At 36.7% G+C, this 54,654-nt stretch carries 76 protein-coding genes, 1 tRNA gene, 1 other RNA gene and 1 pseudogene (2 of these 79 only partly in view); 19 read left to right on the plus strand and 60 right to left on the minus strand.

Features of this window, described 5'->3' with window-relative positions:
* Both BTHG_RS10230 and BTHG_RS10235 read right to left on the minus strand, forming a co-directional pair.
* On the minus strand, positions 1-294 hold the start of the coding sequence (locus BTHG_RS10230; protein ID WP_010676652.1) for an APC family permease. It extends 1,083 nt beyond the left edge of the window; only the first 294 of its 1,377 coding nucleotides appear in the window; it begins with the start codon at positions 292-294; its stop codon lies beyond the left edge, outside the window.
* Positions 295-356: 62 nt separating this feature from the next.
* Positions 357-1,568 carry a MalY/PatB family protein gene (locus BTHG_RS10235; RefSeq protein WP_010676653.1) on the minus strand — a complete coding sequence of 404 codons (1,212 nt, stop codon included), beginning with the start codon at positions 1,566-1,568 and terminating at the stop codon, positions 357-359.
* Positions 1,569-1,811: 243 nt separating this feature from the next.
* On the opposite strand from BTHG_RS10235, the gene BTHG_RS24670 reads away from it, so the two are divergent.
* Complete coding sequence (locus tag BTHG_RS24670) at positions 1,812-2,291, plus strand: MarR family winged helix-turn-helix transcriptional regulator (RefSeq protein WP_010676654.1); 480 nt, start codon at positions 1,812-1,814, stop codon at positions 2,289-2,291.
* A gap of 162 nt (positions 2,292-2,453) precedes the next feature.
* On the opposite strand, the gene BTHG_RS10245 is transcribed toward BTHG_RS24670, so the two are convergent.
* The 5 genes from BTHG_RS10245 to BTHG_RS10265 all read right to left on the minus strand — a co-directional run bounded on the left by BTHG_RS10245 (position 2,454) and on the right by BTHG_RS10265 (position 5,187).
* A complete protein-coding gene (locus tag BTHG_RS10245) occupies positions 2,454-2,681 on the minus strand; it encodes a hypothetical protein (RefSeq protein WP_148361193.1) in 228 nt (75 codons plus the stop codon).
* Entirely contained in the window at positions 2,668-3,012 is a 345-nt protein-coding gene (locus BTHG_RS10250; RefSeq protein WP_010676656.1) for a VOC family protein, read from the minus strand. Before BTHG_RS10250 ends, BTHG_RS10245 begins: the two co-directional genes overlap by 14 nt.
* Positions 3,013-3,025: 13 nt before the next feature.
* Positions 3,026-3,829, minus strand: coding sequence for a GNAT family N-acetyltransferase (locus BTHG_RS10255; protein ID WP_010676657.1), 804 nt, complete (start codon positions 3,827-3,829; stop codon positions 3,026-3,028).
* A 125-nt stretch (positions 3,830-3,954) separates the two neighbouring features.
* On the minus strand, positions 3,955-4,728 hold the full coding sequence (locus BTHG_RS10260) for a class I SAM-dependent DNA methyltransferase (protein WP_010676658.1): 774 nt from the start codon (positions 4,726-4,728) through the stop codon (positions 3,955-3,957).
* 12 nt (positions 4,729-4,740) lie between these two features.
* Positions 4,741-5,187: an NUDIX hydrolase gene (locus tag BTHG_RS10265; protein ID WP_010676659.1), complete on the minus strand. Its 447-nt coding sequence runs from the start codon at positions 5,185-5,187 to the stop codon at positions 4,741-4,743.
* Between the two features lie 122 nt (positions 5,188-5,309).
* Between BTHG_RS10265 and BTHG_RS10270 the strand changes: the two genes are divergently transcribed.
* From BTHG_RS10270 to spoIIP, 3 genes are all read left to right on the plus strand, one after another.
* Entirely contained in the window at positions 5,310-6,194 is an 885-nt protein-coding gene (locus tag BTHG_RS10270) for a YitT family protein (protein ID WP_010676660.1), read from the plus strand.
* 133 nt (positions 6,195-6,327) lie between these two features.
* On the plus strand, positions 6,328-6,705 hold the full coding sequence (locus tag BTHG_RS10275) for a VOC family protein (RefSeq protein WP_010676661.1): 378 nt from the start codon (positions 6,328-6,330) through the stop codon (positions 6,703-6,705).
* 115 nt (positions 6,706-6,820) lie between these two features.
* Positions 6,821-7,972, plus strand: a complete 1,152-nt coding sequence (spoIIP, locus tag BTHG_RS10280; RefSeq protein ID WP_010676662.1) for a stage II sporulation protein P — start codon at positions 6,821-6,823, stop codon at positions 7,970-7,972.
* Positions 7,973-8,168: 196 nt separating this feature from the next.
* Here the strand turns inward: spoIIP and BTHG_RS10285 are convergent, their stop codons facing one another.
* The 5 genes from BTHG_RS10285 to BTHG_RS10305 all read right to left on the minus strand — a co-directional run bounded on the left by BTHG_RS10285 (position 8,169) and on the right by BTHG_RS10305 (position 11,835).
* Complete coding sequence (locus BTHG_RS10285) at positions 8,169-8,513, minus strand: DUF6176 family protein (protein ID WP_010676663.1); 345 nt, start codon at positions 8,511-8,513, stop codon at positions 8,169-8,171.
* A gap of 19 nt (positions 8,514-8,532) precedes the next feature.
* Entirely contained in the window at positions 8,533-9,795 is a 1,263-nt protein-coding gene (locus BTHG_RS10290) for an MFS transporter (RefSeq protein WP_010676664.1), read from the minus strand.
* Positions 9,796-9,812: 17 nt separating this feature from the next.
* Entirely contained in the window at positions 9,813-10,196 is a 384-nt protein-coding gene (locus tag BTHG_RS10295) for a VOC family protein (RefSeq protein ID WP_010676665.1), read from the minus strand.
* 281 nt (positions 10,197-10,477) lie between these two features.
* Complete coding sequence (locus BTHG_RS10300) at positions 10,478-11,332, minus strand: AraC family transcriptional regulator (protein WP_010676666.1); 855 nt, start codon at positions 11,330-11,332, stop codon at positions 10,478-10,480.
* Positions 11,333-11,382: 50 nt separating this feature from the next.
* A complete protein-coding gene (locus tag BTHG_RS10305; RefSeq protein WP_026021775.1) occupies positions 11,383-11,835 on the minus strand; it encodes an NUDIX hydrolase in 453 nt (150 codons plus the stop codon).
* Positions 11,836-12,018: 183 nt separating this feature from the next.
* On the opposite strand from BTHG_RS10305, the gene BTHG_RS27810 reads away from it, so the two are divergent.
* The 3 genes from BTHG_RS27810 to BTHG_RS10315 are packed head-to-tail and all read left to right on the plus strand — an operon-like array spanning position 12,019 to position 13,842.
* Positions 12,019-12,285 (plus strand): sigma-70 family RNA polymerase sigma factor, encoded by a 267-nt coding sequence (locus tag BTHG_RS27810; protein WP_332306426.1) that lies wholly within the window; start codon positions 12,019-12,021, stop codon positions 12,283-12,285.
* Between the two features lie 5 nt (positions 12,286-12,290).
* Positions 12,291-12,542, plus strand: coding sequence for an RNA polymerase sigma factor (locus tag BTHG_RS27815; RefSeq protein WP_332306427.1), 252 nt, complete (start codon positions 12,291-12,293; stop codon positions 12,540-12,542).
* Complete coding sequence (locus BTHG_RS10315) at positions 12,535-13,842, plus strand: DUF4179 domain-containing protein (RefSeq protein WP_010676668.1); 1,308 nt, start codon at positions 12,535-12,537, stop codon at positions 13,840-13,842. Before BTHG_RS27815 ends, BTHG_RS10315 begins: the two co-directional genes overlap by 8 nt.
* Positions 13,843-13,875: 33 nt before the next feature.
* Here BTHG_RS10315 and BTHG_RS10320 read toward each other — a convergent pair whose 3' ends face one another.
* Positions 13,876-14,883, minus strand: a complete 1,008-nt coding sequence (locus tag BTHG_RS10320) for a DUF3231 family protein (protein ID WP_010676669.1) — start codon at positions 14,881-14,883, stop codon at positions 13,876-13,878.
* Between the two features lie 236 nt (positions 14,884-15,119).
* Here BTHG_RS10320 and ssrS point away from each other — a divergent pair.
* Together ssrS and BTHG_RS10325 are read left to right on the plus strand one after the other, a co-directional pair.
* Positions 15,120-15,314, plus strand: a non-coding RNA gene (gene ssrS / locus BTHG_RS26230) — 6S RNA.
* Between the two features lie 114 nt (positions 15,315-15,428).
* A tRNA-Arg gene (locus tag BTHG_RS10325) sits at positions 15,429-15,502 on the plus strand.
* 285 nt (positions 15,503-15,787) lie between these two features.
* Here BTHG_RS10325 and BTHG_RS26760 read toward each other — a convergent pair.
* The 6 genes from BTHG_RS26760 to BTHG_RS10355 form a co-directional block, all read right to left on the minus strand.
* A complete protein-coding gene (locus BTHG_RS26760) occupies positions 15,788-15,931 on the minus strand; it encodes a hypothetical protein (protein WP_157256171.1) in 144 nt (47 codons plus the stop codon).
* Between the two features lie 123 nt (positions 15,932-16,054).
* Positions 16,055-16,423, minus strand: coding sequence for a VOC family protein (locus BTHG_RS10335; protein WP_010676670.1), 369 nt, complete (start codon positions 16,421-16,423; stop codon positions 16,055-16,057).
* 94 nt (positions 16,424-16,517) lie between these two features.
* The gene (locus BTHG_RS10340; RefSeq protein ID WP_010676671.1) at positions 16,518-16,940 is read right to left on the minus strand and encodes a DUF1801 domain-containing protein; all 423 of its coding nucleotides are present in this window, start codon (positions 16,938-16,940) and stop codon (positions 16,518-16,520) included.
* A 200-nt stretch (positions 16,941-17,140) separates the two neighbouring features.
* A complete protein-coding gene (locus BTHG_RS10345; RefSeq protein WP_010676672.1) occupies positions 17,141-18,136 on the minus strand; it encodes a nuclease-related domain-containing protein in 996 nt (331 codons plus the stop codon).
* Positions 18,137-18,328: 192 nt separating this feature from the next.
* A complete protein-coding gene (locus BTHG_RS24680) occupies positions 18,329-18,685 on the minus strand; it encodes a DUF4181 domain-containing protein (RefSeq protein WP_052307774.1) in 357 nt (118 codons plus the stop codon).
* 96 nt (positions 18,686-18,781) lie between these two features.
* Positions 18,782-19,378 (minus strand): hypothetical protein, encoded by a 597-nt coding sequence (locus BTHG_RS10355; protein WP_010676674.1) that lies wholly within the window; start codon positions 19,376-19,378, stop codon positions 18,782-18,784.
* A 169-nt stretch (positions 19,379-19,547) separates the two neighbouring features.
* Here BTHG_RS10355 and BTHG_RS10360 point away from each other — a divergent pair, with 169 nt between their 5' ends.
* Positions 19,548-21,152, plus strand: coding sequence for a ribonuclease J (locus BTHG_RS10360; RefSeq protein WP_042341820.1), 1,605 nt, complete (start codon positions 19,548-19,550; stop codon positions 21,150-21,152).
* Between the two features lie 22 nt (positions 21,153-21,174).
* Here the strand turns inward: BTHG_RS10360 and BTHG_RS10365 are convergent, their stop codons facing one another.
* The 7 genes from BTHG_RS10365 to BTHG_RS10400 all read right to left on the minus strand — a co-directional run bounded on the left by BTHG_RS10365 (position 21,175) and on the right by BTHG_RS10400 (position 24,377).
* A complete protein-coding gene (locus BTHG_RS10365) occupies positions 21,175-21,648 on the minus strand; it encodes a tetratricopeptide repeat protein (protein ID WP_010676676.1) in 474 nt (157 codons plus the stop codon).
* Positions 21,645-22,175, minus strand: coding sequence for a cysteine hydrolase family protein (locus tag BTHG_RS10370; RefSeq protein ID WP_010676677.1), 531 nt, complete (start codon positions 22,173-22,175; stop codon positions 21,645-21,647). Before BTHG_RS10370 ends, BTHG_RS10365 begins: the two co-directional genes overlap by 4 nt.
* Position 22,176: 1 nt before the next feature.
* Positions 22,177-22,587, minus strand: coding sequence for a VOC family protein (locus BTHG_RS10375; protein ID WP_010676678.1), 411 nt, complete (start codon positions 22,585-22,587; stop codon positions 22,177-22,179).
* A 13-nt stretch (positions 22,588-22,600) separates the two neighbouring features.
* Entirely contained in the window at positions 22,601-22,738 is a 138-nt protein-coding gene (locus BTHG_RS26765) for a hypothetical protein (protein ID WP_157256174.1), read from the minus strand.
* A 147-nt stretch (positions 22,739-22,885) separates the two neighbouring features.
* Positions 22,886-23,365, minus strand: a complete 480-nt coding sequence (locus BTHG_RS10390; RefSeq protein WP_010676679.1) for an SRPBCC family protein — start codon at positions 23,363-23,365, stop codon at positions 22,886-22,888.
* Between the two features lie 16 nt (positions 23,366-23,381).
* A complete protein-coding gene (locus BTHG_RS10395; RefSeq protein ID WP_010676680.1) occupies positions 23,382-23,903 on the minus strand; it encodes a GNAT family N-acetyltransferase in 522 nt (173 codons plus the stop codon).
* A 9-nt stretch (positions 23,904-23,912) separates the two neighbouring features.
* A complete protein-coding gene (locus BTHG_RS10400) occupies positions 23,913-24,377 on the minus strand; it encodes a hypothetical protein (protein WP_010676681.1) in 465 nt (154 codons plus the stop codon).
* A gap of 150 nt (positions 24,378-24,527) precedes the next feature.
* Between BTHG_RS10400 and BTHG_RS10405 the strand changes: the two genes are divergently transcribed.
* On the plus strand, positions 24,528-24,752 hold the full coding sequence (locus BTHG_RS10405; RefSeq protein ID WP_010676682.1) for a hypothetical protein: 225 nt from the start codon (positions 24,528-24,530) through the stop codon (positions 24,750-24,752).
* Positions 24,753-24,788: 36 nt separating this feature from the next.
* Here BTHG_RS10405 and BTHG_RS10410 read toward each other — a convergent pair whose 3' ends face one another.
* Complete coding sequence (locus BTHG_RS10410; RefSeq protein ID WP_010676683.1) at positions 24,789-25,292, minus strand: P-loop NTPase family protein; 504 nt, start codon at positions 25,290-25,292, stop codon at positions 24,789-24,791.
* Positions 25,293-25,380: 88 nt separating this feature from the next.
* Here BTHG_RS10410 and BTHG_RS10415 point away from each other — a divergent pair, with 88 nt between their 5' ends.
* Entirely contained in the window at positions 25,381-25,983 is a 603-nt protein-coding gene (locus tag BTHG_RS10415) for a lysophospholipid acyltransferase family protein (protein ID WP_010676684.1), read from the plus strand.
* A gap of 25 nt (positions 25,984-26,008) precedes the next feature.
* Here BTHG_RS10415 and BTHG_RS10420 read toward each other — a convergent pair whose 3' ends face one another.
* Entirely contained in the window at positions 26,009-26,569 is a 561-nt protein-coding gene (locus BTHG_RS10420) for an AAA family ATPase (protein WP_010676685.1), read from the minus strand.
* 62 nt (positions 26,570-26,631) lie between these two features.
* Positions 26,632-27,873 (minus strand): MFS transporter, encoded by a 1,242-nt coding sequence (locus BTHG_RS10425; RefSeq protein ID WP_010676686.1) that lies wholly within the window; start codon positions 27,871-27,873, stop codon positions 26,632-26,634.
* 135 nt (positions 27,874-28,008) lie between these two features.
* Between BTHG_RS10425 and BTHG_RS10430 the strand changes: the two genes are divergently transcribed.
* Positions 28,009-28,485, plus strand: a complete 477-nt coding sequence (locus BTHG_RS10430) for a glutathione peroxidase (protein ID WP_010676687.1) — start codon at positions 28,009-28,011, stop codon at positions 28,483-28,485.
* Between the two features lie 67 nt (positions 28,486-28,552).
* On the opposite strand, the gene BTHG_RS10435 is transcribed toward BTHG_RS10430, so the two are convergent.
* Together BTHG_RS10435 and BTHG_RS10440 are read right to left on the minus strand one after the other, a co-directional pair.
* Positions 28,553-29,311 carry a sugar phosphate isomerase/epimerase family protein gene (locus BTHG_RS10435; RefSeq protein ID WP_083849137.1) on the minus strand — a complete coding sequence of 253 codons (759 nt, stop codon included), beginning with the start codon at positions 29,309-29,311 and terminating at the stop codon, positions 28,553-28,555.
* 17 nt (positions 29,312-29,328) lie between these two features.
* Entirely contained in the window at positions 29,329-30,327 is a 999-nt protein-coding gene (locus tag BTHG_RS10440; RefSeq protein WP_010676689.1) for a hydroxyacid dehydrogenase, read from the minus strand.
* 168 nt (positions 30,328-30,495) lie between these two features.
* Between BTHG_RS10440 and BTHG_RS10445 the strand changes: the two genes are divergently transcribed.
* On the plus strand, positions 30,496-30,927 hold the full coding sequence (locus BTHG_RS10445) for an SRPBCC family protein (RefSeq protein WP_010676690.1): 432 nt from the start codon (positions 30,496-30,498) through the stop codon (positions 30,925-30,927).
* A 191-nt stretch (positions 30,928-31,118) separates the two neighbouring features.
* Positions 31,119-32,756 carry a PAS domain-containing sensor histidine kinase gene (locus BTHG_RS25780; protein WP_187370774.1) on the plus strand — a complete coding sequence of 546 codons (1,638 nt, stop codon included), beginning with the start codon at positions 31,119-31,121 and terminating at the stop codon, positions 32,754-32,756.
* A gap of 116 nt (positions 32,757-32,872) precedes the next feature.
* Here BTHG_RS25780 and BTHG_RS10455 read toward each other — a convergent pair whose 3' ends face one another.
* From BTHG_RS10455 to BTHG_RS10560, 22 genes and pseudogenes are all read right to left on the minus strand, one after another.
* On the minus strand, positions 32,873-33,259 hold the full coding sequence (locus BTHG_RS10455; protein ID WP_010676692.1) for an ACT domain-containing protein: 387 nt from the start codon (positions 33,257-33,259) through the stop codon (positions 32,873-32,875).
* Positions 33,260-33,327: 68 nt separating this feature from the next.
* Positions 33,328-33,936, minus strand: coding sequence for a hypothetical protein (locus BTHG_RS10460; RefSeq protein WP_010676693.1), 609 nt, complete (start codon positions 33,934-33,936; stop codon positions 33,328-33,330).
* A complete protein-coding gene (locus BTHG_RS10465; RefSeq protein WP_010676694.1) occupies positions 33,933-34,214 on the minus strand; it encodes an autorepressor SdpR family transcription factor in 282 nt (93 codons plus the stop codon). Before BTHG_RS10465 ends, BTHG_RS10460 begins: the two co-directional genes overlap by 4 nt.
* A gap of 98 nt (positions 34,215-34,312) precedes the next feature.
* A complete protein-coding gene (locus BTHG_RS10470; protein ID WP_010676695.1) occupies positions 34,313-35,104 on the minus strand; it encodes an MBL fold metallo-hydrolase in 792 nt (263 codons plus the stop codon).
* Positions 35,105-35,217: 113 nt separating this feature from the next.
* Positions 35,218-35,346: a hypothetical protein gene (locus BTHG_RS27635; protein ID WP_269719489.1), complete on the minus strand. Its 129-nt coding sequence runs from the start codon at positions 35,344-35,346 to the stop codon at positions 35,218-35,220.
* A 92-nt stretch (positions 35,347-35,438) separates the two neighbouring features.
* Positions 35,439-36,215, minus strand: coding sequence for a TerC family protein (locus tag BTHG_RS10480; protein ID WP_010676696.1), 777 nt, complete (start codon positions 36,213-36,215; stop codon positions 35,439-35,441).
* Positions 36,216-36,354: 139 nt separating this feature from the next.
* Complete coding sequence (locus tag BTHG_RS10485) at positions 36,355-36,870, minus strand: hypothetical protein (RefSeq protein ID WP_010676697.1); 516 nt, start codon at positions 36,868-36,870, stop codon at positions 36,355-36,357.
* A gap of 80 nt (positions 36,871-36,950) precedes the next feature.
* Complete coding sequence (locus BTHG_RS10490; protein ID WP_010676698.1) at positions 36,951-37,496, minus strand: histidine phosphatase family protein; 546 nt, start codon at positions 37,494-37,496, stop codon at positions 36,951-36,953.
* A gap of 29 nt (positions 37,497-37,525) precedes the next feature.
* Complete coding sequence (locus BTHG_RS10495; RefSeq protein ID WP_010676699.1) at positions 37,526-37,927, minus strand: hypothetical protein; 402 nt, start codon at positions 37,925-37,927, stop codon at positions 37,526-37,528.
* 76 nt (positions 37,928-38,003) lie between these two features.
* Positions 38,004-38,507, minus strand: coding sequence for a GNAT family N-acetyltransferase (locus BTHG_RS10500; protein ID WP_010676700.1), 504 nt, complete (start codon positions 38,505-38,507; stop codon positions 38,004-38,006).
* A gap of 18 nt (positions 38,508-38,525) precedes the next feature.
* Positions 38,526-38,936 carry a GNAT family N-acetyltransferase gene (locus BTHG_RS10505; protein ID WP_332306428.1) on the minus strand — a complete coding sequence of 137 codons (411 nt, stop codon included), beginning with the start codon at positions 38,934-38,936 and terminating at the stop codon, positions 38,526-38,528.
* 26 nt (positions 38,937-38,962) lie between these two features.
* On the minus strand, positions 38,963-39,385 hold the full coding sequence (locus BTHG_RS10510) for a putative periplasmic lipoprotein (protein WP_010676702.1): 423 nt from the start codon (positions 39,383-39,385) through the stop codon (positions 38,963-38,965).
* 14 nt (positions 39,386-39,399) lie between these two features.
* Positions 39,400-40,191, minus strand: a complete 792-nt coding sequence (locus BTHG_RS10515; protein ID WP_010676703.1) for a DUF817 domain-containing protein — start codon at positions 40,189-40,191, stop codon at positions 39,400-39,402.
* A gap of 420 nt (positions 40,192-40,611) precedes the next feature.
* The gene (locus tag BTHG_RS10520; protein ID WP_010676704.1) at positions 40,612-41,124 is read right to left on the minus strand and encodes a DUF4352 domain-containing protein; all 513 of its coding nucleotides are present in this window, start codon (positions 41,122-41,124) and stop codon (positions 40,612-40,614) included.
* A gap of 168 nt (positions 41,125-41,292) precedes the next feature.
* Positions 41,293-41,412, minus strand: a pseudogene (locus BTHG_RS27355) (cytidine deaminase); the annotation flags it as partial.
* 30 nt (positions 41,413-41,442) lie between these two features.
* Positions 41,443-41,940 carry an NUDIX hydrolase gene (locus BTHG_RS10525; RefSeq protein WP_010676705.1) on the minus strand — a complete coding sequence of 166 codons (498 nt, stop codon included), beginning with the start codon at positions 41,938-41,940 and terminating at the stop codon, positions 41,443-41,445.
* Between the two features lie 159 nt (positions 41,941-42,099).
* A complete protein-coding gene (locus tag BTHG_RS10530) occupies positions 42,100-42,282 on the minus strand; it encodes a hypothetical protein (RefSeq protein WP_010676706.1) in 183 nt (60 codons plus the stop codon).
* Positions 42,283-42,544: 262 nt separating this feature from the next.
* Positions 42,545-42,919 (minus strand): hypothetical protein, encoded by a 375-nt coding sequence (locus tag BTHG_RS10540; protein ID WP_010676708.1) that lies wholly within the window; start codon positions 42,917-42,919, stop codon positions 42,545-42,547.
* A gap of 711 nt (positions 42,920-43,630) precedes the next feature.
* Positions 43,631-44,113, minus strand: coding sequence for a DUF2975 domain-containing protein (locus BTHG_RS10545; RefSeq protein ID WP_010676709.1), 483 nt, complete (start codon positions 44,111-44,113; stop codon positions 43,631-43,633).
* 241 nt (positions 44,114-44,354) lie between these two features.
* Positions 44,355-44,696, minus strand: a complete 342-nt coding sequence (locus tag BTHG_RS10550; RefSeq protein ID WP_010676710.1) for a rhodanese-like domain-containing protein — start codon at positions 44,694-44,696, stop codon at positions 44,355-44,357.
* A gap of 14 nt (positions 44,697-44,710) precedes the next feature.
* On the minus strand, positions 44,711-44,977 hold the full coding sequence (locus BTHG_RS10555) for an adhesin (protein WP_010676711.1): 267 nt from the start codon (positions 44,975-44,977) through the stop codon (positions 44,711-44,713).
* Positions 44,978-45,133: 156 nt separating this feature from the next.
* Positions 45,134-45,718, minus strand: a complete 585-nt coding sequence (locus tag BTHG_RS10560; RefSeq protein WP_148361195.1) for a hypothetical protein — start codon at positions 45,716-45,718, stop codon at positions 45,134-45,136.
* 272 nt (positions 45,719-45,990) lie between these two features.
* Here BTHG_RS10560 and BTHG_RS10565 point away from each other — a divergent pair, with 272 nt between their 5' ends.
* The 4 genes from BTHG_RS10565 to BTHG_RS10580 all read left to right on the plus strand — a co-directional run bounded on the left by BTHG_RS10565 (position 45,991) and on the right by BTHG_RS10580 (position 49,568).
* Complete coding sequence (locus tag BTHG_RS10565) at positions 45,991-46,818, plus strand: dihydrodipicolinate synthase family protein (RefSeq protein ID WP_010676713.1); 828 nt, start codon at positions 45,991-45,993, stop codon at positions 46,816-46,818.
* Between the two features lie 86 nt (positions 46,819-46,904).
* On the plus strand, positions 46,905-47,474 hold the full coding sequence (locus BTHG_RS10570; protein WP_010676714.1) for a dihydrofolate reductase family protein: 570 nt from the start codon (positions 46,905-46,907) through the stop codon (positions 47,472-47,474).
* Positions 47,475-47,663: 189 nt separating this feature from the next.
* On the plus strand, positions 47,664-48,281 hold the full coding sequence (locus BTHG_RS10575) for an alpha/beta hydrolase (protein ID WP_010676716.1): 618 nt from the start codon (positions 47,664-47,666) through the stop codon (positions 48,279-48,281).
* A 264-nt stretch (positions 48,282-48,545) separates the two neighbouring features.
* Positions 48,546-49,568: a DUF3231 family protein gene (locus BTHG_RS10580; protein WP_010676717.1), complete on the plus strand. Its 1,023-nt coding sequence runs from the start codon at positions 48,546-48,548 to the stop codon at positions 49,566-49,568.
* Between the two features lie 138 nt (positions 49,569-49,706).
* Here the strand turns inward: BTHG_RS10580 and BTHG_RS10585 are convergent, their stop codons facing one another.
* The 7 genes from BTHG_RS10585 to BTHG_RS10615 form a co-directional block, all read right to left on the minus strand.
* Positions 49,707-50,168, minus strand: coding sequence for a GNAT family N-acetyltransferase (locus tag BTHG_RS10585; protein ID WP_232284450.1), 462 nt, complete (start codon positions 50,166-50,168; stop codon positions 49,707-49,709).
* A gap of 21 nt (positions 50,169-50,189) precedes the next feature.
* Positions 50,190-51,227 carry a serine hydrolase domain-containing protein gene (locus BTHG_RS10590; RefSeq protein WP_010676719.1) on the minus strand — a complete coding sequence of 346 codons (1,038 nt, stop codon included), beginning with the start codon at positions 51,225-51,227 and terminating at the stop codon, positions 50,190-50,192.
* A 128-nt stretch (positions 51,228-51,355) separates the two neighbouring features.
* Positions 51,356-52,579, minus strand: coding sequence for an MFS transporter (locus tag BTHG_RS10595; protein WP_010676720.1), 1,224 nt, complete (start codon positions 52,577-52,579; stop codon positions 51,356-51,358).
* Between the two features lie 48 nt (positions 52,580-52,627).
* The gene (locus tag BTHG_RS10600; RefSeq protein WP_010676721.1) at positions 52,628-53,053 is read right to left on the minus strand and encodes an NUDIX hydrolase; all 426 of its coding nucleotides are present in this window, start codon (positions 53,051-53,053) and stop codon (positions 52,628-52,630) included.
* A gap of 29 nt (positions 53,054-53,082) precedes the next feature.
* Positions 53,083-53,589, minus strand: a complete 507-nt coding sequence (locus BTHG_RS10605; protein WP_010676722.1) for a DNA topology modulation protein — start codon at positions 53,587-53,589, stop codon at positions 53,083-53,085.
* Positions 53,590-53,652: 63 nt separating this feature from the next.
* Positions 53,653-54,033: a hypothetical protein gene (locus tag BTHG_RS10610; RefSeq protein WP_010676723.1), complete on the minus strand. Its 381-nt coding sequence runs from the start codon at positions 54,031-54,033 to the stop codon at positions 53,653-53,655.
* Between the two features lie 408 nt (positions 54,034-54,441).
* Positions 54,442-54,654, minus strand: the end of a protein-coding gene (locus tag BTHG_RS10615) for an MFS transporter (protein ID WP_010676724.1). 954 nt of this gene lie beyond the right edge of the window; the window shows 213 of its 1,167 coding nt (coding positions 955-1,167); its start codon lies off the right edge, out of view; the stop codon is at positions 54,442-54,444.

A 54,654-nucleotide genomic window follows, 5' to 3' on the forward strand; every position in this document is an offset into this window, starting at 1 on the left:
AACCAGCAATGCTCCTGCTGTATAAAATCCCCCCCTCATCCGAACGGTTCCACTTACGATTATCTGAGTTAAAGACATTAAAACAACCAATAGTGCAGCAACCATAAACGCAATGTTAACGGACTTACCTGTCATTCCAATTGCAGTCCCAGCTAGTGCAAAAATCCCAGCCCCGATAATCTGTCCAACTGCAATAGACATTAAATCTCCTCTACCTAAAACTCTTTTTAAATCCTTGGTTGAAGTCTTTTTATGTTCTGCCTCAGGTGTAATTGGAGCTACTCTTTCTTCCATACCCTCTTTTCCCCCTCGATTGACCCTATTTATATTCTTTATTAATGGGATATGCAAACTTTTTAGGCATTTAATAGTTTTTTAGATTCAATATCCTGAAATTCTGCCGCGATTCTTTCGAGTGCCTCTTTTATAAGGGGTCTAGGTGATGGAATACAAATTCTTTGATAACCTTCTCCTTCTTCTCCAAACATCTCTCCATCTTCAAGAGCAACATTAGCCCTTTTATATATTCGATCATGAACTTCTTTGGATGAAAGACCATATCCTCTAAAGTCCAACCACATGACATATGTGCCTTCCGGAATTCTTACCTTAACCGTTGGTAAATTCTCTGCAAGAAAGGTTTTCACATAGTTCATTGTTTCATCAAGATATTCAGTTAACTGCTCTAACCACTCTTCCCCTTCGTTATAAACTGCAATAAGTGCTGCAACCGTAAATGGAGATGGGAGTTGCATTCCCATTTCTTCACTAAAGGTTGTCCTAATCTCAGGGTTCGAAATAATGATATTCGTACAATGAAGACCAGCGACATTAAATGTTTTGTTGATGGCCGTACAAGTGATTATATGATCTGTATTTTTCGCGACTTTTACTATTGGAGTAAAGGTTTGGTTTTTCCTGATTAAGTCCCCGTGGATTTCATCAGCTACAATGAGAACATTATTTTCTGCACAAATATCTGAAAGCCTTTTCAATTCTTCCTGTGTAAAAATTCTGCCAGTCGGATTATGTGGATTACAAAGAATAAACATGGATGTATTTTCTTCCTTAGCTTTAGCTTCAAAATCTTCAAAATCAATTGTGTAATACCCGTCTGAATCACATTTCAATGCATTATTTCGTACGATTCGTCCGTTTCCTTCTATAGCAGCTGTAAACGGTGGGTAGACAGGACGTTGGATAATGACGCCGTCTCCTTGATTGGTTAGTGCTCTTACAGCTATATGTAGAGCATGGACGGTTCCTGGACTAAATACAATTTCCTCTTTTTTGATTGTCCAATCATGCCTCTTTTTAAACCAATGTTGAATTGATTCGTAGTATTCATCTGGAAAAACAGAATATCCAAATATGCGATGATCGACCGTTTTATGAAGTGCATCAAGTAATGGTTGAGGTACAGGCAAATCCATGTCTGCAGTAAATAAAGGAATCGTTTCATTATCGAACCTTTCTGTATAACCTATCGCTTTTACTAATTCTCCGCCATCCCATTTTAGGGAATATGTATTGCGACGATTGACGATCTGATCAAAGTTATATCTCATCATTTTTCCTCCATTCTGTATTATTTTTTAATTATGCAGTTAAGCGGTTTCATTTCAGTATACATCGTGAGTTAAGTACCTTAACTGTATTATCAGTTTAGCACCTTAACTATATGTCAGTCAATAATATTTTGACTATTTATAAAAATCTTATAAATAAACAAAAGAACGAATATGTTTTTTCCTTTATGTTACAATGTTAATATAATTTGTTAATTGAGGAGTTAGAAAGGAGAGGTTACCATGGTGGACAGAGTTGAAACTTTTAACGAACTGATGGAAACACTTTATGAAACCTCTAGATTAATAAGTACATATGAAAGTATACCTAGAAAGTATGGAACGGAAGACGAGCTCTATATGGTTGAGGTACATACACTTAACTTAATAGGTGATATGAAAAAAACAAATACCTCAGAACTTGCAGAAATTACAAATCGTACGAAAAGCGCTGTTTCTCAAATGGTTGATAAACTAATAAAAAAGGAATTAGCTAGTAAATATAGGAATCCGCATAATTTTCGAGAATTAATCATTGAATTAACGCCAAAAGGTAAAATTGTTTATGAATATCATAAGAATCTTGATAAAGAAGAGTATGGCAAATATTTAAAGAACCTAGGATATTTTACAAATGAAGATTTCCAAAAAATGATTACGTTCTTAAAAATATACAATAATGGGATCTCTAATTCACTTAGCGGCAAGGACGTCTTGGATTAAATGAGGTAAGTTATACGTCCTTTGTTAAATAGTAATTAGCACTATTTGCTACTATAATATGTACATTAAACATTTCCGGGACTAGTTTTTAACAACCTAACTGTTTTAAAAAAGAATCCCGGAATATGCTTAATTAAAAATGCTTTCACTTATGGGAAACCATTAGATTTTCCAGTTCCATTTGAAAAAGAGAACCAGTAAATGTACAAAAGTGGCGATTAAAACTGTTGGCAAAACGATTTGCCAATCAACCTCCCCTTTTAAAATAACATTCACGACCATAAGGATTCCGGTTCCAGCTATAAGATTTAAGATGAATTGTCTTAGTTTTATGGACTCCGCCTTTTGGCTGAAAATAACATGCCAATTATCCTTCTTATTTTCTCTCAACAAGACCAAATCCTACTCCAGTTGGGTCAACCAAATACGCCAGATAAAACTCATCAAATTCCATCTTTTCGCGAACGACCATCGCTCCGTTTTCTACAGCGTCAGTGATTGTTTCAGCAATGGAGTCAACTTCGATTTGAATTCTTGTTCCATGCGGGTAATCATGTGGCCCTTTGCTGATCCCACCTTGAATCTCAGCTTGGCCGGAACTTTTTACTGGCCAAAAACCCCAATTAGGTTCTCCGATTTCCCAACCAAAAACCGTTGAATAAAACTTAACTGCCTTCTCAGGATCTTGACTACTAATTTCAAAGCCTACTATTCTTGCCATTGTCATCTCTCCTTTACTTCATTGTCAAGATTACTTTTGTATATCCTATTCTCATACCTGCACGTTCCATGTTATTTTGGCTGACTGAACCAAATCTCGCTTGACCGACAATTAACTTACAATTTTGCTCAGTCGCTTTATGCATACGCTGAGTGATTAGCGTAGTTTGTATGCCTTTATTACGAAACTCTGGTAAAGTTGCTGCGGCTGCTAAAGTTCCAATGTCATTCTTAACAAATAAAACCCCAATTCCTACAGGTACGTTTTCAATACATGCAAGATAGAATTTCCAATTTTCATTGTCGTAAAGAATTTTATTATTTTGGGCTACCCCATCTTTTAAAAAAGCAGGCATCCCGAAGCCTTTTGTATAAATTTCAGCGAATACATCAAATTCATTTTTATCTAACTCACGAACAGTGACTTTTGAATTAGTCCAATTATCTTGATGTGAAGAAAGGTCTAAGTAGAGGGTTGTGTGAAAATCATTTTGATAAAAACCAATGGTACCTAGGTGCAAAAGTAGTTCAGAAGAAACATGTCCAGGGGTTAGTTCTAAACGAACAGGAATATCCTTTTGTCTGTAAAATTGGATGATAGCATCTAGGTGTTTTTCATCACCATCCGATAACCCCTTAACAGTGTTATAAGAAGGTCCTGGAATGTTCATAACTGAAAAGGCTGTTGCGTTTCCAAACTTTTCGATTTCGACACCCATCGGATTTCCTTCAATTTCCTGTATAGCCCTAAGTCTAGAGTGCAATACCTCTATTTCAGATGTTTCTAAGGTTTGGGCAAATCTTTTCGTTACGACCACATTTTCCACTTCCTTTACTGATAATCTTATAAAACTAGCAACTATGATAAACACAAGTCTTTTAAAAAGTCGATTAGGTAAAGAATCATACTTACCAGAAGAACTTGTGATATAGCCGACTGCTATTAATTAGAAACCTTCCGACACACATAGATCATTTGGTAGCTGTCTTGTGTTAGGGGTGACTCGTTCCAGTCCTTGTAAACAGCTAAAATCTCAAATCCATTTTCTTTCAGAAGTCTATTCATTTCCTGAGGGAAGACATATCGCAATTTAATATTGGTTTTCATTTCATCAATCGTTTTTCCTGTGTCATCCATTTTCCTTCTAATTGTCGTGTAATGCTGAACCTGTTGAATAGTGTCATAGCTACTGATTGTGTAGACATTTATCATATTTCCTGTATCATCCTTGTAGCTTCTCCAGTATTCCTCAGTGGCCGGTTGAAGCAATTCATCCGCACTAGGAAATCTCGTACCAAAGATGAAGATTCCCTCTTTTTCAAGGTGACTGTAAACGGATGCGAGTAGTTGGTCCTGTTCCTCATTCGTGAGAAAATGCTGAAAAGAATTTCCTACGATAAAAATGAGTGGACTCTTTTCACCTAATTGGAGTTTCGTGCAGTCCTGTTCAATCCACTCAATTTCAAGATTCGTATTTTTCGTTTTCTTTTTTGCTTGAGTAAGCATGCCATTATGTATGTCCACCCCAAATAGGGTATGTCCTGCTTGAGCTAGGGGAATTGTTGCACGGCCAGTTCCACATGCTAAATCAATGATTGGCCCGTTAACCTTTGTAGCCCATTTCATTAAAAATTTCACGTCGTCTTGGAATGGCTCGTTCTCCTGATCATAAAGATCCGGATCTTTGTATTCTTCAAAATTGTTAAATTGGTTCATGTCGTATATCTCCTACTTTACATGTTTCTCTATTATGATCCTTGCTCTTTCATCCATATTGTTTGGAATTTCTGTTTTTGAAAAAAAACGAAGGTTTACGCTTTCTCCATCATTCATTTGTAAGTTCCCACTTATTTCATTCGCTATAAATACTGCAATTACATTGTATACCTCGTCACCATTTGGATATTTAAAGTAAAGTTCCCCACCTGATAATGTATCTATATGGATATATTTTTCTGCAACTAGTCCCGTTTCTTCGAATAATTCTCTTTTTGCCGTCTCCTCGAGAGTTTCTCCAGGTTCCATTGAGCCTCCTGGTAAACCCCATTCAAAGGTATCTGACCGAAGCTGTAACAGTATTTTGCCTTCTTGATTTTCAACTATTATAGTAGAACCAACCAATATTAAAGGTCTCGTTCCAATTAGGTTTCTGATTTCACTCGTATAGTCTCCCATATCATTCCCCTTTGTAAAACTCGTTCTTATACTATTTTCCACATAAAGGTAGTCATATCCTTCTAAAACTGTAAGCAAACCCTACAATATGGTAAGATTAAAAAGGAAAATCTATCTTGTAATTGAAAGGCTTGGTTTTTGTGGTAAAAACAAAGAAAAAACGTGTTTTAACAGAGATTAAACAACTTATTATGATTACCATTGGGGCTCTAATCGCGGGCTTTGGGTTGGAATTATTTTTAGTGCCTAATAATATTTTGGACGGTGGGGTTATCGGTCTTTCCATCATTGCTTCAAAGATCTTTTCAGTTCCAATGAGTATCTTTCTCATCGTTTTAAATATTCCGTTCCTTATTTTTGGATATCGAAAAATGGGAGTCAAATTTACTTTACATACGTTGTTTGGTGTCTTGGTATTATCAGCATTTACTGCATATTTGCATCATTTTGAACCAGTAACAAATGATTTATTTTTAGCAACGGTTATTGGTGCGGTTATTTTAGGTACAGGTGTCGGGTTAGTTATCCGAACAGGTGGTGCATTGGATGGCACTGAAATTTTGGCCATTATTGTAAGCAAGAAACGACCAGTCTCTGTAGGTCAAACGGTAATGATTATGAACGTGTTTATTTTTATCCTTGCTGCCTTACTTGTATTTAGTTGGGAAACGGCTATGTACTCGATTATTACTTATTACATCGCCTTTAAAATGATTGATATTGTGGTTGAAGGTATTGAAGAATTAAAATCGGTAACCATTATTTCCGATACACCTGATAAGCTTGCAACTGAATTGAATAAGGTATTGGGTCGTGGAATTACCTTTATACATGGTGAAGGGGCCTACACAAATGAACCTAGAAAAATTATATATACAATTGTCAGCCGGATTGAACTTTCCACACTTAGGGAAATTGCGCATGAAATTGATCCAAGTGCATTAATTGCGATTGAAAATATGGCAGATGTGACGGGAAGTAATTTTGGAAACGGTGAAGGACATTAATTAACAAATACAGAGGCTTGAGTGCCTCTGTATTTTTAGGTTATTTAAAAAATCAGGTAAGAAGCGAATTTTGCTTTAATAGTTGTAACTTTGTTAGAATTTTTATCGATACTAAAAGAAATGAGTGATAAAGATGATTAATAAAATTGGAAAAATAACCGTTTATGTAGAAGACCAAGAGCAAGCAAAGGATTTCTGGGTCAACAAACTTGGTTTTGTTTTAAAGCTTGAGCAACCAATGGGACCTGACTTTTTTTGGATTGAAGTAGGACCTAGTGAAGATGAATTCACTACACTTGTGCTATACTCTAAAGCAGCAATGGAACAGCATGACCCATCAAAGGTTTCACATCCATCCGTTCTTTTCAGCACAACTGACATTGAAGCAGCCTATGAGGAAATGAAGCAAAACGACGTAAAGGTTGGAGAAATGCTTAGAATGCCGTTTGGCACAATGTTCTCTTTCTCTGATCAAGACGGCAATGAGTATTTGTTAAGAGAAGATAAATAATGGAGCTACATATGTAAGAGCATGGGCGACCATGCTTTTTCTATTGATAGGAAAACCATTCTAATTTGGAAATATTTTTCATATATATGTCCAAAAGCAAAAAAGGACGGATATCATGAAAAGTTCTGGATATGGGCAAATTTATATCTCAAGAATCATCTTTTTATGTTTCTTTGTCGTAATCATTTGTTTTGCAGCTGCCACAAGCATATCCTCTATGAAAAAGGAATGGGTTCATTTTCAACAATTCGATAGCAACCTTCAATCCTTTCCAGCTGAGTTTTTTGTAAAATTGCTTGAATTCGAAAATGCCTATTTCGGACAGACTTTAATCAAAGAACAAGAATCGTTCACAAAACTTCTTGTCGAATCAACTCTACAATTTAAGTATGGTGATTTACGAAGTTTTTTCGGTCATGAACTTCCTGGATTATCGATGTACCATACTGAAATCCTGATTTCAGGGGAAGGCACAGATTTCACGACTCTTCCTTACGAGTCGGCACCTCCTCTAGATGTTTTACTTCAGGAAAGAGAAATGGCTCAAAAGGAATTAGAAGAACTAAATAATGATGATTCAAAGACACCGCCCGTTCAATTTGTTACCGATAGTAAAGTGTTAATCTATCACTCTCATAGTTTTGAATCCTATTTGCCTCTCCTTGGCCTCACAGGCAACCCTGATAAGGATAAAGCGGTTGATTCAAAAACAAACATCACGCTTGTCGGAGAACTCTTAGGTAAAGAATTAGAACAATACGGTATTAATGCAATTGTCGATAAAACGAATATCGGGCAAGAATTGCAGAAAAAAGGCTGGGGAACGACCAAATCTTATGCAGTTTCACGTGGAATCGTTCAATCTGCTATGGCAAGCGACTCTGATATCGACTTTTTAATTGATATCCACCGTGACAGTGTTCGGAAAGATGGTTCAACAGTCACCATCAACAATAAGCCATATGCAAGGGTATTTTTTGTCGTCGGAAAAGCGAGTCGTAATTTTGAACAAAGTTATGCACTAGCCGAGTCTCTCAACAAATCAATCGAGTCTCAGTATCCCGGAATCAGTCGGGGTGTGATTGGAAAGGGACTAGATCAAGGAAATGGAGTGTATAACCAGGATTTAGCGAAAAATTCAATTCTTATCGAAGTCGGCGGGGTTGATAATGATATGAAAGAATTAAAAAATACGGTTGAGGCACTTGCAAAAGTGATTAGTGATCATATTCTTGAAGCACAGAAAGTGAACTCATCGAATGAGTAAAGAGTTACTTTTTTGGGTGATTTGGTTGTTTCTCTCCACATTATTTTGCTTTTTTTACTTACCCTTTGGTTATACCATTACGGCATTTCTGACTGGGATTATCATGTGCTGTAAAGCGTTGGTTAAACAATTGATCGTGGAGAATAGAAAACAACGGGGGTAACTTAAACAGCCTCCGTTGTTTTTGTTTCTCCTCTTAATCCATTGCTTCTCTCACCTTTTGTGGAATCATCACAACCTCAGTTGTTAGATCAACGGGACGAAATTCCGGGTCAATACATTCGTCCCAATACTCTAGGTGCTTTTTATCAATCCAATGCTTGGATTCTTCAACGTTTTGACCACCTTCGCCTTGGACTGAATACCAATACAAATACTCATGACCATCAAGATTTTCTCTAAAAATGGTCTCAACGTACATCTTCTCACCTTCTAAAGTGACCAAAACATCCTTCATATTTTCATTTAAAAATTGTAGCCATTCCGTGACTATATCAGATTTACCCTCTTTCACTTTAAATCTTGTTAATTCAACATTCATGAATGAACAATCCTTCCTCTTATTTCCCAACCGTCACCCCTTGTCTCTGTGTGACGATTGTGGCTTGTTTTTTAATAATTAACACAAACAGTGTTGCCACAATACAAAGGAATCCCGCGGATATAAACGTGATGGTGTAACTATGGAAGACCTCGTAGAAGTAGCCACCTAAAAATGCTGCAACACCTGAACCGATTTGGTGTGCTGCAAACACCCAGCCGTATACGATTGGTCCATTTTCTTTTCCGAAAAAGTCAGCGGCAAGCCGTACTGTTGGCGGTACCGTGGCAATCCAGTCCAGTCCATAAAATACGGCGAATGCGATGAGCATCACGTATGATTGCATATGCAGGGCGTATGGCAACACAAGTAACGATATACCGCGGAGGCCATAAAACCAGAATAATAACCATCGATTATCGAATCTATCAGATAACCAACCTGCTATCGTGGTTCCGATAATATTAAATACTCCCATGAATGCGAAGATACTAGCCGCATGAACCTCTGGTATTCCGTGATGGGTTGAGGCTGGAATAAAATGTGTGCCTAAAAGTCCTGCAGTTGATAAACCGCAAATAAAGAAACTTCCTGATAGTAACCAAAACGGGCCGGAGCGTACCCCAATCCAAAGCACCTCAAAAGCGGATGTGATTGGATTCTTTTTGTTTTCATTTTTTGGTTCTTCCTTCGTTGCCCCATATGGAAGAAGGCCTATATCACGAGGATGATCTTTCATCCAGATGAAGATTATGGGAGTAATCAGAAGTCCAAGCCCGATGAATACAGCCATTCCCACTCTCCAGGAATATGCTTCTGTTAGGAATGATAATAACGGTAAAAAGATCATTTGCCCTGCCGCGGTTGCAGCCATGAGTAATCCTAATACCATTCCGCGTTTTTCCTCAAACCAAATTGTTGCGATATTGGCAGAAAGTACAGATAAGAATACGCCTGAACCAATTCCAATAATAACTCCCCAGATGAGGTGGAGCTGCCAAATATGTGCCATAAAGAGGCTTGTGACTAGCCCAATGACTAACAAGACCATCGAATAAGCCATGATTTTACGGACACCTAATCTCTCAAGTCCAGCAGCGATGAATGGTCCGGAAATTCCATAGAGTATGAGATTTATGGCAAATGCAAAAGAAATGGACGAACGACTCCAGTCAAACTCCTGCTCTAATGGTATTAAAATGACTCCTGTAATGGAGCGAGTTCCCGCTGCAATTAGTACCGCAATGAATGTAATCCAAACGACAACCCAGCCATAATGCATGGTCAGCACTCCTTTTTTTAAAGGTTTTCGTAGATTTCAATTAGGTTGCCGGCTGGGTCACGAAAATGTGCAACCTTCAGCATCCAGTCCGCTTGTTCATGTGGCTTAGTGATGAACTCAAGTTTATCTTTCAATTGTTCGTATGTATTCTTAACACTATCCACTTTAAAAATCAATGTCGTTCTGTCCTGTTTTTCCTTAATTGGCGTATATTCAGCGCCAATCGCTGCCACCATTTGTTTTCTTTCAAATAAACCAATCTTTGCTCCACCGATACCAATAAAGTCCGCATACATGGAAGTTTCGTCCCCCCATGAAACCTCAAAACCTAGTATGTCTCGGTAAAATAAAAAGCATTCTTTATAGTTATCTACTAATAATCGGATATGCGTTAGGTTCATGTTATCCCTTCCTAATTACTTTTTGTATTATGATGTTTCTATTATACATTTATCAAAAATTTCTGCCTATTCTAAACACCCGAAGAATCTTCTTGCTATCAGCCATTAACTTCAACTATTGGCTGAAAAAAGTTTTTATTGGCCATAAATTATATTTATCAGCCATATTTTTGTATTATTGGCCATAAATCTGTTGTATCGACAGCAAAAGCGGCCACATTGCCCCGCTAAGCAATTTTACTACCAGCAAAGCCCCAAGGAATATCCTTGGGGCTCACACTCTACTTCACCGGAATCCAAATCTCAGAGTAATAGTCAGATTCATATGCATTTCCATCTGGATACATTTCGAACTCAGCTGTTCCCGCATACGTATACCCGCTTGATGGGAACCACTCTGAATAGATTTTTTTCCACGCGTCCTGCATTGCGTGAGGCATCGCTCCATGAACTTCGAAAACGGCCCATTTTGATGCTGGAATGTCTAACACATCAAACTTTCCTGATGCGCCATCCGTATTTTCCACTGCCACCCAATAGTCGATTGTTGTTGCATTTGGCTCACTTACACAGACACCTAGAATCCCATTAATTTCGCCGTTTATTAAGGGTATTAAAGCATCACAGGTCCCGTCAGAATTCACTTCGTCCCATAACTTCGGAATACTACGAAGTTGTTCATCATTCACACATGAAAAGTTGCGCTTCACTCCAACCACCTTAAATTCTTCCTTTTCAACAATACGATACTTCACTGGATCTGCTCCTTTCAGACTCACCTGAATGACCAGGCGGCTATATGATTGCAGCTTTCCAATCCCTTTTCGGATATCACTTGGCGTTACTCCATGTTGTTTCCGAAAAGCTTTTGTAAAAGCCTCGGGAGTGTCGTAGCCATATTTGTAGGCTAGATCGATAATCTTCATATCCGTTCTCGATAATTCTTCACCTGCAAGTGTTAATCTGCGGCGGCGGAGGTAGTCGCCTACTGTAATGTCTGTTAAAATCGAAAATGTGCGTTGAAAATGAAACGGTGACGCACTCGCGACACGTGCTATCTCTTCGATTGAGACATCCTCAAGCAGATGGTCCTCCATATAATCAATTGCGTTCTGTAATGATTCTAGCCAACTCATTTCCCTCACTCCTTACCTTCATTCTATCTGCCATTCTTTTTTCCATCCTGTCATTTTGTGCTTAGTTGAGACAGATTTTTTATAAAAAAGCTTTTTGTATCTTCATGAGTGAGTTTGTCTATAACCTCTTCTCTCGCAAAAAACTGGAGTTCTGCGATTTCTTCATCGATTGGCAATAAGTCCGCTATAACTCCTGTGAATTCAACCAAAAACATGGTAGTTTCCTGGCGTTCATATCCAATCTTCATTTTTTCAGGGAACTCAAAGCAAATTTGATCAGGAAACTGCTTTTTAATCAAAAAATCAGTACAGCCTGTTTCTTCCTTCAGTTCACGGAGCATTGCATGTTGTACCGATTCATCGCTGTCTTCAATCCCGCCCTTAATAAAATCCCACTCACCCTTTATTTTTTCTGAACCAGTCAGAGTGTTTATTTTTGTTTTATGGGCAAGTAAAAATTGATTGTCTTTCATTACAATTGCCCCAACTGCTTGTCTAATCATAATCGAGCGACTTTCGTCCTTCATGCACATCCACAATCCATTTTTAACATTTTTACTCTTCAGCCCTTTCCAAAATGATAAGATTTATATGTATTTCGGTACCAACTACCAAAATCCTTTTTAAAACGTGAAACGTTTTTTATGTCTAGTTTCTCTAACTAATAGAAGAAAGGAGGAAGGGTTTTGACGACAAACAAACTTGTTGCAAAAGCAAAAAAGGGAAATAACCGTGCTTTTCAGGAATTAATAGATACAGAAAAAACGAAGCTTTATAAGATGGCATACTTGTATATGAAAAATGAGGACGATGCACTTGAGGTGTTTCAGGAAACGATTTATAAAGCCTTGACTTCGATTAAAGGGCTTAAAAATGATACATATTTTTCAACTTGGATTACACGAATTTTGATTAATACCGCTATTGACCAACTCCGAAAGAAAAAAGAGTGATTCCAATGGAACGGGATTTCCTCGAGAGCAAGGCTCCTTCGTACACAAATAAGGAGAACGACTCTGATTTATTGGACGCCATTAAAGGGTTAGACGAAAAATACAAAACGGTTTTGATTTTGCGGTTTTACAGAGATCTTTCAATCAAACAAATTGCTGAATTCATAGGTTGCCCGGAAGGTACTGTGAAAACAAATATTCACCGTGGAATTTCCCTATTACGGAATCACTTAAAGGAGGACATTGTGAATGAGTAAACATTTCCCTGAATTTCATCGAGAACTTGAAAACATTCCTGTTCCGATAGAGAAACTTGATTCAATTATTCAGCAGACAATTAGTGAAACTCGAAAACAAAAACCAAAACGTAAAAAATTCGTACTTACCACGATTGGAACAGTTGCAGCAGGATTTTTCCTTTTTATCGGGTCAGCAACATTATCTCCTGCGATGGCAAAGGTTGCTTCTGAAATTCCATTGGTTGGCACTTTTTTCAATGAATCGAATGATGAAGGACTCCAAATCGCCGGTCGTAGTGGTCTAACTCAAGTGATTGACCAACAATCGAAGGACAACGGTGTAACACTTACTATGAATGAAATTTTTTATGACGGCACTCGCTTGACATTTGGCCTAACACACGAGGCCCTCATTGCAATCGGAAATATTGAACGTCCCACAATACTTGTAAACGGAAAAGAAATTAATTTTAGCACGAGTAGCTCTGGAAAATTTATCACTCCATCAAAATATGAGTCCGTTATGAATGTTACACCAACGGAAGATTTGCCGGAAGAGTTTGAGATGAAGGTTATTATTGATGCAGTGGGGCTTATCCCTGGTAATTGGGAATTTGAATTTCCAGTAAAGCAATCAAATGAAGTAACAGTTATCCGACCAAACAAATCGCAAGTTATTTATGATGCGGAAGTAACCGTAGAGTCCGTAAAGCTAGGTCCAGCTGGAACGGATTTGGCCATTCAAATTAAATCTGACCCGAATAACACCAAAATTGACCCTTATATGGATTTAGAATTTGCGATGATTGATGATCAAGGTAGAGGATTACGAATGCTTACTGGTAGTGGATATGGCGATACAATCAATGGAATCGAGGTGGCGAACCATCGTTATCTTTATTCGCCAGTCAAAGAAGGAGCAAAAAGCTTAACAATTCTTCCATATAAGATTCCGAGCGGGGAAGGTGCTTATAAAGAGCTATCTGTTTCATTAAATGAACTTCCAGTTGAAATGGATCAGGGCGATGTTGGAAAAATTACAGTGACCGATGTTGAATATCGTGATGATAAAACGATTGTTTATTTTGAAGTAGATAGTGATTTTCCATTTGACGATAACTTAACGAGGAATCGAACATGGGTAGAATCCGAAGATGGCAAAGATTTATCCATACAAGACAATCCATTTGCTAAGCGAGTTAAAGGGAATTTATTTAAACAGGAATTTAAGGCTACAAACAAGAAAGATATCGTGTTTAAAGCTTATCAAATACCAAATCCTAGCATGTTTGAACCGTTTAAAATTACATTACCATAACATAGGAAAAGTCAGGCACTAGTTGGCCTGACTTTATTTATCATCTGCAAGCATTTCTCTGTCGATGGCGTGAGGCGGTTTTTCAAACCATCCCTCATCTATCATTAAATTAGCGCCGTCTTCAACATATTTTCCAACGTCAAGGATAAACTTACTAAACATCAACCCAATGTCTCGTCTACCGTTCAGGGATATCGCATTTGCGTAAGACCTTATTTTCATGGAAAACATATCTATTTTATGAAAAGTCATTAACTTATCCGAAAAAGGTGGAATGGTTGATGGCTCCACTAAATCATCAAGGAGGGGATGGCCTGGTAAATTATCTCTGTTTAGCTTTTCCGTGCATTCCTTAATATGATCCATTGTGATTTCCTTGCCTCGTTGCATGAATTCCTTCACTTTTTTATGTTTTGCTACCTGACTAAATCCAATTAAAAGTCCTTTACTTGCCACATTATTCTCCAAATTATCTTGAAGATGTGCAATTTCTAAAGCTTGGAGCGGACGAACATCTCCAAAGAACCCAGCTAAATAACTCTGTTTTTGAATAAAACTTACCTCTTTTGGGATTGGAATCACCGGCGGCTTTGTTAATACTCCCTTTTTCTCTAAGGTTTCATTTAATGCAACTAAAAAGTCGGTGGTATCGCGGTTAAATCCTATTACTATTTCTCTGACGTCTTTCCGTATCATCATTGGAATTGCTGTGGAGTAAAGACTCAGCCCAGCTTTCGCAGTGTATTTCAAATAATGAAGATAAAATTCATCCGCAAACAATCGTGGGGCATCCAAATTTGCATCTTTCTTTACATCAAATCCAATTGGGATAGGGAAATTTTCTTTATGAAAAATCTTGACTATTTCGGCAATGATTTTTTCACTGATGCTTTTTCCTTTTTTCAAGATTTCCATGATGTCAGGATCCTGACAATGTTTTTGATAATACGTTAACACACAAATCGCCATCGAGTTCCCCATATAAACTGCCCAAAGCTTACCCATTTCTGCTGAAGTAAGTTTTTCATTCGTTGAATTCATTTCCAAACCCCTCATCACTTTTTTATCTAGTATTTTGCAAGTTGAGTGGTTGTATTCAAAAATGCAAGCATTCAAAATATTTTTCGACAAAAACCTTTTTTTAATTAGTCATTAATGCCTGATTCATCAATGTTTAAGACGTTTCTATTTTTAAAAGAAAAAATTCCGTGACAAAGTTCAACATTTTGGATTTTTTTTACATTTGATTTAATCGATTCAATCATGTAGTATACAAATACAAGCTACATTGTACGTAATCATAATAAAGTTTAACCTTTGAACTGAAATAGGGAGTTTAACATTGAAATTGGAATGGCAGGCCTTCGTCCATGGCGACATGAAGGACATACAGGAACGTTTCTGCAAACACCCACTTTGAGGAGTGGTGGTTTTAAACTTTCTTAGGGTATTACGGCAATTGTGGCTTTTCCCATTTCATGCTAATCCATTTTCCAATTGGAGGGTGGATTTTTATTTTGGGATTCAAATATCTTGACCTTTGTCGTAAATTGATTTTATAATTATTTTGGCTTCCCTTTAATTATGTCCCAGTAGCTCAGTAGGATAGAGCGACAGCCTCCTAAGCTGTAGGTCGTTGGTTCGATTCCAATCTGGGACGCTACGAGTAGCTCCTAAGTGATAGGGGCTATTTTTATTTTTTCAATCAAAAAAGAGGCGTAACGCCTCTATAGAGTGTAGACAAAGTCAGTACTGACTTTGTCTACATGAATTTTTAAGGATATCTAAATTTAAACTCAATTCCCAGACTGTCTTGAAAGCGCTTGTCAGATAAGGCGCGCAGCTGAGTGAAGACGCGAATAGAAGTTGCCTTCATGAGCGGACGAGCGAGGCAAGCAACGCAGGATGCGAGCGTTTGTCAACAGTCTGAAGAGGCGTAACGCCTCTATACTTCTTTTGTATTCGTTTCTTTGTTTACGTATGCAGATACCCCTTCAGTTATGACACGATCGATGTCGAGATACGGCTTCCCACGGAGTGCATCATTCGAAAAAATTTCAATGCTTTCTTCTTTTTTATCCTTTTCCAAACTGTTCACCTCCACGCTGGCAATAGATAATTTTCTACATTAGCCATATTGTGGGCAATCAGCTTGATGTTCATGCACTTTGTGATTGAATGAGTGGTTGAGGCTTTAATCATAGGTTCTCTTCTATATCCATTGTAAAAATTCCAAGCGGTTACCGAACGGGTCATGGGCGTAAAAGCGATTCGCACCCGGGAGATTGTTATCATCTATTATGTTCACGTCATTATTTTGTAGGTGCTGTTTTAAGGCTTGAATGTTCTCAACTTCGAAAGCAGGATGCGCTTTTTTGGCAGGTGAAAATGGATCCTCAATCCCAATATGAATTTTTACAGTTCCATACGCAAACCAAACACCCCCATTTTTCCGGAGTGTCTCCGGCTTATCGACTTCTTTACAGCCTAAAATTTCTGCATAAAAGTGGCGCGCTAGGTCTTCGCTTCCTTTTGGCGCAGCAAGCTGAATATGGTCAATCGCTTTAAATGTATACGTCATCTTAATCCCCTCTTTTTTATATGGTACATTAATCGTAAACCATTTTAGGGGATAAGAATATTCGATTGATTTTATGTATATGTATAAGATTTTCTTATTTCGAAGGATACATTTCTTGTAAAAATTGAATCGATTGGTTTATTAGCTCTTTCAGCACCTCAACATCAATATCTGCAACTTTGTTGATATAGACACAGGCTTTACCTGTTGTATGTTTGCCAAATTTTTCGAGTAACTCCTCACGCCTTGAATCGCCTGTTGCAAAATACAAACTGATTTTTGCCTTACGTGGCGAAAACCCAACAAGCGGCGCATCGCCCTCATGGCCAGAGGCATATTTGTAATGGTAAGAACCAAACCCAATAATGCTTGGCCCCCACATTTTTGCCGGGTAACCAGTCGCTTCTGTAAAGATGTCTAAAAGCTTGTATGCATCTTCTTTCTTTTTGAGGTTTTCGACTTTTTCAATGAATTCAATAACACTCGCATCGTTTTCCTTTGTTTTTAATTCGTACATGGTTATGAGGCCTCCTTGGTCATAGTAGTAGGATTGACATTATTAAGTAGTTCAAGACATTGTGGGGAGATTCCTGCTTCAGTAAAGCTATTGGCCATAAATTTTATTTATTAGCCATATTTTCTGTTTATTGACCATAGGTTTCGTTTATCAGCCATAAAAAATTTTTATTAGCTAAAAATATAAATTGGCTCTAATTATCACTCATATTTTATTAGAATCCTCTCAATATCTTCTGGTAAAATGTAAATTCTGCTTTTCAAGTCCCCTTTATGTTCTAAATTTAGTGTATTAAATATAGTTTTTGCTGCTGTACGAGAAGGTAATTTCAAAAAATGTCGTAGTTGCTGATTAGTTATGGTGTTTCCAAATAAAAGAGAGTAATCGACTAATGAGTTTAGATAAGCTGCCTTAGATACGTGATTACAATTAGTGCACGTCCATGACCTTTCGGTTCTTACCATTGGAATCTTGTCACAATTTGGACAGCTCACTCCATAAATCAACTCATCCGCTTTTATATTAAATTGTGCTATAATATCGTGATCGTTAGGTGTATGCTGCTTTAATAGGATTTTACTAAGCTTTAGCATTTGCTTACGATCCAACACTTTATCCCGATTCCTCTTTTCAAACAATTCCATTTTTGTAAGGAAGCTTGGGCTTTTAATTACCTTATGAGCGTGTTTAAAATCTGTACTCGCATCAATAATGGCATTAGGATTTGTGAAGATTACAAGGGTCTCAATCGGAATTGGGGGAATTTTGAAGGTTTCAAGAAGTTTTTTAAGTTGTAGTTGATGTCTGTTGATTTGGGCAACAGGACAATGATACGATTTTCTCTTATCTTGATAGGTTTGGATTAATTGGTCAAACTTGCCGTCGAAATATAGCTCTCCGCGGTAATTTTTTGCATCTATTATTAATAGGAATGTGGGACTAACTAAAAGTAAGTCTATTTCAAAAAAATGCTCTCCGGAGGTATCTGGGAGACGTAGGTTATGGAAGATGAGGTAGTTTTTTTCTTTTAAAAATGTCAAATAGTACTGTAAAGATTGCTCTCCACGATAGCCTGACATTCTTCTTCCGTATTCATCTCTAATTTGTTGGTATTTTGGCTGGGTTTCTAACAATCTTTTAAGTAATGCTTCAAGCTTTCGGATTCGTAAAGGGATCTCTAGTTCCTTTTTTCTCATTAATCATGCCTCCTTTTCATTCGATAGTACTTTTTTCGACAGATTTCTTTAAATTCCTTCAAATAAAATTGTGACATTTTTTCTTTAAGACAATTTATGGCTGTTAGAAAACTTTTATGGCTGAAAGCAGAAAAAAACGGCTGTTATAAACAATTTATGGCCAATAATTCATTTTTATGGTTTTTCCGAAATTCAACTAAACACCCACCAATAAGTAATTGCAGCAAAAATCAATAACATCACTAATTCATACAGATAAAGGATGTACTGCTTCTTTTCGGGTTCATATTTCCAGTGCATGAATGCGCGGAATAGATTTAAGATGGTGAAGAAACCGATTATATAAAAAAAGATAGAATCTATTGCGAAATAAATTCCGACTAAATAGATGACCAAAAGTACTAATTCAATGGAAGCTTGTCCTTTGTTGACCCATTGACTCCTCAATCCTCTTCTTTTTTTAATATTGAACTTTCTACGTAATAAAACATCGCTTATTAACCCAAATATAACCACCGCTAAAACAAGTATAATCAATTTATAAATCATAGAATCACCTTTTCCTCTCTCGCAGACTATGAGTCTATTATTCTGACAAATATTCAAAAAAGCATAGAAAATGGCCATAGCAGGAAATAGCTCATTTTAAAGTTCTATTTCAAACTCTATCCCGGTGGGTGCCTCCTTATGTGGTGTTTGATCGCCTTTAAATTGTAAGGTTATCCCCTTGGGTTCGTCCGGTAGGGCTGGCGAAACGACAAAATTATAGGATACATGGCCACCTGATCCACTTCCGCCTTCTGTTCTGCTGTCATACTTATCGCCCACTAGTAATTCCCAAAACACGTGGAACCAAGTTTCATCACCTTCTTCTGATGCATCCCAGTTAATATTTAAATTAATGACGCTTGCATTCGAGTATTGTCTAATAAAGTTGACTGTATAAAACACATTTTTGACTTCAACAGCTTTTAAAACCGGTAGGTGCTTCCTGAATCCTTTGGGCTCAACCCTAGGCCTGAAGTGTTTTTCAGATCTAAATGATTCAAAAACAGCCTTCAAAAACTCCTCGTAAAACCCATATTTCTTTGACCATCCAGATATCATTTCATCCTTTGGGAATCCTGGATTGTCATTTGAGAGGTCCTTTCTCTTCTTTAACAGGGCACAGATTTGCTCATCTATTTCAAAAAGTCTTTCATCATAATGTACGTTTGGTCGTTCAAATGGTAGTCGTTTCATTTCCATTCCTCCTCGTAAACACATTTTAACATATTCTGGAACATCACATAAATAAATCCAGCAAAACAAGGTAAAACTAAGGACACAATTTAAGATGTAGGAGGCGTGATTAGTGGAGAACGGTTTGTCCATTTTTGCACTTGGTGGAATTAATGAGATTGGGAAGAACATGTATGTGGTGCAGTATGATGATGATATTTTGGTGATTGATTGTGGAGGAAAGTTTCCCGATGAGAGTTTACTTGGAATTGACTTAATTATTCCAGATCTAACCTATTTGGAGGATAATCAGGAGAAGATTCGTGGTTTGCTGATTACGCATGGGCATGAGGATCATATCGGTGGGATTCCTTATTTTTTAAAAAAGCTCAATGTACCGATTTATGCGACTCGGTTTACGCTTGGCTTAATTGAGTTGAAGCTTACAGAGCATCGACTACTCGCTGATTCAGAGTTGCACCCGATTGACGCGGATTCTACGCTTACGTTCGGTAAAATGTTGGTTTCCTTTTTCAAGGTAAATCATAGTATTCCGGATTGTCTTGGAATTGTGTTTGATACACCTGAAGGCAAGGTTGTTCACACTGGAGATTTCAAATTTGATTTGACCCCTGTGAATGACCAGCATTCGGATATTCATCGTATGGCTGAAATCGGGCGTGAGGGTGTACTTGTTTTATTATCAGAAAGTACGAATGCCGAGCGCTCTGGTTCGACACCGACTGAGTTAAAGGTTGGGCACGTGATTGAGGAAGCTTTTATGAAAGCGACCAGAAAGGTTTTTGTGTCAACATTCGCTTCGAATATTAGTCGTATTCAGCAGGTTGTTGAAGCTGCGATGAAGACAAACCGAAAGCTTGCACTGCTAGGAAGAAGTATGGTGAATGTCGTGGATGTTGCCGTCGAGCGCGGCTATTTACATATACCGGATGGCATGCTGATTGATGTACAAGAGGTGAACAATTTAGCACCTGAGAAGGTTTGTATTTTATGTACGGGTAGTCAGGGGGAACCGCTGGCTGCACTTTCGCGACTTTCTACTGCAAGTTACCGGGATGTGCAAATACTGCCCGAAGATACGGTCATTTTAGCAGCTGGACCGATACCAGGTAATGAAAAAAATGTATCTCGAATTATTGATAATTTGTTCCAGCTTGGTGCGGTTGTTTTATATGGTGGCAGTGCAACTGGAATGCATGTGTCCGGTCACGGCTATCAAGAGGATCTCAAGCTGATGCTAACGTTGATGCAACCGACGTATTTTATCCCAATTCATGGGGAGTATCGGATGCTACATCAGCATAAGTCGCTCGCGGTATCTGTTGGCGTTCATCCAGAAAATGTTTTTATCATTCAAAATGGGGATGTGGTGGACGTTAAAAATTCGGAAGCGCGCCAAACACGAAAAATCCCAGCTGGAGATACCTATGTGGACGGAATTGGTGTCGGTGATGTAGGTGATATCATTTTACGTGACCGAAAGCAGCTTTCTGAGGACGGCATGGTCGTCATTGTTGTCACATTGAGTAAAAGAGATCAGAAAATCTTATCGGGGCCGGATACAATTACCCGTGGATTTGTGTTCAATCGAGATTCGGAAGAACTTTTAAAAGAAACAAATCGACGTGTAAAAAAAGCAATTCTTGACCTTCAAAGTGAAAGAAATTACCAATGGAATGCGATGAAAAGGGAAATTAAAAAGTCGGTTGGACAATATTTATTTGCGCAAACAAAACGAAAGCCAATGATTTTACCGTTTATAATTGAAGTGTAACCCTCCGATATCGGAGGGTTTTTTAGTCCCAAACTTGATCAAGTTTATCTGCGTAGTATTCAATGGCACGCTTGTATGTTTGAATGGACGTATCATTTGAAGTGTTCACTAATCCCTTTAAAAGAAGTTCCATCGCTTCCTGATGTCGACCAAGATTGTAAAGTGCCATTGCATAAAAAGCCTTCATGGCATGATTTTCAGGAAATAGCTCTGTCCCCTTTATCAGAGTCGCCGCAGACTTTTCATAGTCTCCGAGTGTTCGATACGTGCTACCCAAACCTAGCAAGGCCCCCTCTAATTCTTCAGCTTCTAACCCTAATCCGATGGCTTTTTCATAAAATGGGACTGCTTCTGACTCCAATCCTAACACATCAAAACTCCAAGCAACTTGATAGTTTAACTGAGGGTCTCCAGGAGCATCCTTGATCAACGTCAAAAGCCGTTCATTTGATTCTTTAAGCCGACCCTCTTTTCTAAGTTGAAGAGCATGCTTCATTTTTGATAAGTCTCCTGATATTCCTCAAAATCGAGCACCTCAATCACATCTGACCAGTGTAGGGCTGTTCCGACAAAATCTCTAATATCAAGGTCTTTCATCTCATATGTTTCGCCATCGTTTGTTGTACCCGTTGCATCTTCTATAAAAGTAACCTCGTACCCTCGGTCAAAAGCAGAAATAGCCGTAAACATACAACAGAATTCTGTATTAAAACCAATGATGAAAACCTGTTTTACACCTAATTCCTCTAAAAGGGACGAAAGATTGGTTTTAAAAAATGAGCTTGGGGTTGTTTTTTCAACTACGTAATCAGCCTGGTCTTTGACAGATTCATGAAGTTCCGAACCTTCAGACCCTCTATATAACGGACTTTCTTCGTATTCATCGAAATGTCTCACCATGATTACTGGCAACCTTTTCGCTTTGAAGTCTTGAATGATTTGTTGGATTTTGTTAAGTTCTTCACTAAAATCTTTGAAACTTACAATTCCATTTTGCACATCTATTACTAATAATGCTTGCATCTTAGTTCCCTCGCTTCTGAAAAGTTGGACTTAGTTCGCTCCAAACGTCGAATTGGTTGCCGTCTGGGTCTTTAAACACAAAATTATTACCGGCATGGCCACGGTCTTCGATTTCACCAACGGTTATATGTCTATCTTTGAATTTTTTATGTAGATTCTCTAGAGCTTGCAAACCGTCAACCTCAAAGGTTAATGAAAAACGCTCATTCCCTTTTGCATCCCTGAAATTTGAAGACTGTCCCTCCTGCGCAGCTACTAGAAAAAAGCTTTGATTGGCTAAATCGAGAATGGCTTTGTCACCATCCAAGTAGTTCAATGTTGCCCCAAGTTTTTCTGTGTACCATGTGGCTGAACGCTGGACGTCGCTAACGGGTAGATAGGTAGTTCCAACACGTATAAGTTTTTCTGACATTGTAAGATCCTCCTTATGGTTCATTCTTTTTCCCCATTGTCACATCGTCAAACGGTGCGTAGTGATTACTAGGCAGTTTTTTCTTGCTGACTGCTTTAAAAATGATTACACCCACGGCACCAACTATGATGGCGAGAATTACGATTTTCATGGGTCACTCTCCGTTCTAAAAAGAGAATACGTCATGTAGTGTATTCGTGCTATGTTTGCATTCTCCTTTAATTTTATGAATTGTTTACCAATTTTATCAACCAAGAAAAAAGCCTCATCCTAAAAATAGATGGGCTTCTTGTTAGCTTTATGTAGTTAACCTATTGATAGCTTGGACGTATTGTTCGTATAAGGGCTCCCAAAGTTGTTTGCGATTTTCTACCCTTTTTCCGTCAAGCAATACTCCTATAACTTCCAAGCATACGTCCCACCCTGCTAAGTCTCTCGGAGTATGGTCGGTAAGCTTTGTAATCGTCTCTAGTAGAAGCAGCTCACATCCATCCTGTTCTGGAGTTAGCTCAAAGCGGACACTGTCGTCTGCCCAAGTGAATTCCAAAGCAGAGCGATCATGATAGTCAGTAATCGTCATTTTCTCGAAGGTTCCATTCCCCATATCAAAAAGGATGTGTCCACCTTTTCGAAGTTCATCGATTTTCAATTCTGGAAACCATGTTGGTAGTTTATCATTGTCTGTTAGCATCGCCCAAACCTCATCAATTGAGTGAGGATAATGGCGTTCGAATGTTGCTATGTAATCTGGTTCGCTTTTTGTAAGAGTTGCGAGCATGGTTTTGCCTCCTATTTCACAAAAACTTTTTAAAACTTTGTTTCAAATCATCCCATCCATATACTGCTTCTTTTACCTTTTTCCCGCCGATTTCATCTTCCACGGTATCTAGTTTGCAAGCTCCAAGTCCTTCGTAAAAGAGACAGGATTTATTTTCTTCCAATACAAATACTAGCATGGTATTTATATTCTTGTTTAAAAGCTGCTTTACGACAGGGACTACTAACCTTTTCCCCAAGCCTTGTCGTTGATATTCTTGTAAAATGTAGATGGCATACAGCTCACCATGATAATTTTCATAGCTCCCGCTGCGCTCTTTTCCACCACAGGCAAACCCAACGATTTCACCTTGTTCATTTTCCCCAACAAAAACATGTCCGTTTGGGATACCCTTTTTCCACATATTTTCTTTTGCCTCATAGGACAATTGTTGGAGAAATTCATCTGGGACAATTCCAGAATAAGTCGTTTTCCAACTGTCTACATGTACTTTGGCTATGCCTTTTGCATCACATAAAATAGCTTTCCGTATTTTCATAAACTCCTCCTACTTTACTTCAAGCGCAAATGCGTAAAATGCATCTCCACTTGATACATCACCTTCAGTCCACCAAACCCCATAGGAATAGTAGTACACTCCTTTTTCCTCTGGTGCTGTAAAACGGTGATTTTCTACTGTTACTTCTGTTTCCTTGTCACCATTGTAATATGCGACATGCACCTCATTTGGCTTTGGTTCATAATCCATCACAAACGTAATTTCTTGACCAGGCTGCACAACTATCGGATCTTTTCCTTCTAATAGTGCTTCAGGTCCTGCTGTGTCAATACATTCACCTTTAAACTTTGAGCTCCAACAATAGGTGCCGAGTTTCGTTGGGTATGTTTCATTCTCAATTTGAATGTTCGTTTCAGGTGGTTTGCTACCTGTCAGTTTACTTGACGTACTCCCTCCACAACCTGAAAGAGTAATCACAAATCCTATGATAAGTACAAGCATCCATTTTTTCATATTGTAGCCTCCAATTATGCGCTTTTACTAAACTGACGAAAGATTCTAAAAAAAGTTACACATTTTGAAACCTAACCGCTTACTTTTCCGTATATTTGGTATAATGGAATATATATGAAGAATGGATTTACTTTGTAAGGAGGTCAAATAATGACAGGTCTTGTTACAGTTGTGATGATCTTTTCAATCCCTCTTGTTGCGATTATTACAAGTCACTTTCAAACACAATCAAAATATAAACACAAAATGATTAAAGATGAATTGGAGCTAGAGAAGCTAAAGAACGAAAATTATTTGCTTGAAACGGAAAAAATGCGTGTCGAACTTGAAAAGATGAAGCTTGAAGCTCCAAAGGATGAAACGAAAATTATCTAAATAAAAGGCACCCAATGATGGGTGTTTTTTCACCTTTCATTGCATATTACTTATATAATCATTCATTTCTTTCTTCCCTTTTAGAATAATCACTGTTTTATCTTGTGATAATCGGTTAAGTCTTTCCTGCATTTTATGTAAACGTGGTTTGTAGGTCGTCCAGATGAATTTGATAAACTTCCAATCTAATTTTTCTGTGCAGCCGAGGTCAGGACGTTTTTTTCCGATGTATGTAAAATAACGTTTAATTACACGGTAGAGGCACTGGTATCTAGGAAGTTCGAGATAGATGATGGTGTCAGCTTCTTTTGCACGTAGTTCGAACGTTTTGCTATAATTTCCATCAATAATCCAACACTCTTTTGCAACAATTTCCTCTTGGGCTGCTTTAAATTCTTCGTGTGATGCTTCAACCCAATCAGGTTTCCAAAAATAGCTGTCTAGATGATACACGTCGATTCCAAGTTCTCTACCTAATTTTTTAGCAAATGTTGATTTCCCAACCCCAGCCGAAATCCCGATTACCATGATTTTTTTCATAGGATACCTCGCTTTATTGGTATTTTTGTACCATTATTTCATGCTATAATTTAATAGTTTATTAGTTTTCGAAAAGGAGTAAGGCAAAGTGTATCATTTCATTGCATCGATTGTAAAAGGCATACTTACCGTTACTGGTGGGATCAAAGTTTTTAACAGGGAACAACTACCAAAGGACGGGGCTTATGTTGTTGCTTGTACACATACAGGTTATATTGATATTTTATGGCTTGGTGTTTCATTATTACCACGACAAATTCACTACATGGCAAAAAAAGAATTGTTTGGTTCCAAATTTGTCGGCGGCTTTTTATCAAAGCTAAACGCCTTCCCAGTGGATCGTGATAATCCTGGTCCAAGTGTGTTAAAAATTCCATCGAGATTGCTTTCAAAGGGTGAGATTGTTGGAATTTTCCCAAGCGGAACACGTACAAATGAGCAAACTGCCTTAAAACAAGGGGCAATCACAATTGCGCAACGAAGCAAGGTTCCCGTTGTTCCAGCTGTGTATCTTGGACCAAATACGGTTAAGGAATTATTGAAGTTTAAAAAGGCTAAGCTTATCTTCGGTGAGCCCATGTTTATTGCATCACCTGATATGGATGCAAAACAAGCACGTGACCATTTTACTCATGAACTGGAAAAAAGATTTGAGCTGCTTCGTGAGGAGTTACAGAATGTACGAAAGTAACGCTTGGAGTCAAATTCCAAGCGTTTTATAATTGAAATTTTTCCTTTATCATTTTGGCTACTTCTTCTGCACTAAGGTTTGTATTGTCTATTTTGATGTAATGATCGAATGTAATTTCTCCATCATATGAATTCAATCGATGTTTTTCCATCGTCTGTTTTATATCATTTTCAGACCAGGCGATATCTCGTTTTTTTGGTTTGTGCTGGAGTCGATTTGGGGTTTTATTTCTTTCAAGTCTTTCTTCCAGGTCAGCTTCAAGCTCTACATAGTATACAGTGGCCCCTCTTGATTCGAAAAGTTCCGAAAGCTCCTTTACATACTCCCAATCGGATTCTAAATTAAACATCCAAACATACGTGAAAATCATGCCATATAAATCACTTTTTGATACTTCTTCAAAAATCTCCTGACGAAACAATTTGACTAATCGTTTCCCCTCTTTCGTACTGTAGTCAAAAAAGTGACTCACTAAGTCAATGGTCATATGGTTGTGAAATAACTTCAAATCTGTTATTTTTGCTAATTCCTGTCCAACCGTCATTTTTCCAACTGCTTGAGGTCCAAAGATATGAACAAATTTCATAGGCTTTCCTCACTTCTTTTTGAATATTTTACCATAGTCATAGAAAAGTTCACGTCCTATTTTTACGTTTCCATAATCTTTTGACTCTGATTCTCCACAAAATATACTTTTCTCGATTTCTGTGCCACAAGAATGATCACTATTATGGCTAAGACCATGCTAATGACGGATAATGTTACGATGGTATAGCGTAACGGTAAGAGGTCGCCCATGATTCCAATAAATAATAGGAAAACGACAGACACTGCACTTTGCAGTACACTAATAATACTGGTGACACGCCCCATCATTTCAACAGGGACATTGTTTTGATAAAAGGTGGTAAAGCCTGTATTTGAAAAGGCAAAAAAGAATCCTAAAATGATAAATCCGGTGGCTGCGATCGTAAAGCTCGATGCAATCGAGTAAATGAAATAACCTGTCGCAAGCATAAAGAGTCCCGTTCCGATAAGGGTACGAATCGATAGAAACCTAGAAATAAAAATAACCAGTAAACCGCCTGCGGCATAGCCAATCCCGGTTACACTGATAAGAAGACTATACTCAACTTCCGTTAAGCCAATCACTCGTTGTGTAAAAACAACCTCTTGCGAATCCATCGCCATTGTAAATATATCGAACACGATAAAGCTGAAATATATGGTCATTACGAACACTTCTTTCTTGCCAAAGCGAATGACCTCTTTCCAATCTTCTTTTAACTTTTTGAATTGAAGCTTTTCCGTTGTTTGGGTTTGACCGCTATCAAGATTAGGCAGACATGCAATGAGGATTGCTGAAATGGCAAATAAGATTGCATTACTATAGATTGCGATTTCCAAACTACCGACTACAAATAACATACCTGCAATAGCTGGGCCTGTAATGAATGCACCCGATGAGACCAAACTTCTAATTGAATTAAAGGTCTTCCGCTGTTCCTTTGGAATGAGTACGGTTATGTACGTAGTTGATGTCGGTGTGAAAAAGGATTTTGAAACATTGATGACAAATAACACCGCATAAATCATCCAGATACTTGGAAGGATTGGAATGATGGCGACCGCAACGGCCCGAATGATATCGGTTACAATCATGATTTTCTTTTTATTCGAGCGGTCGATGATGCTCCCGGACCAGCCATTTACAAGAATGGACGTGATGGGGCCGACAACCCATAAAGCAGCAACTGCTGCGGCCGAACCTGTCATTTTTAAAACAAGTAGGTTAATAGCTACGAGATAAACAAAATCTCCCAAAGATGATAATCCCAACCCGGTTAAAAGCAATGCTGGGAACTTCCATTTTCCAATGATTTGCTTCATTCAGTACCCCCACTTTGAAAAATTTCCCTCTTCCAAAATAGTACATGAAAAGCAATGAGAAAAGTAGTCCAAACTTGAATCTCGAACGGACATCCTTTACGATGGTGTTAATTCGTACATAAGGGAGTGGGAATCATGGCAAGTGTGTATGATTTTGAAGTGAAAATGGCAAATGGAGAAATGAAGTCGTTGAAGGATTATGAGGGGATGCCACTATTAATTGTAAATACAGCAAGTAAATGTGGATTCACCCCTCAATTTAAGGGATTACAGGAGCTTTATGAAAAATATCAAAAAGATGGACTCGTTGTGCTTGGGTTCCCATGTGCACAATTCGGGAATCAGGAATTCGAAAAAATTGAAGAGACCACCTCTTTTTGTGAGCTTAATTATGGGGTGACGTTCCCGATCTTTGGAAAAATTGAGGTAAATGGTGAAAATGCTGACCCGCTGTTTCAATTTTTAAAGGACGAGCAAAAAGGAGTATTATCAAAAGCGATTAAATGGAACTTCACAAAATTTTTAGTAGACCGTAATGGTCAGGTTGTGGAACGCTACGCTCCACAAACGGAGCCTGCTAAAATGGAGGAAGACATTCAAAAGGTGTTATAGATAATATAGTAAGAGCATGTTTTGAAAAAATAATTGTTCAAAACATGCTCCTACTCTTTCCAACAAATTAAAGGAAGAATTGTTTCAATGTTTCAACGTCCTGCTTAAATTGAGTTACATCTTCGTCTTTTACAAATTCTAATAAATAAGAACGTTCCACTGGTGATAATGATTCAATATGGTTTATATAGGATTTCCATTCATTCTTACCATCTTCAAGTGAATAGCGTCTGAAATTTTCATCCCATTGAAACACATGAATGTTTGTAAGCCATGGTTGTAAGAGTTCAATGCTCTTTAACCTATCTTCCTTTGTTATTCCCGTAGCTGGTTGCCAGTATAAAAATACATTCGGTTCATTAATTGCTTCCATTAGTAATTTTGAGCTCTCTGGTGTATCTGTATATGTCCAACGATGATATTCCAGATGGAGCGACATCTCATATTCTCTTGCAATTCGAGCGGATTCCTTCACATCTTTTACAATTCGATTAAAATCTTCTTCATTTATTTTTCCAACTTCTTTTGAACGATCCATCACACCAGCCCAAATTCGAATGGATGTGGTACCTAGACTTTGAGCCGTTTGAATAATGGGAAGAATGGACTCGTTATCCCCAGCACGATAGTAGGACCCATAAGAAGAGACTTCCAAACCAGCATTTCTTGTTAATTCTCCAACCTTTGTTGCATAGGCTAAGTCACCAGGTGGAACGTGCACATCTCCACCCCACTCAATCACTTGAAGACCAGCCTCAGAAGCTATTTTAATAATATCCTCCGGGTTCTTCTTTCTAAACGTTACCGAACAAAGTCCTGTTTTCACCACGGAAACCACCTCCACTATGCCATATTTTTATATAATTGCTCGGTTATTTCGTATTGCAAAGCCTCACCAGCGGTGTATCGTTTCACTTCTTCTAACATAAACGCGCCCAATCGAGCTCTTTCCGAACCTGCACTACCTGCAATATGAGGTGTTAACATAACATTGGGTAGAGTATACAGCAATGAATCTTCCGTAGGTGGTTCTGGAAATGTGACATCTAAAAGCGCCATAATATCTGAACGGTCTTGTAGAACCTCTATCATTTCATTTTCTCGAACAATTTCGCCTCTGGCCGTATTAATAAATGTTGCGTTTTCCTTCATGGAGCGGAAATGGTCCCCTGTTATCATCCCCTTTGTACTAGGTAAGAGTGGGGTATGTAAAGAAACCACATCTGATAACTTAAAAATATCTTCTAAAGAACAAAGCTTAACATGTAAATGACTAGCTTCTTCTTCCCCAACAAATGGGTCATAAGCCAAAACTTCAATGTCGAAATGATGCAAGAGGTCGACCACTTTACGTCCAACTTGACTTAAGGAAATAATCCCAACAGTAGATTGATAGATACCAATCATTGGTTGAAAAACGCCATTAGTATAGGTTTTTTCCTGTTTAAGTTGTCTAGATAATTTCCAACCATTTTTTAAGGAGAATAAAATTTCACTTATGGTGAATTCCGCTACAGGAATGGCATTAGCCGTATTAGCGGTTGTTACTTTTATTCCCCTTCTCCATACTTCATCTGTCAATAATGTTTTCATCGTTCCAGCAGCGTAAAAAATTGCTTTTAGATTAGGTGTCTTGTCTAAAAAGGATTGATTGAATACGGGAGCACCCCATCCTGAAAATATAACCTCTACTTCCTTTAATAAATCAGGTTGATTTTGATAATTATCCGTTGTTAAAGGTTCACCCATGATATCAACATATTGTGATATTTCCTGTTGTACTTTCGGTGTGTATACCTTTTCAAAAAGATGTTCATTCATAATAAAAAGACCTTTTTTCATCTCATTCACGCCTCCAAATGATGTTTAGTAGTAAATTTTTTATTTTTTCGTTGTCTTTTTTTCTACCCTAGCTATCTTTTATTATAGCAAGTACTACGGTAAAAATGGCCTCCACAAACAATCCCTTTTCTGCTATGTTTAATCTATTAAAAAGAACGAGGTATGACTATGAAACAATCAGTCGTTATTAAGGCACCTATTACAGCTGTATTTGAAACGATTGCAAAGGCAAATTTGCGGGAAAAGTGGTTCCCGAATGTCACTTCTATTCGTTATTCTAACCCCAGTGATGACATGAAAACGGGAGCATCCTTTCAATTGATGGCCGAAGAAGGAAAAGAGAAAGTTTTGTTAAATGGCAGGAATAAGGACTTCATCCAACCCTCGGTCTTTGCGTTCGAGCTTGAATCACAGACCTATCGTATGGCTTTTTCGTACCACTTGCAGCAACAGGGCGAACTTACGGTTGTTGAGCAAGAGTTTGAAACCAAGTATTATCGAACCGTTATGAATGTGATTGATAAACTATTTAAAAGCTCGACAAAACAAACTGGAGAATTGGTATTAACTAGTTTAAAGGTTTTTTGTGAGGCTAGATAATAGGTGACAGGTAGCATTGCTATGAACATCGATACAAGGACTAATTTCTTAAATGCGATAGGGCATTAAAAAAGAAGCTCTCTTATTAAAGAAAAATGCCCGATAAGGAAAAAGTTTAGAAAGCGATATTTATTGTAATGGTTTGTTAGAAGGAGATTAATGATGAAATGAAATATACAGGTAGAATAATAATGATATTGATTTATGTCGTTGTAACAGCCGCTTTTAAAACTTTTGATTATGTTGAATTGGGGTACGTACCTATATTCGAATACATCATTTCCGCAATAATGGTTTATCCCGTATGGTGGACTGGTTTACAGTATGATAAAGCTAAATATTACGCTCAGGTAGCGCAGAAAAAAGATATGGAATTAAACGAACTTTTTAACAATGTAGATGCTGCAATTTACTCATTTGATTTCCTTTCTAAAAAATTGATGGTTTCATCAAAAATTAGTGATGTTTATGGGTATTCACCTAATGAATTTAAAGAAAACATCATGTTCTGGAAAGAAGTCGTTATCAAGGAAGATATGGATATTGTAAACAAAGTAGAGCAGGAGTTAAAAAAAGGAGAAGAATGCATTGCAGAGTACCGGATACTATTACCGAATGGTCAAATAAAGTGGATTCAAAAACGCATTACACCTATTTTTGACTCTGACGGAACTCTTATAAAGATAAATGGAATTGATATCGATATCGATCAACGTAAAAAAGTAGAAAAATTACTTACTCATAGCCAGGAACAGAATCGAATACTATTAGAAAAACGTCTTAAGGAAAGCGAACAACGCTTCGAGTCATTATTTGTACATAATTCTGACCCCATTTTTACATTTAATTTAGACGGGAAATTAATAGAGGCAAATCCAGCTGCAGAGAATATACTTGGTTATACGATTACAGAGCTCCAACAAAAGGAGTGGGATTCTATTATCCTTCCTGAAGACCTAGATTTATACAGTGAGCACTTTACGCGTGTTAGCCAAGGAGAATGGAAGGAATCTACCCTATCAATGATTCATAAAGATGGTAGTAACAGAGTAATTGAGTTAAAAATGATACCTATAATAATTGATTTTCAATGTATTGGAATATATCAAATTACAAAGGATATCACTGAGTCTATATTAGCAGAGGAAAGGATAAGAAGGTCAGATAAGCTAGCGGCTGTTGGTCTATTAGCCGCCGGAGTGGCTCATGAGATTCGAAATCCATTAACAACTCTTAAAGGTTTTGTTCAATTTCTTTCATCAGATATTGATAAACATTATACAGATATTTTGTTATCGGAAATAGATCGAATTAACCTGATAGTGAGTGAATTCCTAATTCTTTCAAAGCCGCAAGGAATAAAGTATGAATCACAAAATATAAAACTTATCCTAAATAATATCACGTCAATTCTTGAAACCCAGGCCACATTAAAAGGTATACAACTTATTTCAGAATATGATTTAAATATACCGTTCATTAATTGTGAGCAAAATCAGTTAAAACAAGTTTTTATTAATCTTATTAAAAATGCGATTGAGGCTATGCCAAATGGTGGGGAGATTATTGTAAAGGCTAAGAAAATCAATAACAAGATGGTAAGTATTCAAATTATAGATCAAGGAGTGGGGATAGAAGAGGAGAGAATCCCAAAACTAGGAGAACCCTTTTATACAACGAAAGAAAATGGAACTGGTTTAGGTTTAATGGTTTGTTTTAGAATCATTGAACAGCACGGTGGAATGATGAACATTTCTAGTCAGTTAAATAAAGGCACTACAGTTGAAGTATGCATACCTATTGGTTTTACACCTCCATCTCAAAATTAAGAGATACTTCATTGAAAGAAAAAACTATGGATTCAATAACCATAGTTTTTTTCAGCCACTTTTTTAATCAGTCTGAGAAATTGTTTTTTCAACTACCCTTCCTTCCATAAACTGTTTTAAATATTGCTAAAAATGTGGCCCTCATTCTCTAATACAACTTTTGCTTTTTCAATTGAGTGGTTTTTAACAAGTAGGTAATCAGTATTAAAAGTTGAAATAGCAAAGATACTGATTTTATTTTCGGCTAATGGATTTGCTAATGTTGATAATATTCCAGTTAAGCTAAAATCTAAAACTCCTTCTACTTTTATACACATCCAATCGTTTTCAACATCCTTAAATGCTTCATTCATCGGTAAACATTCGGTTGGACACACAATTGACAGTTCTTCATCCGTTCGTGTAATAGAAGATACATCTGCATTTAATGCCCATGATGGTATTTTTTCAGTTGAAGATAATTTCACAACGGAATAATTTGAATCTACTATTTTTAATTTCATATCTCATCACTCCTTTAAAGTAGTTATTATATCATTTATTCCTCAAACCCTTGTATCACTAATTTCCTCTATACAATTTTATTAGAATGTGCTTTATATGCTTTAAAAGAAAGGGTGATGGAAATAAGTAATGTACAAAAAAGGATCGTTAAAAATCCAGTTAAGATGAGATGCTCTGGAAGTAGCACACAAAATAACATGAGTAATCCTCCAATTATCAAAGGGAAAGAAAAAGGACGTATGACAATGTTCCATATATGATGGGATGATGTAGTAAGGTCTGAGGATGAATGCAGATCTATTCTGAATCTAGGAAGTGTATTTGCTGTGGTGATAAGGGCAATACCGACGCTTAACGGAACCAACAGGATTACATTAAACTCAATACCTGTTACGGTTAAAATGAGTCCTATGTGAAGGATGGTTAAGATGAGTGATAATGCTAAAAATATATTTTCCATTCCTTTTTTATAACGTAAGTAAGACTCTTTTGATTTCATCATTTTAGGGAGTATGAGCAGGTTGCTATTTACAATAATCATCGTAAGAGGAATACTAAATAACAACACTTCTGGTGGACCAAAACTCGTAGCTTCTAGAGAATTTCTTGTCATAACATAAAAACTCAAACCAAAAGAAAACAAAATTAAAATACCGATACAGTTTTTCTTTATCATACATTCTCCTCCTTTGTATTCGAATGGAACTGAATGATCCATTTAAGGACTTCTTGAAATACAGTTGAATTTAACGAATAGTAAACGTACTGCCCCCTTTTTACCGCAAATACTAAATCAGCACTTTTTAATACTGATAAGTGTTGGGATATACCTGCTTTACTCATTTCAAAATGTTGAGCAATTTCTCCAGCCGTCAAATCTCCATTTCGTAAAAGGTCTAAAATCTTCCTTCTATTTTCATCAGATAAAGCTTTAAATAGTTCATTGATGGCCAACTAAAATACCTCCATCATAATATTTAAGTAATTACTTAATTACTTAAATTATACAACTCTGGATACAATTGTCAATATGCAGGATTTTTTCCTGCCATTTAACGATTTTCAGCACCAATGATTGACGTAATAATATGCAAAGAGTCCCACTCACCTTCTGATACAAAAGTAATCGGGTATTTTTTTCGGAATATCTTTTGATCAATTTCTTCTACGGAGAGTCCATTTTGCTCAAGATGTTTCACTTCACCACAAAGATTTTCTAGATACTCTAATTTTCGTTTCATCCTCCCTTTTCCGTCTTGTATGTATCCAGCATGACAACAAAACATTGAGCCAAAATCGTGGGTGAGAACAGTTCGGATGGAATCTATGATTTGAGGAATCGATTCGGATTTCATGATGACCTTTGTTTTTGGTGATACAAACAAATCACCTGAAAACAATGTTCCTGTGTCATCATCCAAAAGAGCAATATGGTCATCTGCATGGCCTGGAGTATGCATTACTTTCCACTGCCTTTTCCTAGATTGAATTCTATCTGAAATAGGGAGTGGGGCAAATTCCTTTCGTATACCCCAAATTTCTCTGCGATATTTTGGATAAGGTGCTAGCTGTGAACATATGTCGATACCAAGCGGCGATAGATAAATTGGAATATTTAGGTTTTCTTGAATCCATGGAGCTGTGCCACTGTGGTCTTCATGACTATGTGTTAATGCAACTACATCAAATGATGCTTCTTTTAAATATGAGATAATTTTAGCTTCAAATTTTTGAGCTCCTGTATCAACAAGCATTCCATCCGTTACAAAGAAAAACAAATTAGGCAGATTCGGAACCTCTATTTCAACACAAGTAACATGTTCTCTTTCATATACTTCGAACAATTTGACTCACACTCCTAATTTTGTGGCTACAACTTCCTCGTCTGCTTGTTACATTCAACAAAAAAAGGTGCGAATCCTGCTTGGATACTCACACCTCTTAGATATATATACTATCACTCACTGTTTTGTGTCATGTTAAAAAAATTGCCTTCATCGTTTTTTGTTGACTTTTTCTTATGATTTTCTTTTCCCATTTTTCCATCTGATTCATAACTTAATTTTTGTGATGTTTTCTTATTCATTATTACATCCCCTTTCTCGGCTAGTTTTCCCATTATCTTTTTAAATAAAAAGGTACTTCTCCTTTTAAAAGAAAAGTACCTGTTACATCTTTCTATGAAGCTTTATCTTTAGGTCGTTGCTTATTACTTGGTGCAAACCAACCAATTAGAGCAATCGCAACTAATACCCCGTAGAAAATAATTGTCCAAAGTGTACTATGAGGAAAATCGTGATCTAAGATACCGATATCCTCGTGTGCTAGTGTAATGACAGCAAGTTTGACGCCGACCCATGCTACAATAGCATATGCTGTGGTTTCGAGTGCTGGTCTTTTTTCAAGTAATTGAACAAACCAGGTCGCTGCAAATTTGATTAAGATTAATCCAGCAATACCCCCAAGAACAACCACAATAAATTGTCCTCCATCCATGCCACCGAAATCGCCTAATGGGGAATCTGGAAGTCCAAGTGCTAGTGCAACCGCAGCTAAAATTGAATCGATTGCAAAAGCAAGGTCAGCTAATGCAATTTTTCCAACTGTAGGCCAGAACCCTTTACCAGCGGATTCTTTTTTATCATCCTCATGAATATCCTTATTGTTTTTTCCGAACTTTGCCTGGAAGACATGCTTTAACCCTAGGTATAGGAGATAAAGTGCTCCAATCGCCTGTATTTGCCATACGTTAGCGATAAACGATATCGCAAAAAGGGCAACAAAACGGAAAACAAAAGCCATTAATATTCCGTAATTTATCGCTTTCTTTTTCTGATCCTCTGGTAAATGTCTGGCTATGACTGCAAGTACAAGGGCATTATCGGCTGATAGCAATCCTTCTAGGCCGATCAATATTAATAATGCCCATGCGTATTCTAGCCAAATTGTCTCCATTCATGTCGCTCCTAACATTTTCAAGAATGTCTTACAAAAACACATTAACATTAGAATTTCCCATTGAAAAACAGCTATTCTTTTCTGGTAGAAGTAACACACCACCATTAATTTACATATTTGATTGGTTTAGAAAAAATTAATACACAATATAATTTCCACCATCTTTAAAGAAATCCACAATCCAAATAATTCCCATGAATACAATCCAAATGAGGAGTGGAATGGCTAGACTTTTGAAAGCATGGATCCATTTGTATCGATCCTTTCTTTTAAGTAAATAGCGGTCTGTTACAAAATACAAGATGGCTGCGCTGAGACTGACCCATTTAAGAATAGAACCGAACAGTAAATGAAAGACTGCTGAAATAGTCGGTTTGAATTTGTTCATTTTATTTCTCGAAATTAGTCTGGATAAAAAGTCGCTTAAGATTGATGTTATCGTTCCGTAGACAAAGATAACCGGAAAACTGTAGATGAGGTAAAAAGGCACAGATGTTGTAAACCTCCATAAATAGTCCTTTATAGAATTTATTTCATTTCCAAATGGACTCGGAACAAATAACCCAAGTAAAACTGCAAAAAGGGCGCCTGAAATGGATGCTGATATTATTTTTCTAGGTACTATGTGATTTATTTTTTCGATAAGCGTCACGGTCATTCCCCCCAATCAAGTACACCTTGCTTTAAAATTCTATTTACATTTACGCATAGAATTGGAAGAAGTTTCAGTTTTTATTTCTCAATGCTCCAAATCCGCTCAAAAATAGTCGGATTACCCATTTTTAAAATGTAAACATCAGGGTTGCTTAGTTTTGACCATTGCTCAAATCCAAAATTTTTATTAAAATGGTTTAAAAGCAATGACATTAAACCTCCATGTGTAACGATGATTGTATGTTCACCACCATTTTTTATAACATCATCGGCCACTTCAATGATTCTATTTGCAGCATCTCGGCTAGATTCTCCACCTTCATATTTAAGCTCAAAATCCTCATATGTAGCTTTCAATTTTTCATACCAATCAGGCATATTCTTTGTACTAAGCACTCGTTCAGCTAGTTGAACATTCATTTCGATATCGATATTTCGTTTATTTGCGAGTGGTTGGATTGTTTGAATCGCCCGCTTGAACGGACTTGAAATGATACGATCTACTTTTCTGTTTTCAAAAAAAGCAGCTAACTCCATAGCTTGTAATTGGCCTTTTTCTGTTAATGGCGCATCCGGTGACTGCCCCTCAGCCTCACAATGCCTAATAGTATAGATCTTTTTCATAAATACCACTCCAATTTAAAGTTAAAGGATTAAATCGGTTCTTCTACTTCCCTCACAAGCATCCACTTTCCATCTGTAAGATGCCAGGTCTCAATTGTAAAAAGTCTTGCTAGCACTTTTTCATCTTGTACGAGTAACAGTTCGTAAAAGACAGCAGCATTTTCGGCATCCTTCATCCGAATAACACGATTTTTAAATTCCTTTTGTGCCCCTATCAATTGTTTCACTGATTCGCGCATGCCGCTAATTGCTTCTTCCCTGCTAAATAGCATTGGCTTTTCATTTGAATCATTAAAAAAAGTAACATAATAGTCTTCCGTCATTCTTTCTAATGCTGAGGTGTCCCCTGTTTTCATCGCACTGTTCCAATCTATGATAAATTCATCATGCATTTGTGTAAATTCAGCTAATTGATCATCAACTTTTAACATACCAATTCTCCCCTTCAGATCTTTTTTGTTTGTATGTTACAATTCAACAAAAAAGGTGTGAATCCTGCTTGGATTATCACACCTTTAAAAGCTTTGACATATAATATTCATCCACATATTCACCGTTGATGAGTAGTGAATCTCTTTTTGTTCCTTCAATTTCAAATCCCATCTTTTTGTATAAAGATAAACCCGCTTTATTGCGAACAACAACGGATAACTCCAATCGATGGATTTTGTGAATGAACGCCCATTTTTCCAGTTCTTCAAATAATTTGGATCCAACGCCTTTTCCTCTACATCCCTCTAGAATACCAATTACTATGTACACTGAATGTTTGTTTCTTCGCGCATTACCACCAATTGCCATTAAGAATCCAATTAATTGACTTTCTTCTTCTGCGACAAAAATAGTTGAGTTCTCATCAGAGCTAATTCTATCGATCATTTTTCGTTGTTGGTCGGGATTTACCTGCCTTTCTCCCGCTTCCCAAAGCATGTATTCTGAGGTATTTTCAATCTGCTGAGTAAGCTTACTAAAATGTTCTGCATCTGAAGGTGTAATCTCTCTAATTCGCAATACACTTCTCCCCCTTACCTAAACGTATTTCTCCATTATGACGTAGGATTTTCCACCTTTACTAAAGCTCTGTTTGGTTTCTTGCAAACCAAACTTTTTGTAAAAATCAACCTTATTCTTCCTGGCATTACACCAAATTCTTTTCAATTCGTGATTCTTTGCTTCCTTTATAACAAAGTCTAACAATGCACTCCCGTATCCCCTACCTTGCTGTTGTTGAAACGTGGCAAACTTTCGAAATTGAGCCTCATCATTCTTTATAAAAAGGGAAATAATCGAAGTCAGCATATCTTCTTTATAAAGACCAAAATGAAGCCCAACATCATCATCTTCTAACTTTATGTAGTCATAGTCCTTATCAGGCCACATGACTTTATGTCTTACTTCCCACGCTTTTTCCTTATCGATTCTTTTAATTGTGATGCCCATTGCCTTCTCCTTCATATCCACTACACTCATTTTACCATTCTTAAAACAGCCTCATTTACCGTTTCACCAGTCAGTTCAAAAAATATTTCCTTGTTACTGTCTAACGTAACTGCAACTGTATCCTTTAATGGAATTCTATCACCATTATCCTCTATGTGGGTGTCTGTTAAAATAAATACTTCCATGTCCACTTCACCGTTTAATTCCAAGTCTTCTTTCAAAAGTTCAAAGGTAAGTTCATCACCTTTTTTAATAGCAGATCCATCGGCGTTAACACTACCTTGTGAGTGATTCAATATTGCAACTTCAAGCCCAAACAATTTAAAATCAGTGTTGTTTTTTATATGGATTATCATATTATTCTCATTCGGCTCAATTGGAGTACCTGAATTAGTTGTACATGCTGATAATAATATAAGAAGAACTATCATAAATAGAAATTTTTTCATTTTCCCCATCCTCTTTATAAATATTGGTTAGTATCCATCCTCATATCATTTTTTCCCTTAACCTGCTTTAACGTTGCTACAATCAAAAAGCTAACAATCACCAATAAGACCCATGAACTCACCTTTCCTAGATGAACAAGGCTCCATGCATAGGTTTGGTTTGGATATTCCCACGCTCCAAAAAACGTTGCAATATTTTCGGCAATCCATATAAAAAATCCAATCAGTACAAAAGATAATGCAAGTGGCATCCGGTAATGGGTTCCATTAATCTCGTATGTGACCGATGTTTTCCAAAAAACAATTATTACAAGACCAGCTAACCACCAACGTACATCAATCCAATAATGGTGTGTAAAAAAGTTCAAATAAATCGCAGCAGCTAAAGGAACAACTATCAAAAATGGCGGCCAATTAATTAGTTCAACATTAAGCCTCCTCCATGCCTGGCAAAGATAACTCGCAACACTTGCATACATGAACCCACTATACAAAGGTACTCCAAAAACTTTGAAATAGCCTTCCTCTGGATAAGACCATGAGCCCATATGTGTCTTAAATAGTTCAAGCGCGAGTCCGATAAGGTGAAAGAGCGTGATAACCTTAAGCTCATCCCGAGTCTCCAACCCTGAACGCACCATCCACCACTGCATGAGGAGGCATATGATTAGGAGCCAATCATACCTTGACAAGATTGGTAGTGGGATGATTTTTGTAAGTGCCAAAGAAGCAAAAATGACGACCGGAAACAAACAGGATAGGGCCTGCTCCCACCCAAAACGAGCAAGTTGTTTTAATGCTCTCATAATCTGAGCCTCCATCTTTTTTTGGAAAAATTCTTCCACTCGATTATTCTTTTATTGATTATAGAATATTTTTTATCGTTTTTCAATAAAAACTTGTTGATTTATAAATGCAATTTTCTTTTACACAAAAAAAATGCTTGGCAACCCAAGCATATTTTTTATTCATTTTCAGTTTTTTGATTTTCCACAACGAGTGCAGTGTTATTATTGTTAATAAGAGAGTCTCAGTTTTGTTTTAATTTTCATATCTTCCCTCTTCCCTTGATGTTTTCGCAAACGTTGAGTCAACAAAACCAACTATAATTCGATTAGACTATGACATTATTACTAGTTTAAAGTACAAAAGCACTAGAATCAATGTTTCAGTCCTATAAAAAATAAAATCCACTCCCATAAGAGAGTGGATGAAAAGATTAATTCTTATTGAATTTCGTCTGCGGTTAATTTCCATTCAAGTTTGTTAGGTTCGGCTTTTCCACCTAGTAAAATTGTGTAGGTATCGGATTTCCTTGCATCAAAAATAATATTACCAGATAGTGATTCACCTTCACTGATTTCACCAGAGATTTGTCCACCAAAACTGAATTCTTTACCATATGTTACATTATTCCAGTTCACGATGTCATCAACATAGATTTGGAATGGTAAAACATCCTCCACATTTACCACAGTCGATGATCTACTTGTTACGGTAATACTCGCAACAATGTATGTACCCCTTAGAGACTTTTCACCGTCTCCACCTTCTTCAGTTTTTACACTATCAATTGTTACCTCAAAATCGCCTTTTGTGGTTTTAAAAAGCCCCGTTTCCCCTAATGTTAAGGTTCCATCCTCGCTTATTCCGTCCCCTCCTGTTTCTGAACTTCCTCCACATGCACTGACGACCAATGCTAATAAAATAAGAACAGACAATAAACTAAACTTCTTCATCCCTTAACCCCCCCATTATTTGTATTTAAAAATTGGTAATATTCAGAAATATTATACCAAAAGTCTTGTATGAATGAAAGGTGTTCCTTGCCAATATTGCTAAATTATCCGTTTTTCGTACTATACTTTTTTCAGCTAATTTAACCGACCCCATCATTGTGTTCACGACTATTCAAGTTCAGTTCCATACTTGTCAGGCAGCAGCTGCCTGACATTGCATTTTGTCAATTCTCCGTTGGATGAAATGATGACATTGGTTTCTTTTCCATAGTCACTTATAAGTTCACGGTTTTTAAGATTAGCGCTCTGCTTTAGCTGTTATTTAGTTAAAACAGGTTCAACCAAAGGTAATCTTGAGAAATCCACAACATCGTCCCCATCATACACAAACCGATGTTCATAATTTATCTCATCATATAAAATCTCAGATAAATAGTATTTCAAGTTCGCTAATCCCACGTTTTTTGGATGCAAAACCCAAGATAGATCTTTCCAATCTAATATGCCTTCATCGGTTTTCAGAGGTGTAGGGTACACATAGTCTTCTGACAGTTCTGCTACAAAAACGTACATTCCATCTACATAAGAATGCGTTGGATTTGTCCAGGTGATATTCCCTTTATGAATAACGTTTTGAGGTTCCATCTCAATACCTGTTTCTTCTCTTATTTCTCGCAGGACACATTCAAATGGAGTCTCACCAGCCTCCAATTTACCTCCAACACCATTCCAAACTCCCATCCATTCGGGAGACTCTCGATTTAATAATAAGATCTTGTTTCCTTGTTTTATAAAACAGATTGTATATGAATACATTAAAATTCCTCCGTGTAAAGACTTTAGGTAATTATTTCAACAGAAACGGCGTTAATCCCTTTAACTATTTCCTCGAAATATTAAAATCACCATAACCTTAGATATAGGGCAACAGTGATTAAGTATGTTCTATAATTACTAACAAATACTCTTTCTTGTTTATCGATTTGTCCCGATGGTCACCGCATGATAGTAGATTGAATTATAGCATTCTTGCGATAACCTTCCAGCTTTATAATCAGCATAGGCTTTTTGGCAAAGCTGACCAACTTCATCCTTATTTCCGGTCATTTTATAGGAATCATGCATTTTTTTGATAATCTCCTCGCATTTTTGTTCCATATACTTATCTCCTTCTTTATTAGACTCGTCACTACTGGTTCCGTTTTCTAATTATGTCGAAGGTCTTTCTCGCTGATAATATTGAGAGAACAATTAAAATAACGGGAATTATTAAAAACAGTAAATGAAGAACATCCCTTGACAAAAATGTACTAGCAATACGTGTAAAAGCCTCTAAATAAAGTTTTAAAAATAAAATGGTCGTTATAACGAAGAGTGTTTTAGCCTTCAATAATCTAGCCCTCCCCTTACTTCCGTAACATCAACAATCCCTACTCTTCTCAAATTGAAATTGAAATGAAGAACAAAGACTCCTTAATGTGTGAAGTCTACCAGTTAAGATAAATAAATCATCATAGTTTCTATGAACGTATTCCTCAATTACATCCAAGCCCTTTTTTACATCATCAACTAATAAATTTGTGTATCGTTCATTCCAAGAAAAACGGTTGATTCTGCAAAGTTCAGCTGCGTTAAGTTGGAACTTAAATTCTTCGATTAGTAGTCTCACCTGATACAATTTATCGGGATTTTCTATGTAACTTTTATGTTTATTCTCATAGTTTTCCTGAACGAACTTAATAAACCCATCAATCTGTTGTGCTAGCATTGTCGCGATCCGCATCTCGTACCTCATCGTCCCATCTCCCCTCTGATACACGACTTATAACAGGAGAACTTATCGTAAATCAAATACACCTCGGCGAGTTTGCGCCTCGACTTTTTCGTGTTTGCTCGAAACCTTCCCATTAAAAATTTGTGGCATCCACCGGAGGCTTACTTGTATTCAATCTTCTGCTGAATACAGGTACTATATGTTTTCTATTTCATAATCATGAGGGATTCCGACTACTTTTCACGTAACTTTTGCCTTGTAGTAAATTTTCACTCAGTGGTAAAAGATTCGCTGCACCATCTTAAAAATCCTTTGCGTTTGTATCAAAAAAGTAGATTTCACCAATTAGATAAAGATTCAGGTACCAAAAAAGTGCCAAGTAGTATGAGCCGTTCCGTTTTGAGATGTATTTTATATAATTGACAACAAAAATGGCGTGTGAACTGAAAGCAGGTTTGGCACGCCATTTTTACGTTAATTATGTCATAGTTAACATTGAAACTTTCTTAACTATTAGATCTTTTACTTAATTATTTTGTTGTCTATTTTTATATTGAGTGTCTTTGTCGCTTTTGTACTCCAAAAGCCGAGAAATATTAAATGGTATACCGCAAATGACGTAAACGGTATACCGACAAACGATAAATGATATACCGAAAACAGCTTAATCGGTATATCGCCAAACCGAGAAACGATAAATGATATACCGAAAACAGCGTATATATCAAAATGTTAATTGTTTTTTGGTTGTGAATCCAAGAAATTCTTTATAGGTTTTTGAAGTACGTCCACACCGGCTGCGATGATACCTGTTGCTAAGATGCCCATTAGACCTAGAGATATTGGACCTGCTGCATCATCACCTGTAAATTGAACACGCACCCTTAAATAAACTATTGCTAAAAAAATGAAAAAAATGACAGTAAAAGTGCATTTATTAATTACCTTTAAAGATTGAAGAGATAACTCAGAAAAAGCATTATTCTTTTCGATATAGGTTAAAAGTTTAAATATTTGATATAACGCCACAGAAAACGTAATACATATTCCATATGCACATACCAAAAGTGGATATAGCGAATAATCACCTGAACGTTCTATTGCATCTCTTCTGGCTGCTTCAGGCAAAAAATATATACACACGGCAAGCACTGCAATTCCAACCAGAATAATAATGCCCTCCAAGAAAGTTGTAGAACCTGGTTTAAATCTCACTTAAAACACCTCACTTATTTAATGACAAAACGAATTTAACATATTATTTATCGATTTTCAATAAATTATTATTGATTTTTATTGTATTATTGTTGTTATTGAGATATCCTTTTAACTTTAAACAAAAATAAAAAGCATTTCTCATTACAAAGAAATGCTCTTACTTTAAAATGTTAAATATACAACTTGTTCACCAAAACACCTCAAAAGGACCGTTTACAAGAAGTAGCAATTGCCTTTTTTATTTCGTCTTTATAAATTCTTTCCATGCCGTTATCCCGCCCTCTAAAACGGTAACATTGTAATCCTGATTTGAAAGGATGTTTGCACATTTTGTAGCGGAGTTTCCGGTTGTACATGTCACAATTATTTCTTTATCCTTTGGCAAAGATGTAATCGACACGTCTTTGTTTTCCTCTAATGTAAAAATTTCAGCTTTGTGTATGTTGTGACTATCAATATTCTCAGCTTCAATATGGTAGTCGTTGTATTTGTCCTTAGCTCTTACATCTAAAAGAACTACCTTTTCTTGTTCGTTCATTTTTTGATACAATTTTTCAGGTGTAATCTTTTTTAGGGGCATTGTGATTCCTCCTCTTAGGAATAGCTTCCTGGGCCTGTTAAAATTAACCCTACACCATTGTCATTCTCTTCTTTGTCTAACGTCAAGACTTCGGTTCCTGTTACACTTGGATCGAAGGCTACCTTAATTCCTTTGATTGTTTGAACACGGTCAAATTCATGTGGTTCCTCTATCGCTAAAGCAATTTGAGGTCCAGCATCGCTGCCTGGAACTGTGTATAAACGAATTCCCACTGCGCCTGATTTTTCCAATAATTGCTTCGCTTCGTCAGTTATGTACATTGCTTTCTCCTCCTATAAAACCGATATCATCATTATAAACATTATTCTGAACATACCCAACTAAAAGTCCTTCTTTAGTCAGTCTTTAAATAAAGAGAACTTACATATCAATTTTCATATAATTTTTCCTATGTCCACTTACCCATTCATACTCTGTTAAATTTCTTCCGGCTTTTTTAGAAGAGCAAATGCGATAAAGGATAAAAACAATCCGCCTAAATAAAGGATAAATGAAAAGAAAATTAATCCTTGATTTTCACTTAATAGTTGCATGATGACTAGTTCCTGACCATTTCGAAATGAAAATGCACTGATGATGGTAAGGATCATTAGAAACACATACGATCCTAAAACAATTTTAGATTTCCCCGGCATATGAAAAGCCTGAAAGATCATTTCTCTTTTAAGTAATGAGTACCCCATAACTAACAAATAAAGAATTAATAACGGCCAAAAAACCATCGTATGAAATGAAATTCGTAAAATGGGGATTGCAATATATAAACCCATGGATATCAACATTAAAAAAGCAACCAAAGAGTTATACCTAATTGTATTGGGGATCGTTTTATACCAATACCTAGCAATGCAAAGCAAGATGAATGTAGTCACCATCATTAATAAAAAAATACGAAAGGACCAATCTGGAATTGCACTTCCGAAGAAACCAAACATAACAGGGCCAATTAATAAACCTAAAGCATTGCCCTCAAAAAACTTAATTCTTTGTTCACTTTCCAAAAAACTCAAACCTTTCCTAACTCTTTTCTACTATACTCTAATAGTCATTACTCATTTTGTAAATCTTAATTATTATACGAATATACCAAAAGAAGGTTTCAAATAAGCCTTCTAAAAAAACATTGGTATTTGACTCATAACCTTCTATTTTGAAACCGTAATATAAGTCTAACACTCGGAGAGATATAAGCAGGATTAATGCTTTTTTTGTGGAAATTATTTATCTAACAATGATAGTTTCGTTTAATAACTAGGATAAGGGTGAAAACATCATGCTAACTGAAAATATTCATATTGCGGTACCAACCGCTTTTTTTGAAGATGAATCTTTGAATATTCAAGGGACAATCGGTCATATTAGAGACTTATATAAACAAGGAATAAGATCTGTTCTTGTCTCTGGAACTACTGGAGAACAGCATAGTCTAAGCCTCCCAGAGAAAATTGAATTAATAAACGGTCTAGAACGTGAAGAAGAACTCGTTACGAACATGGAAATCATATTTGGTGTATCTTCAGTAAGACAGAAAGAGGCAGAGGAATTAGCGAAAAAGATTCATCATACAAAAATAGCAGGCATCATGCTTGGGTTTCCACCGTATATTATTCCAACACAAGAAGAAGCACTCGTTTATACAAGGCGAATTATCCACCTTAGTCATAAACCTACCATACTATATAACAATCCAAGAAGAACTGGATTTGATTTATCAGAACAAAGCATTATTCAATTAAGTAAAATAGACTCAGTGGTTGGAATAAAAGATGCTGGCAATAAAGAAAAAGTGACACGAATAAAACATGATTTGGGAAGGAATGATTTTTACTTTTATGCTGGTGGAGAAGTAGATTTAGAAGAGAAAATATCATATGGATATAATCGACTTTCCTCCATGGCTGGGAACGTTTTTCCGACAGAAATTAGTCAATGGTTGCAAAAAATGCTTATGAAGCAAAAAATAAGTAAACCCGAAATCGAACAAATCGAAAAGATGATGGAACAAGTTTATCAAGGAAATGCAATTGTGAATCTTAAAAAAATCCTTAATCAAAAGGGTGTTCCAATGGGGACTTGTAGGAGTCCAATAGGAAATCGTTAAGTAGCTGCGGAATTTCTTTTCAAACTTACCAGGTTCCTGCAACGAGTAAAACATTTCAATGTTATTTGCCAAAAGGAGGACGTATTATGACACAGTACGGAAGAACAAGAAAAGTACTTTTAGACTTAGCAGTTACTTTAGATGGATTTATCGAAGGTCCAAAAGGGGAAATAGACTGGTGCATTATGGATTCCGATATGAATTTCAAGGAATTCTTAAATCAAATAGATACTATTTTGTATGGAAGAAAAAGTTATGATTTATGGGGTACGTATACACCTGATATGGAAGTTTCTGATACAGAAAAAGAAATTTGGGAATTGGTCCATAGTAAAGAGAAATATGTGTTTTCAAAGACACATAAAAGGTCCGAAAATAACGTTATATACATAAATGAAAATATTGTGGCTGAAATAAACAAATTGAAGAATAAACCAGGCAAAGATATTTGGCTTTATGGTGGATCAAGTCTAATTACAACCTTTGTAAACTCGGGACTTGTCGATGAATTTAGATTATCGGTTCACCCGATTGTTTTGGGTGAAGGAAAACCACTGTTTATCGATATTAAGCAAAGGCTTAATTTAAAACTAGTTGAAACAAAACGGTTTTCCTCTGGTGTAGTTCAACTATGTTATCACCTTAATGATAAGTAACTGTTAAATGATCTAAGTTACAGATGGGTACGTTTTTTGAAGAAGGGTTGTGTGGAAATGGACCATTACCATAATCCTCAAATTTGGAATGGTTTTGGAACCTTCAAGGAGGTACTCCAAGAGTTAAAGCTATTGTGGCAAAAGCCTATTCGATTTTAAAATACTAAAACGTTAAGGTGTGAGAAAATCGTGACTACTAATGATATTGTTGGTTCTAAAAGTATTCCTGTTAGATTAATTGAACAAAAAGAAGCAGTGAAAAATGTAGTTATTGTCTTACCTGGAGGTGGTTACACAACTCAAGCTCCATTGTTACACTTTACAACCGGGTTATTCTACTCTAAAGGTTTTGATGTTTTACATATTAACTATTCATTTAATAGTCAAGAGTTATCTGTTCTCAGTTCAGAGGATTTCGCAAGAGATGTACAACTTGCAATTGATCATGCCATAAAGAGCAAGGAATATAGTAATTATTATGTTGTCGCAAAATCAATTGGAACAAAAGCGTTAAGTTATTTGATAAAGAATACAATGTTCAAAAATGCAAAATTAGTATGGTTAACCCCAATTCTACAAAATGATGACGTATTTAACGCAATGCTCCATAGTGATAATAAGGGACTTTGTATTATAGGTGATAAAGATCGTTGTTTTATTGAGGAGCGCTTTGAAAAATTGAAAAACAATCATAATCTAGTATTAAAGGTAGTGAATGGTGGAAATCACGGTTTGGAGCTTGATAAAGAGCCAATAAAATCGATTGAAATATTAAAAAATGTAATTTCTGATATAAATGAGTTCTAATAGCTTTCTGGGTATATTTAGTAAAGATGGCTTTTTACTATTAGACAAACGGGTGCTATTCTGCTAAAAGGATAAGTGCCCTTTTTTTGTTAAACAGGTTAACGTGTCTTAAAAAGAAAATTACGGTTTGTGGAGAAAAAGAGGATAAAAATGTCGACGACCTTATTGGTTGATGGGATTTTTTAATAAAACCATGACCAACTCATACATAGAAGAGGTAATTTATGGGGATGGTATTTATAGTTTCTATTTTGGAGGTTACTTATGGAGAAAAAGGGATCCCAGATAAGGTTAACTGCGGGTGAGATCGCTCAACTTTGGGTGCAATATTTAAATGATAGCGGTAGTAAATGTGTCCTCACATATTTCTTAGAAAAAGCAGAGGATGACGAAATCAAACCGATTATTGAATATGCTTTAGAGTTATCTACATCACACATAGAAATCGTTACTTCTATATTAACGGAGGAAAAAAATAAAGTTCCTTACGGGTTTAACATTGAAGAGGATGTGGATGTAACTGCTCCAAGATTATATTCTGACGGTTTTGTACTGAATTATATCAACCAGATGTCAAAGGTCGGGCTTACCTTATATGGGGCAGCTGTAGCAGCATCTGTAAGAAATGACATCAGAGCTTATTACATGGACTGCCTTACGGAAACAATGGAATTATATAAACGTTCAACAGAATTATTATTATCAAAAGGATTGTTTATTAGATCTCCTAGCATGCCTAATTTAGAGAAGATTGAGTTCGTAAAAAAGCAATGGTTTATGTTAGATGTTTTTGGAGAAAAAAGACCGTTAATTGCTGCCGAAGTCGATAATTTATTTGCCAATCTGCAAAGAAATGCTCTCGGAGTAGCTGTACTCACTGGATTCAGTCAGGTTGCACAGGATAAGGATGTAAAAAAATTCTTTTTAAAGGGTCTGGAAATTGGAAATAAACACATAAAAGTATTTAGAGGAAAATTAGAGGAAAGTAAACTCCCTGCACCGATGGGGTGGGATTCCGAAGTCACAAACAGTACCACAAAAACCTTTTCTGATAAACTCATGATGTTCATGACATCCGGATTGATTGCGATGAGTGTTGGTTATTATGGTACAGCTGTCAGTCAAAGTCCGAGAGGGGATCTTGCTTCAATGTATAACAGGCTATCCTTAGAAGTACAAATGTATTCTGAGGATGGGGCGAATATTATGATAAAAAACAGCTGGATGGAACAGCCCCCAATGGCATCCGATCGTGATGAATTAATCAGAGAAAAGAATCAATCATAACTATTCAGGCCCTTCTGTAATTTACCAAAAGGGCCTTGTTTTAATGGATTTAGTCTATTATTGGCAAACCCTAACGGATTATCATCTGGGTCATAGAAAGTAAAAAGTCTACTCGCCCCTTCTTGTGAGTCTGAAGATTTATAAATCTATTGCGTAAATGCGAGAGCTCGCTCCCCAAGGGTGATAACCTGTACCAATATGGGTAAACCCGTATTTTTCATAGAGTCCAATATGATCTGTACATAGGTAGAGGTTAGAAAAGCCACCTGCTTGAGCATCCCGTTTTGCCTGTTCTAACAGAAGAGACCCATAATCATTTCCTCGATATTCCTCTTCTATGTAGACAGCACACACCCAAGGGTACAAATCCATCCTGCTAATAAAGTCATTTGTAATTAGTCCTGCGCAGCCAATTATTTTTTCATTATCTATCAAGAGGTACCATTGAGGCAATGGATTCTGGCTCATTATACAATGTTCAATACAGTCTTCATACACCTTCATACTTTGTTCATTTGCCCATTTGCTTTGAAAATATATTATAGCCCTTTTCATATATGTTGGATTTTCTTTAATCGAAATTATTTTCATTTTTTCCATACCTCCAGTTTAACCATAAGGTTATATTTCAAGGGATTGGTATATATCACCGATAATCCCTTCCATTTGGTGAACACCTAATTCAGCGTTTGTCATTATCACCACACCGATCTCTCTTTGAGGAAATGCCACCATCATACATTGGAACCCTACGCCCCATCCAAGTGAGGAAATTTCAAGTTCTGTTTCTATCCCGTTTAAAAAAACTCCTAATCCGCTCCAACTTTTATCTTTTTGAGGGCTTATCATTTCCTTTGCTGCGCCCCTAGAAATGCCAACTTTACAATCACCTTTTAAAGCATTCATTAATTCCAAGACTAAATGGGCAAGATCTGAAGTGGTTGTCCATAATCCCGAAGCCGCTGGATAAGGATAGACCGGATAGGTTCCATTTACTATTTGACCATTTTTGTTATGTCCGCTAGAAAAGTTTCCACTACCAACATCTGAGGTATGTGTAACAAAAAAGCTATTTCCCATCTTCAATGGTTTGAATAGAAGCTCGTTCACAACCTGCTTGAATGGCTTTTTAGTAACGTCTTCTATAAGTTGCTGGATCATGCAAAAGCCTGCATCAGAATAATGAAATTCACTTTCAGGTTCATATTTTACTTCAATTGGTTCGTTGCAATAAGGTGTTCTTCCCTCTAAAAGAGCAACCATTGAAGGTGTATCTTTGCTTGTTTTTAGTTCTGCGAAACTACCATCAGGATCTATAATTCCGGATTGATGGCTGAGCAAGTTTCTTAAAGTAACCTTTTTCTTTTTTGTGTATTTATTTTCAGCTACTTTCCAAGATTGTAATTTGATGTTCACATTCTCATCTAAATCAAGGAGGGCTAGTTCAGTTAGTTTTATTACCAACATTCCAGTTACAAACTTACTGATTGAACAAGCACTAAAAATAGTATTATCCGCCACATTTTCGGCACTCCCTGATTCTAGGACGCCATAGTTTTTTATGGCACTGATTTGACCTTTTTCAATTAATGAAACGCTTAAACCCGGTACACGATAATGTTCCATAAGCTTTATAATGTTTATATTTTTGAATTTCATAGATAACTCCGTCCTTAAAATTCATATTAGATAATTCAATAAAAATAGGAGGATACCTTGTGCATATTGCTATCCTTACTAAGCCAATATCAAAGATTCGTACCCATACTGGAAGAAAGTATGAAACCTTAGTTAGGTAGGGATTTTTCCTCAATATTGGCATCAATAAACCTGAAGTATGGCAGAAAAATCCCTAATAAAGACATCGTACAAATAACTGAACCTATCAAAAAGTACATAGGACGTATTCCCCAGATTTCGCCTAAAAAACTACCAACGAAAACTCCTAATGGCATTGCACCTCTAATGATAAATAGCCGAACTGAGGACACTTTTCCCATTAAGTGGTCTGGCACCGTTTGCTGAAATATCGTTATATTTTGCACACTAAAAAATGCCATAGCGATTCCTGCAATAACCTCGGTAAAAAGTGCAAAAATGATACTGTGATTCATACCTAACGAAATAAATGTCAGACCCCCTATTACTAAAGCGCCTAACATTATTACTCTACGACTTTTATAGGTGAATTTTCCAACAATCAGTGAACCAATTACATACCCTAATGGGAAACTTGCCATAAAATATCCATACTCAGTAATGCTCCCCGATAATTCATCTGTTACATAAGGAAGTGTAATGACCATCGTTACTCCTACTCCAAACTGAACAAAAGCTAAAAAAATACCTAACCAAACGATAATTGGTTGTTTAAAAAAATAGGATATTCCATCTACAAATTGTTCAACCCACGTCCTTCGTACATTGTGAGAAACCCTTGTTTCTTGAATAAATAGTAATAGTATTCCACTTATGAAAAGAACGGCACTAACAAAAATGAGTGTATAGGTGACACCTAAATACTCAACAACAAATCCCCCCATTATCGGAGCAAGGAATGTCATTAATCGAACTGTTCCATCTCTATAGGCATTCGCCGTACTTAATTGATCTTTGGAAACAATAGTTGGTGTTATTGCTTGATTAGCAGGTGTATAGATTGGAGTAATTAAACCAACAATGATTTGAACTGCATAAATATGCCAAGGTTCGAGATTCCCTAATCCTAATGCAGCAAGCGGAACTAGGAATATTAACCCTCGCATCCATTGAGAAAATATCATGGTCCACTTTCTACTCCACCTATCAATAAATGGACCTATGAACAATTGAAGGATAAGTGAAGGTATAAAATAGAGTAGCCACATACTTCCTAATGCCATTGTGGAATTGGTAAGCTGATAGATAAGAATAGAATTACTAAACGTACCAAAAGCGCCACCTAATTCAGAAATCGCATTCCCAACCCAAATAAAGACAAATGAACGATTTTTTAAAATACTACTGCTCACATCAATCCTCCCAAATTACAGATCTAGATACATGAATGTTAGTTAAATTTATAATCCTATAAGAAGTGCCTCAGCTTCCTTTATACTATCAATTAACCAAATCGGAGCTTTGGGATGGTTAACTATGTCTTCAGTCGTCATCCAATATACTGAATCAACTTCATCTGGGCTTTTAGCAAAAGGTTCACCTTCTTTGAACTCACATAAGAAAACGATATCAATTACTTCGCTCCCATCCTCTAATTTGAATGAGGTGTTTCTTACATAGTCCATCTTTTCTTTTACCATCACTCCTACTTCTTCGAACAGTTCTCTCCTTAAATTTCTCTCTAAAAGATTTGTAGAAATACCTTTTTCTACGGTTCCGCCTACCAGAGACAGTAGACCACCAGCATGACCTTCTTTTAAACTACGTTCAATAATTAACCATTTGCCTTCCCTATTAACTGCTCCCTCAACATTAACATGGAACATTTACAAACCACCTTTTATGGAAAATAGCATTATTTGACCTTTTCTAAAAACTGTTTTACTTCTTTCGGAGATTTTAAAATGATTACTTGTTTTTCCCTAGACAATTGATTGAGCCTCTTTACTATTTCTGGTCTTTTCTTTTTTGGATAACTCCAAATCCACTTAAAAAAGTCCAAATTAACTCTTTCTATGCACCCTTCTGCCATATCTGGCCTTGTCCTATTTCGGTACTGTAATATTCTTTTGATGGCACGGTAGGCACAGATTGTTCTATGTGTATCTAAAAAAATAATAGTATCTGCCGCATTAAGTCGTATTTCCATGGTACCGCCGTAATTTCCATCAATAATCCATTCCGATTTTTTCACCATTTCTTTCTGAACTTTTCTTTGTTCAGCCTTTGGAACCCCAACCCAATTAGGCTTCCAAAAAAGTGCATCAAGGTGATAGACTTTTATATTTAACTTTTTACCTAATTGTCTTGCTAGTGTGGATTTCCCTGATCCACCTGAGCCTATAAGTACCACCTTATTCATCTGTTTTCCCCTTATAATCTTTTATTTATATTATCTAATAACCTTGTTTTCTCTTTAGTCTTTTTAATATCCTTCCATATGCTGCCTATATAACTTCCATCCGCCAGACTCTTTTTTGAATACTTCCATTGCTAAAGCGGATGCAACTTTCTCCTCTAAAAAGTAAAATTCAACAATTGAAGATAAGATAATCTCATCAGGCTTCCTTAGATGATGAGTTAAATCGGTGTACTTCCAATATGGACTTTTTCCTTCATAGCCCTTTAAGGTTTCAATGTTATCCTGTTTATAAGATTCCGCTCGATAAATTTCAAATTCCTTATCTGGGTAGTAACCAAAATAGCCGATAAAATCATCCGATATCCAAGCATTTATCTTTTCGATATTACCTTCATTTACATCATTCCGATAGCGATAAACGTCATGTAGTGCTTCTTGAATCAAAATCCTTCCCCCTATTATTGGTTTTCATAACCTATTCTCCTATCCTTTTGGAAAATCCTTCTAGAAAATGAAAAAGATTAACGATTAGTGATTCAGGTCTAGTCACATAAAAATGGCTGTTTTCGCAAACTTTGTTGTTTTTGACAACATTTGATTTCCACTTCAGGTGGACGCTTTCCGCGGGCGTGGCTTGAGCCTCCTCGTCGCTAATCGCTCCTGTGGGGTCTCAAGTCTCACGCTTTTCCCGCAGGACACTGAATAGCTTCCTTGAAATAACCCACGCACGAAGAAAATGCGTATGCTTTTTCGAGGAGTCGCCACCTTCCGCTTCAATCAATAGTTTTATTTTATCCAATGGCAACAATCTTTTAGAAAAGAGCCTAAAAAAAAGAGCGCAACTTAGTAAACTCAAGTTGCGCTCCTTGTTTTATACGTATTTGTTTTACTTCTTACAGAAATGACGACAGCAATGAACGATAAGAGGATGAATATTCCGCTTGCAAATGGATTTACTTCGATTGAAATAGTATCGACTATCCCAGCTCCAATTACCGATCCAACAGCAACACCTAAATGTAGGGCTGAATTATTCAAGCTTTGTTGAATTTCCGATGTTTCAGG

Source organism: Bacillus timonensis (assembly GCF_000285535.1).
Lineage (GTDB): Bacteria > Bacillota > Bacilli > Bacillales > Bacillaceae_L > Ferdinandcohnia > Ferdinandcohnia timonensis.

Excerpts from the sequence above, each read along its gene's own strand:
- BTHG_RS10235 (WP_010676653.1), bottom strand. The coding sequence starts at position 1,568 with ATGAGATATAACTTTGATCAGATCGTCAATCGTCGCAATACATATTCC.
- BTHG_RS24670 (WP_010676654.1), top strand. The coding sequence starts at position 1,812 with ATGGTGGACAGAGTTGAAACTTTTAACGAACTGATGGAAACACTTTAT.
- BTHG_RS10250 (WP_010676656.1), bottom strand. The coding sequence starts at position 3,012 with ATGGCAAGAATAGTAGGCTTTGAAATTAGTAGTCAAGATCCTGAGAAG.
- BTHG_RS10260 (WP_010676658.1), bottom strand. The coding sequence starts at position 4,728 with ATGAACCAATTTAACAATTTTGAAGAATACAAAGATCCGGATCTTTAT.
- BTHG_RS10265 (WP_010676659.1), bottom strand. The coding sequence starts at position 5,187 with ATGGGAGACTATACGAGTGAAATCAGAAACCTAATTGGAACGAGACCT.
- BTHG_RS10275 (WP_010676661.1), top strand. The coding sequence starts at position 6,328 with ATGATTAATAAAATTGGAAAAATAACCGTTTATGTAGAAGACCAAGAG.
- spoIIP (WP_010676662.1), top strand. The coding sequence starts at position 6,821 with ATGAAAAGTTCTGGATATGGGCAAATTTATATCTCAAGAATCATCTTT.
- BTHG_RS10285 (WP_010676663.1), bottom strand. The coding sequence starts at position 8,513 with ATGAATGTTGAATTAACAAGATTTAAAGTGAAAGAGGGTAAATCTGAT.
- BTHG_RS10290 (WP_010676664.1), bottom strand. The coding sequence starts at position 9,795 with ATGCATTATGGCTGGGTTGTCGTTTGGATTACATTCATTGCGGTACTA.
- BTHG_RS10295 (WP_010676665.1), bottom strand. The coding sequence starts at position 10,196 with ATGAACCTAACGCATATCCGATTATTAGTAGATAACTATAAAGAATGC.
- BTHG_RS10300 (WP_010676666.1), bottom strand. The coding sequence starts at position 11,332 with ATGAGTTGGCTAGAATCATTACAGAACGCAATTGATTATATGGAGGAC.
- BTHG_RS10305 (WP_026021775.1), bottom strand. The coding sequence starts at position 11,835 with ATGATTAGACAAGCAGTTGGGGCAATTGTAATGAAAGACAATCAATTT.
- BTHG_RS27815 (WP_332306427.1), top strand. The coding sequence starts at position 12,291 with ATGGAACGGGATTTCCTCGAGAGCAAGGCTCCTTCGTACACAAATAAG.
- BTHG_RS10315 (WP_010676668.1), top strand. The coding sequence starts at position 12,535 with ATGAGTAAACATTTCCCTGAATTTCATCGAGAACTTGAAAACATTCCT.
- BTHG_RS10320 (WP_010676669.1), bottom strand. The coding sequence starts at position 14,883 with ATGAATTCAACGAATGAAAAACTTACTTCAGCAGAAATGGGTAAGCTT.
- BTHG_RS10335 (WP_010676670.1), bottom strand. The coding sequence starts at position 16,423 with ATGACGTATACATTTAAAGCGATTGACCATATTCAGCTTGCTGCGCCA.
- BTHG_RS10340 (WP_010676671.1), bottom strand. The coding sequence starts at position 16,940 with ATGTACGAATTAAAAACAAAGGAAAACGATGCGAGTGTTATTGAATTC.
- BTHG_RS10345 (WP_010676672.1), bottom strand. The coding sequence starts at position 18,136 with ATGAGAAAAAAGGAACTAGAGATCCCTTTACGAATCCGAAAGCTTGAA.
- BTHG_RS24680 (WP_052307774.1), bottom strand. The coding sequence starts at position 18,685 with ATGATTTATAAATTGATTATACTTGTTTTAGCGGTGGTTATATTTGGG.
- BTHG_RS10355 (WP_010676674.1), bottom strand. The coding sequence starts at position 19,378 with ATGAAACGACTACCATTTGAACGACCAAACGTACATTATGATGAAAGA.
- BTHG_RS10360 (WP_042341820.1), top strand. The coding sequence starts at position 19,548 with ATGTATGTGGTGCAGTATGATGATGATATTTTGGTGATTGATTGTGGA.
- BTHG_RS10365 (WP_010676676.1), bottom strand. The coding sequence starts at position 21,648 with ATGAAGCATGCTCTTCAACTTAGAAAAGAGGGTCGGCTTAAAGAATCA.
- BTHG_RS10370 (WP_010676677.1), bottom strand. The coding sequence starts at position 22,175 with ATGCAAGCATTATTAGTAATAGATGTGCAAAATGGAATTGTAAGTTTC.
- BTHG_RS10375 (WP_010676678.1), bottom strand. The coding sequence starts at position 22,587 with ATGTCAGAAAAACTTATACGTGTTGGAACTACCTATCTACCCGTTAGC.
- BTHG_RS26765 (WP_157256174.1), bottom strand. The coding sequence starts at position 22,738 with ATGAAAATCGTAATTCTCGCCATCATAGTTGGTGCCGTGGGTGTAATC.
- BTHG_RS10390 (WP_010676679.1), bottom strand. The coding sequence starts at position 23,365 with ATGCTCGCAACTCTTACAAAAAGCGAACCAGATTACATAGCAACATTC.
- BTHG_RS10395 (WP_010676680.1), bottom strand. The coding sequence starts at position 23,903 with ATGAAAATACGGAAAGCTATTTTATGTGATGCAAAAGGCATAGCCAAA.
- BTHG_RS10400 (WP_010676681.1), bottom strand. The coding sequence starts at position 24,377 with ATGAAAAAATGGATGCTTGTACTTATCATAGGATTTGTGATTACTCTT.
- BTHG_RS10405 (WP_010676682.1), top strand. The coding sequence starts at position 24,528 with ATGACAGGTCTTGTTACAGTTGTGATGATCTTTTCAATCCCTCTTGTT.
- BTHG_RS10410 (WP_010676683.1), bottom strand. The coding sequence starts at position 25,292 with ATGAAAAAAATCATGGTAATCGGGATTTCGGCTGGGGTTGGGAAATCA.
- BTHG_RS10420 (WP_010676685.1), bottom strand. The coding sequence starts at position 26,569 with ATGAAATTTGTTCATATCTTTGGACCTCAAGCAGTTGGAAAAATGACG.
- BTHG_RS10425 (WP_010676686.1), bottom strand. The coding sequence starts at position 27,873 with ATGAAGCAAATCATTGGAAAATGGAAGTTCCCAGCATTGCTTTTAACC.
- BTHG_RS10430 (WP_010676687.1), top strand. The coding sequence starts at position 28,009 with ATGGCAAGTGTGTATGATTTTGAAGTGAAAATGGCAAATGGAGAAATG.
- BTHG_RS10440 (WP_010676689.1), bottom strand. The coding sequence starts at position 30,327 with ATGAAAAAAGGTCTTTTTATTATGAATGAACATCTTTTTGAAAAGGTA.
- BTHG_RS10445 (WP_010676690.1), top strand. The coding sequence starts at position 30,496 with ATGAAACAATCAGTCGTTATTAAGGCACCTATTACAGCTGTATTTGAA.
- BTHG_RS25780 (WP_187370774.1), top strand. The coding sequence starts at position 31,119 with ATGATATTGATTTATGTCGTTGTAACAGCCGCTTTTAAAACTTTTGAT.
- BTHG_RS10455 (WP_010676692.1), bottom strand. The coding sequence starts at position 33,259 with ATGAAATTAAAAATAGTAGATTCAAATTATTCCGTTGTGAAATTATCT.
- BTHG_RS10460 (WP_010676693.1), bottom strand. The coding sequence starts at position 33,936 with ATGATAAAGAAAAACTGTATCGGTATTTTAATTTTGTTTTCTTTTGGT.
- BTHG_RS27635 (WP_269719489.1), bottom strand. The coding sequence starts at position 35,346 with ATGAATAAGAAAACATCACAAAAATTAAGTTATGAATCAGATGGAAAA.
- BTHG_RS10480 (WP_010676696.1), bottom strand. The coding sequence starts at position 36,215 with ATGGAGACAATTTGGCTAGAATACGCATGGGCATTATTAATATTGATC.
- BTHG_RS10490 (WP_010676698.1), bottom strand. The coding sequence starts at position 37,496 with ATGAAAAAGATCTATACTATTAGGCATTGTGAGGCTGAGGGGCAGTCA.
- BTHG_RS10495 (WP_010676699.1), bottom strand. The coding sequence starts at position 37,927 with ATGTTAAAAGTTGATGATCAATTAGCTGAATTTACACAAATGCATGAT.
- BTHG_RS10505 (WP_332306428.1), bottom strand. The coding sequence starts at position 38,936 with ATGGGCATCACAATTAAAAGAATCGATAAGGAAAAAGCGTGGGAAGTA.
- BTHG_RS10510 (WP_010676702.1), bottom strand. The coding sequence starts at position 39,385 with ATGAAAAAATTTCTATTTATGATAGTTCTTCTTATATTATTATCAGCA.
- BTHG_RS10515 (WP_010676703.1), bottom strand. The coding sequence starts at position 40,191 with ATGAGAGCATTAAAACAACTTGCTCGTTTTGGGTGGGAGCAGGCCCTA.
- BTHG_RS10520 (WP_010676704.1), bottom strand. The coding sequence starts at position 41,124 with ATGAAGAAGTTTAGTTTATTGTCTGTTCTTATTTTATTAGCATTGGTC.
- BTHG_RS10525 (WP_010676705.1), bottom strand. The coding sequence starts at position 41,940 with ATGTATTCATATACAATCTGTTTTATAAAACAAGGAAACAAGATCTTA.
- BTHG_RS10530 (WP_010676706.1), bottom strand. The coding sequence starts at position 42,282 with ATGGAACAAAAATGCGAGGAGATTATCAAAAAAATGCATGATTCCTAT.
- BTHG_RS10540 (WP_010676708.1), bottom strand. The coding sequence starts at position 42,919 with ATGAGGTACGAGATGCGGATCGCGACAATGCTAGCACAACAGATTGAT.
- BTHG_RS10550 (WP_010676710.1), bottom strand. The coding sequence starts at position 44,696 with ATGCCCCTAAAAAAGATTACACCTGAAAAATTGTATCAAAAAATGAAC.
- BTHG_RS10555 (WP_010676711.1), bottom strand. The coding sequence starts at position 44,977 with ATGTACATAACTGACGAAGCGAAGCAATTATTGGAAAAATCAGGCGCA.
- BTHG_RS10565 (WP_010676713.1), top strand. The coding sequence starts at position 45,991 with ATGCTAACTGAAAATATTCATATTGCGGTACCAACCGCTTTTTTTGAA.
- BTHG_RS10570 (WP_010676714.1), top strand. The coding sequence starts at position 46,905 with ATGACACAGTACGGAAGAACAAGAAAAGTACTTTTAGACTTAGCAGTT.
- BTHG_RS10580 (WP_010676717.1), top strand. The coding sequence starts at position 48,546 with ATGGAGAAAAAGGGATCCCAGATAAGGTTAACTGCGGGTGAGATCGCT.
- BTHG_RS10585 (WP_232284450.1), bottom strand. The coding sequence starts at position 50,168 with ATGGAAAAAATGAAAATAATTTCGATTAAAGAAAATCCAACATATATG.
- BTHG_RS10590 (WP_010676719.1), bottom strand. The coding sequence starts at position 51,227 with ATGAAATTCAAAAATATAAACATTATAAAGCTTATGGAACATTATCGT.
- BTHG_RS10600 (WP_010676721.1), bottom strand. The coding sequence starts at position 53,053 with ATGTTCCATGTTAATGTTGAGGGAGCAGTTAATAGGGAAGGCAAATGG.
- BTHG_RS10605 (WP_010676722.1), bottom strand. The coding sequence starts at position 53,589 with ATGAATAAGGTGGTACTTATAGGCTCAGGTGGATCAGGGAAATCCACA.